The organism is Kribbibacterium absianum (genome assembly GCF_030067705.1).
Lineage (GTDB): Bacteria > Actinomycetota > Coriobacteriia > Coriobacteriales > Atopobiaceae > Kribbibacterium > Kribbibacterium absianum.
Map to the genome: position 1 here is coordinate 171,059 of NZ_JASJEX010000001.1, position 56,562 is coordinate 227,620.

At 66.8% G+C, this 56,562-nt stretch carries 55 protein-coding genes and 2 pseudogenes (2 of these 57 only partly in view); 43 read left to right on the forward strand and 14 right to left on the reverse strand.

All coding sequences use genetic code 11. The features are described 5' to 3' along the window. Positions 1-723, reverse strand: partial view of an MBL fold metallo-hydrolase gene (locus QJ043_RS00735; protein ID WP_283712257.1) — the 5' portion only. Its footprint begins 45 nt before the window's first position; the window shows 723 of its 768 coding nt (coding positions 1-723); the start codon lies at positions 721-723; the stop codon falls past the left edge of the window. A 385-nt stretch (positions 724-1,108) separates the two neighbouring features. On the opposite strand from QJ043_RS00735, the gene QJ043_RS00740 reads away from it, so the two are divergent. Together QJ043_RS00740 and QJ043_RS00745 are read left to right on the forward strand one after the other, a co-directional pair. Next, positions 1,109-2,362, forward strand: a complete 1,254-nt coding sequence (locus QJ043_RS00740; RefSeq protein ID WP_283712258.1) for an ammonium transporter — start codon at positions 1,109-1,111, stop codon at positions 2,360-2,362. Positions 2,363-2,389: 27 nt separating this feature from the next. After that, positions 2,390-2,737 carry a P-II family nitrogen regulator gene (locus tag QJ043_RS00745; protein WP_283712259.1) on the forward strand — a complete coding sequence of 116 codons (348 nt, stop codon included), beginning with the start codon at positions 2,390-2,392 and terminating at the stop codon, positions 2,735-2,737. A gap of 85 nt (positions 2,738-2,822) precedes the next feature. On the opposite strand, the gene QJ043_RS00750 is transcribed toward QJ043_RS00745, so the two are convergent. Next, positions 2,823-3,584, reverse strand: coding sequence for a transposase (locus QJ043_RS00750; protein WP_283712260.1), 762 nt, complete (start codon positions 3,582-3,584; stop codon positions 2,823-2,825). 322 nt (positions 3,585-3,906) lie between these two features. On the opposite strand from QJ043_RS00750, the gene QJ043_RS00755 reads away from it, so the two are divergent. Continuing rightward, complete coding sequence (locus QJ043_RS00755; protein WP_283712261.1) at positions 3,907-4,290, forward strand: Rid family detoxifying hydrolase; 384 nt, start codon at positions 3,907-3,909, stop codon at positions 4,288-4,290. A 171-nt stretch (positions 4,291-4,461) separates the two neighbouring features. On the opposite strand, the gene QJ043_RS00760 is transcribed toward QJ043_RS00755, so the two are convergent. Together QJ043_RS00760 and QJ043_RS00765 are read right to left on the reverse strand one after the other, a co-directional pair. After that, the gene (locus tag QJ043_RS00760) at positions 4,462-4,821 is read right to left on the reverse strand and encodes a YccF domain-containing protein (protein WP_283712262.1); all 360 of its coding nucleotides are present in this window, start codon (positions 4,819-4,821) and stop codon (positions 4,462-4,464) included. Positions 4,822-5,064: 243 nt separating this feature from the next. Beyond that, positions 5,065-5,685, reverse strand: coding sequence for a GNAT family N-acetyltransferase (locus QJ043_RS00765; RefSeq protein ID WP_283712263.1), 621 nt, complete (start codon positions 5,683-5,685; stop codon positions 5,065-5,067). A gap of 139 nt (positions 5,686-5,824) precedes the next feature. Here QJ043_RS00765 and QJ043_RS00770 point away from each other — a divergent pair, with 139 nt between their 5' ends. The 5 genes from QJ043_RS00770 to QJ043_RS00790 all read left to right on the forward strand — a co-directional run bounded on the left by QJ043_RS00770 (position 5,825) and on the right by QJ043_RS00790 (position 10,139). Then, on the forward strand, positions 5,825-6,427 hold the full coding sequence (locus QJ043_RS00770; RefSeq protein ID WP_283712264.1) for a TetR/AcrR family transcriptional regulator: 603 nt from the start codon (positions 5,825-5,827) through the stop codon (positions 6,425-6,427). A 336-nt stretch (positions 6,428-6,763) separates the two neighbouring features. Further along, positions 6,764-7,114 carry a phenylpyruvate tautomerase MIF-related protein gene (locus QJ043_RS00775; protein WP_283712265.1) on the forward strand — a complete coding sequence of 117 codons (351 nt, stop codon included), beginning with the start codon at positions 6,764-6,766 and terminating at the stop codon, positions 7,112-7,114. A gap of 91 nt (positions 7,115-7,205) precedes the next feature. Next, a complete protein-coding gene (locus QJ043_RS00780) occupies positions 7,206-8,645 on the forward strand; it encodes a S10 family serine carboxypeptidase-like protein (RefSeq protein WP_283712266.1) in 1,440 nt (479 codons plus the stop codon). A 93-nt stretch (positions 8,646-8,738) separates the two neighbouring features. Beyond that, positions 8,739-9,710: an alpha/beta hydrolase gene (locus QJ043_RS00785; RefSeq protein ID WP_283712267.1), complete on the forward strand. Its 972-nt coding sequence runs from the start codon at positions 8,739-8,741 to the stop codon at positions 9,708-9,710. A 249-nt stretch (positions 9,711-9,959) separates the two neighbouring features. Then, a complete protein-coding gene (locus tag QJ043_RS00790) occupies positions 9,960-10,139 on the forward strand; it encodes a hypothetical protein (protein ID WP_283712268.1) in 180 nt (59 codons plus the stop codon). A gap of 83 nt (positions 10,140-10,222) precedes the next feature. Here QJ043_RS00790 and QJ043_RS00795 read toward each other — a convergent pair whose 3' ends face one another. Next, complete coding sequence (locus tag QJ043_RS00795; RefSeq protein WP_283712269.1) at positions 10,223-11,521, reverse strand: L-serine ammonia-lyase, iron-sulfur-dependent, subunit alpha; 1,299 nt, start codon at positions 11,519-11,521, stop codon at positions 10,223-10,225. A 258-nt stretch (positions 11,522-11,779) separates the two neighbouring features. On the opposite strand from QJ043_RS00795, the gene QJ043_RS00800 reads away from it, so the two are divergent. From QJ043_RS00800 to selD, 12 genes and pseudogenes are all read left to right on the forward strand, one after another. Then, the gene (locus tag QJ043_RS00800; RefSeq protein ID WP_283712270.1) at positions 11,780-12,703 is read left to right on the forward strand and encodes an NTP transferase domain-containing protein; all 924 of its coding nucleotides are present in this window, start codon (positions 11,780-11,782) and stop codon (positions 12,701-12,703) included. 177 nt (positions 12,704-12,880) lie between these two features. Further along, on the forward strand, positions 12,881-13,516 hold the full coding sequence (locus QJ043_RS00805) for a nucleotidyltransferase family protein (protein WP_283722723.1): 636 nt from the start codon (positions 12,881-12,883) through the stop codon (positions 13,514-13,516). A gap of 20 nt (positions 13,517-13,536) precedes the next feature. Further along, positions 13,537-14,523: pseudogene (locus QJ043_RS09790) on the forward strand (xanthine dehydrogenase family protein molybdopterin-binding subunit); the annotation flags it as partial. 103 nt (positions 14,524-14,626) lie between these two features. Next, positions 14,627-15,529, forward strand: a pseudogene (locus QJ043_RS09770) (xanthine dehydrogenase family protein molybdopterin-binding subunit); the annotation flags it as partial. A gap of 2 nt (positions 15,530-15,531) precedes the next feature. After that, positions 15,532-16,005: a (2Fe-2S)-binding protein gene (locus QJ043_RS00815; protein ID WP_283712272.1), complete on the forward strand. Its 474-nt coding sequence runs from the start codon at positions 15,532-15,534 to the stop codon at positions 16,003-16,005. Beyond that, a complete protein-coding gene (locus QJ043_RS00820) occupies positions 15,999-16,835 on the forward strand; it encodes an FAD binding domain-containing protein (RefSeq protein ID WP_283712273.1) in 837 nt (278 codons plus the stop codon). The genes QJ043_RS00815 and QJ043_RS00820 overlap by 7 nt, the downstream gene beginning before the upstream one ends. Positions 16,836-16,932: 97 nt before the next feature. Continuing rightward, complete coding sequence (gene xdh / locus QJ043_RS00825) at positions 16,933-19,503, forward strand: selenium-dependent xanthine dehydrogenase (protein WP_283712274.1); 2,571 nt, start codon at positions 16,933-16,935, stop codon at positions 19,501-19,503. 186 nt (positions 19,504-19,689) lie between these two features. After that, complete coding sequence (locus tag QJ043_RS00830) at positions 19,690-20,994, forward strand: double-cubane-cluster-containing anaerobic reductase (protein ID WP_283712275.1); 1,305 nt, start codon at positions 19,690-19,692, stop codon at positions 20,992-20,994. A gap of 254 nt (positions 20,995-21,248) precedes the next feature. Continuing rightward, on the forward strand, positions 21,249-21,866 hold the full coding sequence (gene yedF, locus QJ043_RS00835; protein ID WP_283712276.1) for a sulfurtransferase-like selenium metabolism protein YedF: 618 nt from the start codon (positions 21,249-21,251) through the stop codon (positions 21,864-21,866). Continuing rightward, positions 21,867-23,042, forward strand: a complete 1,176-nt coding sequence (locus QJ043_RS00840) for an aminotransferase class V-fold PLP-dependent enzyme (RefSeq protein ID WP_283712277.1) — start codon at positions 21,867-21,869, stop codon at positions 23,040-23,042. A 4-nt stretch (positions 23,043-23,046) separates the two neighbouring features. Further along, entirely contained in the window at positions 23,047-23,289 is a 243-nt protein-coding gene (locus QJ043_RS00845; protein ID WP_283712278.1) for a putative Se/S carrier protein, read from the forward strand. Between the two features lie 72 nt (positions 23,290-23,361). Beyond that, positions 23,362-24,408, forward strand: coding sequence for a selenide, water dikinase SelD (gene selD / locus QJ043_RS00850; protein WP_283712279.1), 1,047 nt, complete (start codon positions 23,362-23,364; stop codon positions 24,406-24,408). 17 nt (positions 24,409-24,425) lie between these two features. On the opposite strand, the gene yqeC is transcribed toward selD, so the two are convergent. Then, positions 24,426-25,145, reverse strand: a complete 720-nt coding sequence (gene yqeC / locus QJ043_RS00855; protein ID WP_283712280.1) for a selenium cofactor biosynthesis protein YqeC — start codon at positions 25,143-25,145, stop codon at positions 24,426-24,428. A 54-nt stretch (positions 25,146-25,199) separates the two neighbouring features. On the opposite strand from yqeC, the gene yqeB reads away from it, so the two are divergent. From yqeB to msrA, 12 genes are all read left to right on the forward strand, one after another. Beyond that, on the forward strand, positions 25,200-26,009 hold the full coding sequence (gene yqeB, locus QJ043_RS00860) for a selenium-dependent molybdenum cofactor biosynthesis protein YqeB (protein WP_283712281.1): 810 nt from the start codon (positions 25,200-25,202) through the stop codon (positions 26,007-26,009). Between the two features lie 234 nt (positions 26,010-26,243). After that, positions 26,244-27,260: an XdhC family protein gene (locus QJ043_RS00865; protein ID WP_283712282.1), complete on the forward strand. Its 1,017-nt coding sequence runs from the start codon at positions 26,244-26,246 to the stop codon at positions 27,258-27,260. 64 nt (positions 27,261-27,324) lie between these two features. Beyond that, positions 27,325-28,209, forward strand: coding sequence for a molybdate ABC transporter substrate-binding protein (gene modA / locus QJ043_RS00870; RefSeq protein ID WP_283712283.1), 885 nt, complete (start codon positions 27,325-27,327; stop codon positions 28,207-28,209). Positions 28,210-28,293: 84 nt separating this feature from the next. Beyond that, complete coding sequence (gene modB / locus QJ043_RS00875) at positions 28,294-29,064, forward strand: molybdate ABC transporter permease subunit (protein WP_283712284.1); 771 nt, start codon at positions 28,294-28,296, stop codon at positions 29,062-29,064. Further along, positions 29,061-30,122 carry a sulfate/molybdate ABC transporter ATP-binding protein gene (locus QJ043_RS00880; protein ID WP_283712285.1) on the forward strand — a complete coding sequence of 354 codons (1,062 nt, stop codon included), beginning with the start codon at positions 29,061-29,063 and terminating at the stop codon, positions 30,120-30,122. The genes modB and QJ043_RS00880 overlap by 4 nt, the downstream gene beginning before the upstream one ends. Next, a complete protein-coding gene (moaA, locus tag QJ043_RS00885; RefSeq protein WP_283712286.1) occupies positions 30,119-31,066 on the forward strand; it encodes a GTP 3',8-cyclase MoaA in 948 nt (315 codons plus the stop codon). The genes QJ043_RS00880 and moaA overlap by 4 nt, the downstream gene beginning before the upstream one ends. A 2-nt stretch (positions 31,067-31,068) precedes the next feature. Beyond that, positions 31,069-31,653, forward strand: coding sequence for a cyclic pyranopterin monophosphate synthase MoaC (gene moaC, locus QJ043_RS00890; protein WP_347177729.1), 585 nt, complete (start codon positions 31,069-31,071; stop codon positions 31,651-31,653). 2 nt (positions 31,654-31,655) lie between these two features. Next, positions 31,656-32,147 carry an MOSC domain-containing protein gene (locus QJ043_RS00895; protein ID WP_283712287.1) on the forward strand — a complete coding sequence of 164 codons (492 nt, stop codon included), beginning with the start codon at positions 31,656-31,658 and terminating at the stop codon, positions 32,145-32,147. Between the two features lie 180 nt (positions 32,148-32,327). Then, entirely contained in the window at positions 32,328-33,401 is a 1,074-nt protein-coding gene (locus QJ043_RS00900; RefSeq protein WP_283712288.1) for a molybdopterin-binding protein, read from the forward strand. An 89-nt stretch (positions 33,402-33,490) separates the two neighbouring features. Continuing rightward, positions 33,491-34,000 (forward strand): MogA/MoaB family molybdenum cofactor biosynthesis protein, encoded by a 510-nt coding sequence (locus tag QJ043_RS00905; protein WP_283712289.1) that lies wholly within the window; start codon positions 33,491-33,493, stop codon positions 33,998-34,000. 165 nt (positions 34,001-34,165) lie between these two features. Further along, complete coding sequence (locus QJ043_RS00910; RefSeq protein WP_283712290.1) at positions 34,166-34,468, forward strand: hypothetical protein; 303 nt, start codon at positions 34,166-34,168, stop codon at positions 34,466-34,468. A gap of 36 nt (positions 34,469-34,504) precedes the next feature. Further along, entirely contained in the window at positions 34,505-35,497 is a 993-nt protein-coding gene (gene msrA / locus QJ043_RS00915) for a peptide-methionine (S)-S-oxide reductase MsrA (RefSeq protein WP_283712291.1), read from the forward strand. Positions 35,498-35,676: 179 nt separating this feature from the next. On the opposite strand, the gene QJ043_RS00920 is transcribed toward msrA, so the two are convergent. The 6 genes from QJ043_RS00920 to QJ043_RS00945 all read right to left on the reverse strand — a co-directional run bounded on the left by QJ043_RS00920 (position 35,677) and on the right by QJ043_RS00945 (position 44,116). Beyond that, positions 35,677-36,690, reverse strand: coding sequence for an aldo/keto reductase (locus QJ043_RS00920; RefSeq protein WP_283712292.1), 1,014 nt, complete (start codon positions 36,688-36,690; stop codon positions 35,677-35,679). An 84-nt stretch (positions 36,691-36,774) separates the two neighbouring features. After that, positions 36,775-38,196, reverse strand: coding sequence for a glycoside hydrolase family 1 protein (locus QJ043_RS00925; RefSeq protein ID WP_283712293.1), 1,422 nt, complete (start codon positions 38,194-38,196; stop codon positions 36,775-36,777). Between the two features lie 93 nt (positions 38,197-38,289). Then, positions 38,290-40,215 carry a beta-glucoside-specific PTS transporter subunit IIABC gene (locus tag QJ043_RS00930; protein ID WP_283712294.1) on the reverse strand — a complete coding sequence of 642 codons (1,926 nt, stop codon included), beginning with the start codon at positions 40,213-40,215 and terminating at the stop codon, positions 38,290-38,292. A gap of 131 nt (positions 40,216-40,346) precedes the next feature. Beyond that, on the reverse strand, positions 40,347-41,282 hold the full coding sequence (locus tag QJ043_RS00935; protein WP_283712295.1) for a MurR/RpiR family transcriptional regulator: 936 nt from the start codon (positions 41,280-41,282) through the stop codon (positions 40,347-40,349). Between the two features lie 347 nt (positions 41,283-41,629). Continuing rightward, positions 41,630-43,003 carry an APC family permease gene (locus QJ043_RS00940; RefSeq protein ID WP_283712296.1) on the reverse strand — a complete coding sequence of 458 codons (1,374 nt, stop codon included), beginning with the start codon at positions 43,001-43,003 and terminating at the stop codon, positions 41,630-41,632. Between the two features lie 105 nt (positions 43,004-43,108). Next, a complete protein-coding gene (locus QJ043_RS00945; RefSeq protein WP_283712297.1) occupies positions 43,109-44,116 on the reverse strand; it encodes a hypothetical protein in 1,008 nt (335 codons plus the stop codon). A 269-nt stretch (positions 44,117-44,385) separates the two neighbouring features. Here QJ043_RS00945 and QJ043_RS00950 point away from each other — a divergent pair, with 269 nt between their 5' ends. The 3 genes from QJ043_RS00950 to QJ043_RS00960 all read left to right on the forward strand — a co-directional run bounded on the left by QJ043_RS00950 (position 44,386) and on the right by QJ043_RS00960 (position 46,720). Then, complete coding sequence (locus QJ043_RS00950) at positions 44,386-45,027, forward strand: MerR family transcriptional regulator (protein ID WP_283712298.1); 642 nt, start codon at positions 44,386-44,388, stop codon at positions 45,025-45,027. Further along, on the forward strand, positions 45,011-45,871 hold the full coding sequence (locus tag QJ043_RS00955; protein WP_283712299.1) for a hypothetical protein: 861 nt from the start codon (positions 45,011-45,013) through the stop codon (positions 45,869-45,871). The genes QJ043_RS00950 and QJ043_RS00955 overlap by 17 nt, the downstream gene beginning before the upstream one ends. Positions 45,872-45,997: 126 nt before the next feature. After that, positions 45,998-46,720, forward strand: a complete 723-nt coding sequence (locus tag QJ043_RS00960) for an EcsC family protein (protein WP_283712300.1) — start codon at positions 45,998-46,000, stop codon at positions 46,718-46,720. Positions 46,721-46,812: 92 nt separating this feature from the next. Here QJ043_RS00960 and QJ043_RS00965 read toward each other — a convergent pair whose 3' ends face one another. Together QJ043_RS00965 and QJ043_RS00970 are read right to left on the reverse strand one after the other, a co-directional pair. Next, positions 46,813-47,121 (reverse strand): type II toxin-antitoxin system RelE/ParE family toxin, encoded by a 309-nt coding sequence (locus QJ043_RS00965; RefSeq protein WP_283712301.1) that lies wholly within the window; start codon positions 47,119-47,121, stop codon positions 46,813-46,815. Between the two features lie 9 nt (positions 47,122-47,130). Further along, positions 47,131-47,391, reverse strand: coding sequence for a type II toxin-antitoxin system Phd/YefM family antitoxin (locus QJ043_RS00970; protein WP_283712302.1), 261 nt, complete (start codon positions 47,389-47,391; stop codon positions 47,131-47,133). A gap of 367 nt (positions 47,392-47,758) precedes the next feature. Between QJ043_RS00970 and QJ043_RS00975 the strand changes: the two genes are divergently transcribed. From QJ043_RS00975 to QJ043_RS01015, 8 genes are all read left to right on the forward strand, one after another. After that, positions 47,759-48,442, forward strand: a complete 684-nt coding sequence (locus QJ043_RS00975) for an ABC transporter ATP-binding protein (RefSeq protein ID WP_283712303.1) — start codon at positions 47,759-47,761, stop codon at positions 48,440-48,442. Continuing rightward, positions 48,439-49,233 carry an ABC transporter permease gene (locus QJ043_RS00980; RefSeq protein ID WP_283712304.1) on the forward strand — a complete coding sequence of 265 codons (795 nt, stop codon included), beginning with the start codon at positions 48,439-48,441 and terminating at the stop codon, positions 49,231-49,233. Before QJ043_RS00975 ends, QJ043_RS00980 begins: the two co-directional genes overlap by 4 nt. 139 nt (positions 49,234-49,372) lie before the next feature. Continuing rightward, the gene (locus tag QJ043_RS00985; RefSeq protein ID WP_283722695.1) at positions 49,373-49,777 is read left to right on the forward strand and encodes a MarR family winged helix-turn-helix transcriptional regulator; all 405 of its coding nucleotides are present in this window, start codon (positions 49,373-49,375) and stop codon (positions 49,775-49,777) included. Positions 49,778-49,819: 42 nt separating this feature from the next. After that, positions 49,820-51,574 (forward strand): ABC transporter ATP-binding protein, encoded by a 1,755-nt coding sequence (locus QJ043_RS00990; protein WP_283712306.1) that lies wholly within the window; start codon positions 49,820-49,822, stop codon positions 51,572-51,574. Then, on the forward strand, positions 51,574-53,379 hold the full coding sequence (locus tag QJ043_RS00995; RefSeq protein WP_283712307.1) for an ABC transporter ATP-binding protein: 1,806 nt from the start codon (positions 51,574-51,576) through the stop codon (positions 53,377-53,379). Before QJ043_RS00990 ends, QJ043_RS00995 begins: the two co-directional genes overlap by 1 nt. Before the next feature lie 197 nt (positions 53,380-53,576). Then, complete coding sequence (thpR, locus tag QJ043_RS01000) at positions 53,577-54,074, forward strand: RNA 2',3'-cyclic phosphodiesterase (protein ID WP_283712308.1); 498 nt, start codon at positions 53,577-53,579, stop codon at positions 54,072-54,074. A gap of 39 nt (positions 54,075-54,113) precedes the next feature. After that, entirely contained in the window at positions 54,114-55,007 is an 894-nt protein-coding gene (gene aph(2'')-I, locus QJ043_RS01005; protein WP_283712309.1) for an APH(2'')-If/Ih family aminoglycoside O-phosphotransferase, read from the forward strand. Between the two features lie 608 nt (positions 55,008-55,615). Then, positions 55,616-56,562, forward strand: the 5' portion of a protein-coding gene (locus QJ043_RS01015; protein WP_004452858.1) for an AAA family ATPase. Its footprint extends 76 nt past the window's final position; 947 of the gene's 1,023 nt are visible here — the first part of the coding sequence; the start codon lies at positions 55,616-55,618; the stop codon falls past the right edge of the window.

Here is a 56,562-nt window from a genome sequence, read left to right on the forward strand (position 1 = left end):
GTGACGGAGCAGGCCGCAGCCGGCAAGATCTACGAGCGCATCGCGCACCTCGGACAGGAGCTCTGGGCGCACCTCCAGGCCGTGGTGCGCGGGGAGCACGCGTTTGACCGGAAGTCCTGCCACGCGCCGCAGCGACGCAAGATAGGCGAGCGGGTCAGTGGAGGGGAAGTCCGCGCGCAGCGTTCCCAAATACACGAGGTCCCCGGTGAACAGATAGCCACGCTCCGGCTCCCAGAAACACAGATGGCCGGGGGAATGGCCGGGCGTGTGGAGCGCTTGGACGGCGCGGCACCCCAGGTCGATCCAGTCATCGTCGTTGAGCAGCCGGGAAGGCTCGCCCTGGAACACACGGTATCGGTCGATGTCGAAGCCGTTCGGAGCGTCAAGCCCTTCGAGAAGCATCGCCCGGATGCGTTGTTCCGGAAGCGGGAACCTGCCTCGGAGCCAATCCAGCTCCGCCTCGGGAGCGCAAAAGCTCGGGAAGCTGCCAAGGCTGCCGATGTGGTCCCAGTGGACGTGTGTTGTGACGGCCGTTGTGGGCAAATCTGTGAGCCGGGACACGGGCTCCGCGATGTCGAGCACGCCGAGCCCGGTGTCGATGAGGAGCGCCCGATCGCGTCCACGCAGCACATAGGAGTGGGTCTCCTCGGGATGGCCGTACTCGCTGATGACCCACGTGTCGTGGTCAATCGGCTCGACGGTGAACCAGTCTTCTCGGTTCATAGGTGCTTCCCCTCGTTGTATGCGACAAAACCCGAGCGAACCGCGTCACAAGGCTCGGGCGCGTCAAATGAAGCGTAGGCCATCGCAGTCGAGGAGCCCCAGGCCAGCTGGGCCTCTCTGTGGAGCGGTCGTGCATAACCAACGAAACCGCCCGCCGAAATGCTCCGTCTCCATTGTCAGCGGCAATGTGCAAAAGGGGACTGTCCCTTTTTGCACATGCTCTCTTGAATCAAACTGAATTACTTGGAAGTTTCATGGAAGTGGCAGCGCCGTAAGCGTGTCCCTTACATCGCGTTACCGAAACACCCAGGCAACCAGTTGCGAGCATTCTCCCAGCTAGCGGCGCTAGCAGCGGGGCCGGCGCCACGAGCGTGAGGAGGATGCCATGTTCGACACTGGCGACACCGCCTTCATACTGATTTGCGCGTTTCTCGTATTCATCATGACGTTGGGCATCTCGTTCTTTTACGGCGGCATGGTTCGTCGAAAGAACGTGGGCGACACGATGCTGCTCTGCACATCGGTGGCCGGGCTGATCTCCGTGCTCTGGATCGTCGTCGGCTACAGCCTGGTGTTTGGAAGCGGGTTCAGCGTGGACGGCGTCGCGAACGCGGTGCTCGGCGGCCTCGACAAGTGCTTTTTGACGGGCGTCACCATCGACACGGCCTGGGGCACTATCCCCGAGTTCGTGTGGGCGCTCTACCAGGGCATGTTCGCGCTCATCACGGTCGCGATCATCTCCGGTGCCATCGTCGAACGCATGCGCTTCTCGAGCTTTCTCGTCTTCATCGGCGCGTGGATGCTGATCGTGTACTGCCCGCTCGCGCATATGGTGTGGGGCGGCGGCTGGATTGACAGTGTCCTCGGCGCCCACGACTTCGCCGGCGGCGACGTCGTGCACATCAGCTCCGGCGTCTCGGCGCTCGTGCTGGCCATGATCTTGGGCCCGCGCTTCGGCAACGGCCGCCTCAACTACCAGCCGCACAACGTGCCGTTCGTGCTGCTCGGCACGCTGTTCCTGTGGCTCGGCTGGTTCGGCTTCAACGCGGGTTCCGCAGGCGCCGCCAACGGCCAGGCCGGCCTTGCGTTCGCGACCACCAACACCGCCGCAGCCGCCGCGATGCTCGCCTGGATGGCCTGCGAGAAGCTCGCGACCGGCAAGGTCACGCTGTTCGGCGCGTGCTCGGGAGCGGTCGCGGGTCTCGTCGCCGTGACGCCGAGCGCCGGCTATGTGGACGTCTGGGCGTCCCTTGTGATCGGTGCGCTCGTCGCGGTCGTGTGCTACTTCGCCGTGAGCAAGCTCAAGCCGCGCATGGGCTACGACGACGCCCTCGACGCCTTTGGCGTGCACGGCGTCGGCGGCATGGTGGGCACCGTGCTCACCGGCGTGTTCGCGAACCCGGTTCTGGGCGGCTTCGCAGGCCTTCTGTACGGCGACCCGATGCAGGTGGTGCGCCAGCTGGGCTCCGTGCTCTTCGTGGTCGTGTGGGCCGGCGGCCTGACGTTCGTGATTGCCAAGGCCGTGGAGCGCGTGGGTCACGGGCTGCGCGTGAGCCACGACCAGGAGGAGGTGGGCCTCGACATGGCCACCCACGGCGAGCCGAGCTACCCGGCCTATCAGGGCATGGACCTGCACTAATCCGAGACGGGCGAAAGGGACTGTGAGATGAAGCGGATTGAGGCAATCGTCCGACCGGAGCGCACGAGCCGTGTGCGCGACGCGCTGGTGGCGGCCGGGGCGGCGGGCATGACGGTGACGCAGGTGCAGGGCATGGGAAGCCTCCATGGGTTTCTTGAAGAGGGCGTCACGGATGTGACGCAGGTGCTGCCGAAGACGCGGATCGACATCGTCTGCCGCGACGAGGACGTCGAGCGCTTTGTGGAGGCGGTCATCGGCGCGGCGCGCACCGGCGAGCCGGGGGACGGCAAGGTCTTTGTGAGCCCGGTAGAGGAGGCCGTGCGCATCCGTAACGGCAAGCGGGGCGACAACGCGCTCGTGGCGGAGGAGCTCTAGCCCGGACGCTTCGGAGAGAGCCATTTGTCCACGCTCCGACTAGCTGGAGCGTGGACAATTCGCTTTGACCGAAGCGTCCAGAACGTTAGGCTGCCTCCCTCAGAAGCTCAGCGCTCAGGCTCTTTGACACCCCGGTGACCAGCCCGATCTGTCGGCAGGACAGGCCGGCCTCTGCCAGGGACTGGAGCGCTGCGGCGCGCTCGACCCTCGGCAGCCCCATGACCTGAAGAGGCTCGAGGGGGAACAGCGCGAGGCGGGCGCGCTCGAGCACCTCTGCAAGGGGCGCTTGGCGCAGCGACCCCTCGAGCTTGAGGCAGCTCGGGTCCGTCTCGTCCCTCCAGTGCATCGCGAGGAAGTTCTCCAGGGAGCCCGCCATCTCCAAGATCGGGCGCGTGTCGCAGATGAACCCGCCGTTGAGGTACTCGTCGAAGCTGCTCCACCGGTACGAGAGGCCGTCCGTGAGGCCTCCGGCCAAGGGGTTCCGGTGCACGTAGACCACGGTTGCCAGCAGCTGCTCGTCGGACGTGAGCTCCACGCGCTTGAACGGCCCTTGGAACAGGTGGCCTGAGCGTTCGTAGCGTTGGTTGAACTCGAACGCGTACGTGGAGTCGGCCCACTGCATCGCGCGGCTGATGTTAGTGCGGGGCCCCGTCACAACCCAGTGGGAGTGGTTGTCCATCAGAGCCCAGCAAAGGATCGAGCAGTCGCGCTTGGCCATCGCGCCGTGCACGAAATCCAAGTATCGGGCGCGGTCGTCGTCCTTCTCAAAAAGGATGTGCTTGCCGACCCCGCGCGTCATGATGTGCAGGAAAGCGGGGTCGTTCGCGGTGTCGGTTCTGATGCGCATGGCAGCCTCCTTTGATGAGGGTGCCGTGCGTCTGAGATGCGGTTGAGGTCGGACACCCGTGACGAGGGTGCGGACAGTGATTCGACCATTGTGGACAGCGGAGCGCGCGAGGCCCCTGAAACGAAGGGACTTCAGGAACTCTGCAGAAGATGTTCGGGAGCGTGGACAAACGGCTCTCTCCGAAGCGTCCAACCGTGGACAAACGGCTCTCTCCGAAGCGTCCGCGGGCCGACGCACCCCGTTGCCCTTTCGAGGCCCCGTCCCTCGATTTGTGCCGTGCTAGGATGGGCGCGTCCTGAACGTGTTCCCTAAGGAGAGTTTCATGAACAACCAGGCCATCGCCACCAGCAACGCCCCCGCCGCCATCGGCCCCTACAGCCAGGCCATCAAGGCCGAGGGCGTCTCGATCAACGTGAGCGGCCAGCTGCCGATCGACCCGGCCACCGGTGAGTTCGCCGGCGACGACATCGCCTCCCAGACCCGCCAGTCCCTCACCAACGTGCAGAACATCCTGGCCGAGGCCGGCGCCTCGATGGCCGATGTGGTGGAGACGGTCGTCCTTCTCACCGACATCAACGAGTTCGCCGCGATGAACGAGGTCTACGCCGAGTTCTTCTCCGAGCCGTTCCCCGCCCGCGCCGCTTTCGCCGTCGTCGCCCTGCCCAAGGGCGCGAAGGTCGAGATCAAGGCCGTTGCCCGCGTCTAGCTCCGCCGCGTGTGGCGCCTCGGGCTCCGTGGGGGCTCGGGGCGCATTTTCATGTCTCGGTGTCAGCTCATCTGCGGACGTCTGCCCGCGCTCGATGCGCCGGTGCCAGCGTCCATCGTGACCCGCCCGAACAGCAACGATGCCGTGCTCGTCGACGCCAGGGCCCCTACCTCACCCGACCGTTGCGCCGAAGGGGAAGAGCGCGAGCTTGGCCATCTTGAAGATCTGCAGCCCAAAGGGGATGCCCACCACGGTGAGACAGAAGAGGGCGCCGAGCACGACGTAGGCCAGGGCCTCCCAGAGTCCCGCGAGGAAGAACCAGAAGACGTTGGCCACCAGGGAAGGGGCGCCGCCGCCATAGGTGATGGTCTTTCCAAAAGGGGCGAGGGTGAGGGCGGCCATCTTGAAGGCCTGGCGGCCAAGAGGTATCCCGATGATCGTGATGGAGAAGACGAGGCCGGCCACCGCCCAGCCGAGGGCCGTCCAGATTCCTCCGAGCAAGATCCAGACGATGTTGCCGATGGTGTGCATGGAGGTCCTTTCGCGAGTCGCAGACGACCGCCGCCGGCGTCGTGCCCAGCGCACGATTCTGGGCACGACGGCCCTGTCGACGGTGTGGGGCGCGCCCCTCTCTGTAAGGGCGGTGAAATGGCAACTGTAGGCAACGGCGGGGGTCTCCGCAAGAATCCCGTGCCTTATCGCAGGCCTCTTCCGGCCGCGGGTCGGCGGTGCCTGGGCGCGGCCACGCTCGGTGTTCCGTCTGGCGTGGCGCCGTCACAGCGTCCCTGCGTAGAGGTAACACTCCATGACCCCGGTGGCGCGCCCCTTCGTCCCCGGGATATCGATGGTCCTCGCGCCGATGCGGGAGAACCCGCGGCGCTCGTAGAACTGCCACGTGCAGGCGTCGTCGGTGTAGAGGTACAGGTTGCGCCCGCGGGCGCGGTCGCGAAGCGCGTCGAGGAGCGCTGTGCCCACACCGCGCGCTCCGGAATCGGGGTCGGCCGCCAGGAAGAGCAGCTCTCCGTCCACGTCATGACGCTCTCGGTAGGCGGCGAGCATCTCGGCGTTGGCGCGGTCGTAGGCGCTCTCTGTCCCGGTGGCCAGCAGACGTTCTGCAACGCCGTACACCCTCTGGTACAGGCGCTGGCACCACGAGAGTCCGAGCGGCGCCTCATCGTCCAGGCGGGCCAGGAGCGCGCCTAGGAACCGATCGCCCTCGCCGTAGGCTCCCAGCGCGATCGTCGCCTGGGCGAGTTCCTGGTAGAGGAAGCTTCGGGCGTACAGGCGAGCCAGCCACACGTTCGGCACGTACCGGCCGAAGTGCATGCCTGTGCGGGCGAACTCAACGAGCGCGGTGTGGTCCTGCGGGCGCAGGGACGCGATTCGGATAGCCATTGGGTCTCCCTTCCGTCGAGGGCCTTTCTTTCCTCGAGCCTAAAGGGAAGCCGCGGACGATACTATGGGCAAAACACTGATGAGGTGTCGCTTACACGACAGTTGTGGCGCCATCTGTCGAGAGACCAGAGGAGATTCCGTGAACCCCGACGACCGCCGCTCGCGCCGCACCCGGGCCGCGCTTCAGGAGGCCCTTGTGCGCCTTCTGGCCGAGAAGCCGCTGGAGGCCGTGACCGTTCGCGAGCTTGCCGAGGCGGCGGATGTGCACCGGGCGACCTTTTACAGCCATTACCAGGACATCTACGATCTCCATGCACAGGTCCAGAGCGCCCTGGTCGCACAGATTGAGGAGCTGGTCTCGGGTTGGGAACTGTCCTACGGGGAGTTCTACGCGCGGTTGGTGAGGGCGGTCCGCGAGCGTCCGGACCTCTTCCGGCTCGTCCTGACGGGATCCGGCTCACCGGCCACGTCCTCCGAACTGGCGGCCTACCTCGAGCGCCGGTATCTCGAGGTGTGGTGCATGGAAGTGGGCAGGGAGAGGCCGACCCAGGCCATGGCCCTCGCGGCGGCCTTCCAGGTGACAGGTCTGCTCGCCGTGCTCGGCCGTTGGGTTGAGGGCGGGTTCACGGAGCCCGAGGAGGGCATCTCGCGCCTTTTGGCCGGACTTGAGGAGGCCACGGACCGCGTGGTCGAGGAGCGGGGCGCGGCTCTCGAACCTGCGACGGGTTTGGGGCGTCGCTGAGGCGCGGCCGCTGTGGTGCGTCTCGGATTCTCCCATCGCGGATCCCAGATCGGGCCCACGCGAGGGCGCGTGCCCTTTAGCAGTTGTGGAGACGGAGGCACTCGCGGGGCGTCCGGAAATGAAAAGCCATGGATGTGTCCATAACCCGAGGGTCCCGAGGCATCCTCAGGACGGCCGGAACCAGGCTTGGAAGGCCGAATGAGGAGCGAATCGGCATCCACCGATATCAATGGGTGCCGAATGTGGAGGCGCTCCTCCGGCCTCCCCGGTTTTGTTCAGGCGCGTTGCTACCATGGGGACAGATCCGCACTGACGGTTCCCAATCGAGGGGGTCCCATGCCTGTGATTCACACCCGTACCTCCGTGGCGGTCACCGACGAGCAGCGCGAGGCGCTGAAGACCGCGTACGGGCAGGTCATCGAATGCGTGCCCGGCAAGAGCGAGCAGTGGCTCATGTGCCTCTTCGACGACGAGGTGCCGATGTCCATGGCCGGGCGCTTTGAGGAGCCCTGCGCCTATGTGACGGTGGACGTGTTCGCGCGCTCGGACGTCGACCCCGGCGTGTGGCAAGAGATGACCCCGCAGATCTGCGACGTGCTCCAGGGCGTGCTCGGCATCGACCCGGCGCGCGTGTACATCAAGTACGGGCGGAGCGCGGACTTCGGCTGGAACGGCATGAACTTCTAAACGAGCGTGGACAATTCGCTTTGACCGAAGCGTCCACACGACCGAGCGTGGACAAATGGCTTTGACCGAAGCGTCCACAGAGGGGGCAACCATGGCTGAGGAGCACGTGGCCGCGACACCTGAGAAGGCCGCCGCGGCGTCCAAGACGTTCACCTGGCGCGCCGGCGAGCAGGCGCTCCAGTACGATGCGACGGCCGAGACCGTCGAGTGCCTGGCGCGCGACGGCGCGAAGCTGGGCGACATGTTCTGCCTGTCCTTCGTGGTGCCGAGGAACCCGAACGCCCCGCGCCCGGTGACGTTCTGCTACAACGGCGGGCCGGGTTCCTCGAGCGTGCCCATCGACTTCGGCGGGTTCGGCCCGCGCATCTTGGCGGAGAGCCCCGACCTGGCACACCTGTCGACGCCGTGGCCGGTCGTCGACAACCCGCACACGCCGCTGCCGGTCACGGACCTCGTCTTCATGGACGCGCTCGGCACCGGCTACTCCACCGTCGAGAAGGGCAAGGAGGCCGAGGTCTGGTGCGTCGACGGCGACGCCAAGGCCTTCGCCGCCGGCATCGCCGCATGGCTCACGGCGCACGGGCGCTGGGGCTCGCCGGTGTACCTGATGGGGGAGAGCTACGGCACGGTGCGCAACGCGGTGCTCGTGCGCATGCTGCAGGAACAGGGAGTGGGCGTGGCCGGTGTGGTCATGGTGTCCGCGCTCTTCGACTGGTCGCAGACGCTGCCCGGCAACGTGCTGTACTACGCGGGGCTGCTGCCCACCTATGCGGCCTGCGCGCAGTGGTTCGGCCGCGCGGGCCAGGGCGAGGACCCCGATGAGTTCTTTGAGCGCGCGTGCCGATGGGCCGGGGAGCAGCTCGCACCGGCGCTGTTGCTCGGCGACGCCGTGGCGCCGGAGCGCGAGCGGGAACTGGCCGGCCAGATGGCCGAGCTCGTGGGCGTATCGGAGCAGTGGCTGCTCGAGCGGCACCTTCGCGTCGAGCTGGAGGACTTCCGCCAGGAGCTGCTGCGCGACGAGGGCAAGGTGGTCGGGAGGCTCGACATGCGCCACTGGACGTGGCTCGACCAGCCGGTGCAGCTCAACGGTGACCACATCGCCGCAGAGGACCCAGCCGACGATGCGACCAACTCCGCCTGCGTTGCGGCGTTCCGGGCGTTCCTCCAGGAGCTGGGGTACGAGGGCCCGTCCGTGTACCTGGACAACAACTACGAGAAGGTCAACAAGGACTGGAAGTTCGCGCACCAGGCGCCGGGCGTGCTCGACACTGGCATGGCGCCCAACGTTGCCTACGACCTGGCGACCGCGATGCGCCGTGCCCCGCGCATGCGCGTGTGCCTGATCGGCGGCCGCTACGACGCCGCGACCCCCTGGTGGAACGTGGAGCAGACGCTGGCGAACCTCTATCTGCCGACGGAGCTCAAGGCCAACATCGAGGGGCACCTCTACGGGTGCGGCCATATGGCCTACTACGACGCGGACACCAACGCGGCGATGGGCGCGATGCTGCGCGACTGGTATCAAAAGTAAAATGTGAATTTAGGGACAGTCCCTTTTTGCACACGCCCGGTCGTGGAGCGGTGCTTCCGGGAACCGTCTCGGGCTGCGCGCAGAGGGGGAGCGATGCTCAAGAAGGTCGCGATCGCGGCGGGCGTCACCGCCGGGGTCATGGTCGCTGCGGCGAACCTGCTGTACGACGCGCTCCTCGTGCCGGCGAGCCCTCTCTCTGTGCGCAGGTTCTTCGAGAGGGACGCGGTCGCGGCGAGCCGTCCGATGGACACGACGGGGCTCGGACCTGACGCCCAGGCCTGGCAGGAGCACCGTGCCCGCGCGCTGGAGTGGCTCGACGCCGGCACGTTCGAGGAGCTGACCTTGCGCGCCCCAGACGGCCCGGTGCTCTGCGGCCGTCTCTATCCGGCCGACCTGCCCACGCACCGTTGCGCGGTGCTCTGCCATGGGTACGTCGGGAGCCCCGGCAACCTGGCAGGCACGGCGCTGCGGTTTCACGACGAGGGCTGGAACGTCCTGATGCCGTGGATGCGCGGCCACGGGCAGAGCGAAGGCAAGAGCCTCACGGTCGGCGCCAAGGAGAGCCGAGACGTGCTCGGCTGGGTGCGGCGCCTGGTGAATCGGGACGGGGAGGCCGAGGTCCTCGTCTTCGGCAGTTCCATGGGCGGCGCGAGCGTGATGCAGCTAGCGGGCATGGAGCTGCCGAAGAACGTGCGGGCCATCGTCTCGGACTGCGGATTCTCGTCGCTCCGTGAGCTGATGGGCGAGGAATTCGGCCCCGCGATCCTCCCCGAGCTGCCGCTGATCGATGCCACGTGCCGGTTGCGGGGAGGCTTCTCCATCGACGACGTGAACGCGGTCGAGGCGGTGTCCCACGCCAGCGTGCCGATGCTCTTCATCCATGGGGCGGCCGACGAGCTCGTCCCGCCCGCGATGCTCGACGAGGTGTACGAGGCCTGCGCGTCGCCGCGCAAGCGCCGGCTGCTGGTGCCGGACGCGCCGCACGCTCAGTCGGTGACGGCCCATCCCGCGCTTTACTGGCGCGAGATGGACGCGTTCATCGCCGACGCGTGGGACGCGGCATAGGGCGCGCAGCGAGTCACCACCCGTCGGGTTTTGAATCGTCGACAGCATGAGGCCCCGGGCGCTGAGAGGAACGCCCGGGCACTAAAGGAGGAGATCCGACGAGCGAATGCGCGGCGACGGAAAAGGATGCGCACTGATGGAGGAGCTCGTCTGACCAAGCAAAATGTTAACTAGGCTAACCGGTGGCGCAACCCCGCATTTTTCGGAGTGCCCGAGAGGTATGCTTCTCCCACCGAGAGAGGAGTTGTTATGAACTTCATGACCAACGTCATCGCCGTCTACGGCCTTATGTACCTCGTGGGCATCGCGCTGCTTGCGCTCTTGATTTACTGGGTGGTCAAGAAGGCCATCAAGGACGCCTATCACGAGATGGCCGAGGAGCACGCGGAAGCGCACGGGCACGAGCACTGCTGCAACCACGACGAGTGACCTGCAAAAGGGGACGGAGCAATTCTGCAGGTCCGGCAGATGCCGGTAGAAAACCTGCAAAAGCGCTCCGTCCCCATTTGCAGCTACTTGTTGGCCATGATGTCGAGCATGACGGCATCTGCGTCGGCCATGCCCTCGCGCGCCAGGCGCGCCACGTTGCCCATGGCCTCCTCGGGCGTCTCGGCGCCGATGCCGTCGCTCGCGCGGATCACGCGCCCGCTTGCGCCCATAGCTGCGGCGAGGACGGCGGCGTGGCTCGCGACGGCCAGCTTCATGCCGCAGCTGGGCTTCGCGCCGTCGCAGACCATGCCGGCGATGGTGCCGCACATGGTCCGCACCGTCCGGCCGATGCCCTCGGCGTCCGCACCCATCAGGTAGGCCATGCCGCACGCGGCCGCCGTGCTCGCCGCCATGCCGCAGGTGCACATCGCCGTGAGCTTGCCCACCCGGCCGTTGGCCCAGGTGTTCACGAGGTGCCCGAGCGCGAGCGCGCGCAACGTCTGCTCGGCGGTCGCGCCCACCTCGGCGGCGGTCTCGGTGATGGGCAGCACGACGGCGAGCCCCTTGGAGCCCGCGCCGGCGCTGCTCATCACCGTACAGGGCGCGCCGTCCAGGCGGCTCTCAATGCCCGAGGCCACCTTGAGCACGATGCGGTCGCTGAGCCCCTTCCCAAAGACGCCGGTCGCCGCGCCGTCCGCCAGGGTCTGCCCGATCCCCACGGGGGACGGGCCCTCGGCCGCCCGGGCGGCCACCGCTTCGTTCATCTCGATCCCGTCGGCGAGAAACGCGAGGTCGGCGACGTCGCAACGCTCCGCGAGCGCGAGAATGCCGGCCAGGTCGAGCGCGACGACCTCCGCCGCCAGCTGCGCGTGCCTCTCCGCCGAGAGGGGCGCGCCGTCGGGGCCGTCGTCTGACGGTGGCAGCGGAGCGTTGTCCACTGCGCGTTCGATCACGCGCGTGTGCGCGCCCGATATCACGGTGCGCGCCACGTGACCGTCCGCGTCGGTGACCTCTGCCGCCGCGTAGACGCCGGGATGATCGGGGTCGATGGTCACGTGCGTCGCGGCCGCGAGCGCCTGCGCCTTGCGCGCGACGTCCGCGTCGATGGCCGAGAAGACCTCGAGCCCCAGCTCCGGCCGCGCGATCAGCGCACCGAGCGCGGCCGCGTGGTCCATGCCCGTCTCGGCGTAGCGCGGGATGCCCACGGAGCGGCCGTTCTTGAAGAGCTGCGGGCTCACGGCGAGCTCGATCGCCACGGGCTCGGACGTCAGGCGGCTGGCGGCGTCGGCCGCCGCGATGGCAGCGCAGGCGGGTTCGGTGCAGCCGAGCGACGGGGCGACGTCGGCGCGGAGCAGAGCAATGATGTCGGCGGGCGTGAGCATGGTGCTCCTTGTCAGCGAGGGAGTGCCCGCCGGGGATGCTGGGCGGACTGTCCAGATTGTAATGGTCGGCTGGGGCCGCGGGGTCGCATTGTCGGCCCGACGCGCTGCCCTGGACGCTTCGGTCAAAGCGATTTGTCCACGCTGCAGCCGAGTGAAGCGTGGACGATCGGCTCTGACCCAAGCGTCCAACCGTGGACAATGGGCTCTGACCCAAGCGTTCACGCAAGGGGTACCCTGCTGAGGGAGAAAAGAGGGGATATGACCGACAAACGCGTGGCTGCATGCATCGCGGCAGGGGAGAGCCTCTGGGCGAACCCGCTCGTGCCGGTGGGCGACGTCAGCGCGGTTCGCCGCGCGGTGATCGCGTTTCAACAGGCGGGGGCGTTCCCGCTCGTCGTCGTCACGGACCGTGACGACAAAGACCTCAAGGCCCACCTGGCCAACCGCGGCATCGTGTTCCTGCGCCACGACGAGCCGGGTCCCCACGAGCTCTTTGACTCCGTCAAGCTCGGGTTCTCGTTCCTTGCCCCCATGTGCGACTACGTGGCCTTCGCGCCGGTCAACACGCCGGTCTTCTCGGTGGACACGGTCCGGCGGCTCGTGGAGGCTTGCGAGCAGACCGCCCAGCCCTCCTATCAGGGCCACTCGGGGCATCCGGTGGTCGTGAGCTCGGAGGCGGTGCCGGAGGTGCTCGCGTACCAAGGGCCGGCTGGCCTGCGCGGCGCGATCCGTTCCCTGTCCGGGCGCCGGTGGGTGGATGTGGACGAGGAGTCAGTCACGGCGACGGTCTTTGACGACGACGTGATCGAGCGAGCCCTTCCCGCGAACGACGCCCAGTTGGTGCGACCCGTCATCAGGATGACCCTCGAGCGGGACGAGGCGTTCTGCGACGAGCGCACAAAGCTCCTGCTCTTCCTCGTTGAGCAGACCGGCAACTTGCGGCGCTCCTGCGACCTCATGGCGCTCTCCTACGCCAAAGGCTGGAGTCTCGTGAACGAGCTGGAGGACGCCGTGGGCTTCGCTGTCGTGAACCGTCGACGGGGCGGCGCCCAGGGCGGGGCGACCCAGCTGACGGACCAGGGCGCGCGCTTCCTGCACGCGTACCTTCGGCTCGAGCGGGGGGTGCTCGAGCACGCCCAGCGGCGTTTCGACGAGGAGCTGGCCGGCATCCTGAGGGGCTGAGGCGGCCGCCCGGCGGGTTCCCGCTTTAGTCCGCTGGGGAGTTCTACGGACGAATAAGTTGCACGGTACAAGCGGTCGACTCACCCTAGACACCGTTAGGTTTTCCAGAACATAACGCTTTGACAAGCCGAGAAAGGGGTTGCCTTGTCGGCCGATCAGCTGCGCCTATTCGCTGTGGTGTGCGTCGCGGGGCGGTCCCGGCGCATGGGGGCGTTCAAGCCTCTGTTGCCAGTGTGCGGGCGACCGATGGTTCAACAATCGATAGCTTCCGCGCTTCTCGGGGGCGCCTCGGGCGTGGTGTGCGTGACCGGCCATCGGGCTGAGGACGTGGAGGCCGTCGTCACGGAGGCCTTCGGGGACCGCGTAATCGTGGCCCGCAACGAGGCCCACGCGACGACGGACATGCTCCGCTCCATCCAGGTGGGCTGCGCGGCGCTGCCGAACTGCGACGCCTTTTATCTGCTGCCCGGCGACATGCCCGTTGTGCGCCCCCGCACGTTCAGGGTGCTCGCGGACGCTTGGGACGAGCGGCGCTCCGGTGTGTGCTTCCCCACGCTGGACGGCCATCGCAAGCACCCGCCGCTGATCGACGCCCGCCTCGCCCCGGCCATCCGTGCCTATCAGGGCGAACAAGGCCTCCGCGGCTTCTGGAACGCCCATCAGGCCCTCTGTCGGGACGTCCCCGTGACCGACCCCGGCACCTGGGTGGACCTCGACACGGCACAGGATTACCTGTCGTGCATAGCAAGGCTCAACCATCGAGCGAAGGAACAGGAGGTAGACGAGTGGAGAACATCAGCCGTCCCGTGGTGAAGAAGGACCACGAGGCAAAGATGTCCGGTCGCGCCGTGTACGTGTGCGACTACCCGGACGAGGGCTTGCTGACCGGCAAGCTCGTTCGGTCCAGCCGTCCCAAGGCCAAGATCCTCGAGGTCCGGGTGCCCACGCTGCCCGAGGGCTACGCGTGGATCGACCGCACCTGCGTGCCCGGCGAGAACCGCGTGCAGATCGTCAAGGACGACACGCCGGTCTTCGCCAACGAGGTCGTCGAGTTCATCGGCGAGACCATCGGCATGGTGGTGGGCCCCGACCCCGCGAAGGTGGCCGAGCTGGCTTCCCAAGTGGATGTGGCTTACGAGGACCTCGAGCCCTGCCTCGACGTTCTCGAGAGCGATGTCGCGTTCTTTGAGTACGAGTTCGGCCACGGGGACCTGGACGCGGCCTTTGCCGATGCCGACAAGGTCTATCAGGAGACCTTCCGCACCGGCGCCCAGGAGCAGGCCTACCTCGAGACCCAGGCCATGGTCGCCGAGCCCGAGGAGAGCGGGCGCATGTTCGTGCACGGCTCGATGCAGTGCGCGTACTACGTCCACGGCGCCGTGATGAAGGCGCTCGGCGTCGGCCCCGACCAGGTCCACGTGTTCCAGGACGTGACCGGCGGCGGTTTCGGTGGCAAGGAGGCCTTCCCGTCGATTCTCGCGTGCCAGGTGGCCGTGGCCGCCCGCACGGTGAACAAGCCGGTGCGCGTCGTGTTCGAACGCCGCGAGGACATGGAGTTCACGTCCAAGCGCCACCCGTCCGTCAACACCTACAAGGTGGCCGTCAAGGACGGCCGCGTGACGGCCATGGACATCGAGGTGGTCTTCGATGCCGGCGCGTACACCACGCTCTCCGCCGTCGTGCTCCAGCGTGGCATCATCGCCGCCCCGGGCGTCTACGACGTGCCGAACGTGCACGTGCACGGCCGCGCGATGAAGACCAACTCGAGCCCGTCCGGCGCGTACCGCGGCTTCGGCGCGCCGCAGACGTTCTTCTCGGTCGAGCTGATGATGGACCACATCGCCCGCGACCTCGGCGTCGACTCTTTGACGTTCAAGGAGTCCATGCTCGTCAAACAGGGCGACAAGACCTCCACGGACGGCCTCTATCACTTCCCAGTGCCGCTACCGCCGGGGCATCGGCATGAGCCTGTACTTCCACGGCGCCGGCTTCACGGGCACGGGCGAGCGCGACACGATCAAGGCCACCGCCAAGCTCCACAAGTACCCGGACGGCACCGTCGAGGTGCTCGCCTCCAACGGCGAGATCGGCCAGGGCCTTCGCACGACGTTCCCCAAGATCGTCGCGAACGAGCTCAACATCCCGCTCGAGAAGGTCTTCTACAACCATCCGGACACGGCGCGCGTGCCCGACTCCGGCCCCACGGTGGCATCGCGCTCGCTGATGACGGTGGGCGAGCTGCTGCGCCACGCGGCCGTCAAGCTCCGCAGCGATTGGAAAGAGGGCGAGGACCAGGTCGTCACCGAGCACTACAAGCAGCCGGATTTCATGATCGACTTCGACATGGCGACCTTCTCGGGCGACGCGTACCCCACCTACGCCTGGGGCGTCAACGCCATCGAGGTGGAGCTGGACACCTACACCGGCCTCGTGAAGATCCTCGGCGCCTACGGCAACTTCGATGTGGGCACGCCGATCGATTGGAACATCGTGATGGGCCAGATGGAGGGCGGGTTCCTTCAGGGCATCGGCTACGCCTCCATCGAGCAGATCGGCTACGACAAGACCGGGCGCATCCGCAACCGCTCCTTCTCGGACTATCTGATCCCGACCGCGATGGACGTGCCGAACATGCAGTGCCTGCTGCACGTCGAGAAGTACCCCTACGGCCCCTACGGCGCCAAGGGCGCGGGCGAGCTGCCGCTGGTGGGCGCCGCGGGCGCGTACGTGGAGGCCATGGAGCAGGCCCTCGGCAACGTCGAGCTGCACCACGCGCCGTTCACTGCAGAGGACGCAATCGCTGAGCTGGGAAAGGAGGCGGAGTAGCGATGGATGAGATCCGCTTCACGTTGAACGGCGAGGCCGTGGCCTACGACGGCAGCGCGGCCGACCGCCTGTTGGACGTCCTGCGCGACGTCTACGACGACCGCTCTGTCAAGTGTGGCTGCAAGGAAGGGGAGTGCGGAGCCTGCGCCGTCCTCATCGACGGCGAGCTGGTCAACTCCTGCATGGTGGCCATGGGCGCCGTGGATGGCTCGGCGGTGGTCACGCTCGAGGGCTACCGCGAGACGGACCGCTTTCGGGCGCTCGACAAGGCATTCGCCGAGGTGACGGCCGTGCAGTGCGGCTACTGCATCCCGGGCATGGTGTTGGCCGCCGAGGCGACGCTGGCCAAGCACCCGCACCCGACGGACGACCAGATCCGCGAGGGCCTGAGCGGCAACCTGTGCCGCTGCACCGGTTACAACGCCATCGCCCAGGCGGTGGCCAACGCCGCAGAGGAGGCGAACGGGCTATGGTAGACGGCTTTGTCCCCACGACGGTGGAAGAGGCTCTGGAGCTCAAGGCCAAGTTTCCTGAGCTGGTGCCCTATGCGGGCGGCACGGACCTGATGGTGGAGAACCGCCCCGAGGTGGACTATCTGTTCCTGAACAGGCTCTGCGACCTCAAGCACGTGACCGAGGACGACGAGCACATCCGGATCGGCTCGGGCGTGACGTTCACCAAGGCCATCGCCGACCCGCTCGTGCCGCAGGTGATGAAGGACGCGCTCGTCAAGATCGCGGCGCCGGCCATCCGCAACGCCGGCACCTTTGGGGGCAACCTCGGCAACGGCAGCGCGAAGGCCGACTCGGTGCTCGTGGAGTACGCGCTCGGCGCGCTGATCCGGGTGGGGTCGGTGGATGGCGACCGCACCGTCCCGGTGCATGAGTTCTACCGGGGGCGCAAGCAGCTCGACCTCGCCCCGAACGAGCTGATCCTCGAGGTGCTGCTGCCCAAGGCCAACCTCGGCCCCTACTACTACGAGAAGGTGGGCGGCCGCCGTGCCCTCGCCATCTCGCGGGTGGCGTTCTGCGGCGTGCTCACGACCGAGGCGAACGCGGACGGCAACGAGGTGATCCGGTCCATCTCGCCCTCCTTCGGCGCGGTGTCCGGCACGGTCCTTCGGTTCCCGGAGTTGGAGAGGCAGTTCGAGGGCCTGACGCGGGAGCAGGCCGCGAAGCAGCGGCTGAGCTTTGTGACCGCCTATGAGGACCACCTGAAGCTGACGGAGGGCCGCGTTTCGGCCGCCTACCGCCGGCAGGTGTGCCTCAACTTGCTGGGCGCGTTCCTGGACGCGGTCGGCATCTAGCGGCTGGACGCTTCGGTCAAAGCCATTTGTCCACGGTTGGACAGTGGGCTTTGACCGAAGCGTCCACAGTGTAAGGATTGATGAGAAAGAGAGAGCCATGTACACCATCACCGTCAACGGCGTGGCGCACACGACGGACAAGGACAAGAAGCTCCTGGACTGGCTCCGCGACGACCTCGGGCTCACTGCCACCAAGAACGGCTGCGCCCAGGGCGTCTGCGGCACCTGCACGGTCATCGTCGACGGCAAGAAGCGCAAGGCCTGCACGCTCAGGACCTCCAAGCTCGACGGCGCCGAGGTGCTCACCCTTGAGGGCATCCCGGCCGCCGAGATGCGCGTCTACGAGCACTGTTTCGCCGAGGCCGGCGCCGTCCAGTGCGGATTCTGCATCCCCGGCATGGTGATCAGCGCGAAGGCCCTGCTCGACGAGAATCTGACGCCCACCCGTGAGGACGTCAAGAAGGCCATCAAGGGCAACCTCTGCCGCTGCACCGGCTACCAGAAGATCGAGGACGCGATCCTGATGGCCGCGGACTACCTCCGCGAGGGCACCGCGTTGCCGGAGCCGCCGAGGACCCTCAAGATGGACGAGCGCGCCTGCCGTTACGATGCCGCCGAAAAGGTCAACGGCACCGGCCTCTACGTGGACGACATCCGCGTGCCCGGCATGGTCTGGGCCAAGAACGTCTTCACGCGCACGCCCCGCGCCCTGGTCAGGAGGATCGACACGCGCAAGGCCGACGCGCACCCGCACTGCGTCGCGGTACTCACGAAGGCGGACGTGCCCTGCGACAAGATCGGCCACATCCAGCAGGATTGGGACGTGATGATCGGCGAGGGCGAGATCTGCCGCTACGTGGGCAACGTCGTCGCGACCGTCGTTGTGGACGACAAGGAGCTGCTCGACGAGGTGGCCGGTCTCGTGGAGGTGGAGCTCGAGGAGCTGCCCCCGGTCACGAGCCCCGAGCAAGGGCTCGCGTGGGGGTCGCCGCGCGTCCACGAGATGGGCAACGTGATGAGCCAGGCGTCGCTCAGGCGCGGTGACGCCGACGAGGCCATCAAGAACTCGGCCCATGTGGTCACGCGCACCTATGTGACGCCCTGGCAGGAGCACGGCTTCATGGAGCCGGAGAGCTGTCTCGCGGTGCCGGACGACACGATCCCCGGCGGCGGGCTGCGGGTGTACACCACGTGCCAGTCGGTCTACGACGTGCAACGCGAGTGCTCCAAGATGCTCCAGGTGGAGCCGGAGCGCGTCCGGTGCATCTCACCGCTCGTGGGCGGAGGCTTCGGCGGCAAGGAGGACATGACCGTCCAGCCCTACGCCTGCCTCGCCGCCTGGGTCACCGGCAAGCCCGTCAACATGACCTACACGCGTCAGGAGTCACTCGACTACCACGTGAAGCGCCATCCGATGACGATGACCTTTACGACCGCCTGTGACGAGGAGGGCCACCTCACGGCGATGAAGGGCACGATCGTGGCCGACACCGGCGCCTACGCGTCGTTGGGCGGGCCCGTGCTCGAGCGCGCCTGCACCCACGCGGCCGGCCCCTACAACTACCAGAACCTCGACATCACCGGCATGTCCGTGTACACCAACAACGTCGTGTCGGGCGCCTTCCGCGGCTTCGGCGTCTCCCAGAGCTGCTTCGCCACCGAGCAGAACATCAACCTGTTGGCCGAGGCCGTGGGCATCGACCCCTGGGAGATGCGCAAACGCAACGTGATCAAGCCCGGCGAGCGGCTGCCGAACGGCCAGATCGCCGAGCCCAACTGCTGCATGGAGCAGTGCCTCGACGCCGTGAAGGACGTCTATTACGACAACCCGCACGCCGGCGTCGCCATCGGCTTCAAGAACTCCGGCACCGGCATGGGCAAGATGGACGTCGGCCGCGTGCTCCTGTCGGTGGAGGAGGGCAAGGTGCACCTGAGGACGTCGGCGGCCGACATGGGTCAAGGCGTGGGACAGGTCTGCCTCACCGAGGTCTGCGCGATGACCGGGCTGCCCCCGGAGGTGTTTGTGGTGGAGCAGCCCGACACGGCGCGCACGCCGGACTCGGGCACCTCGACCGCGTCGCGCCAAACGGTCGTGACCGGAGAGGCCGCCCGCCGTGCGGGCGAGAAGCTCGCCTGCGTGCTGGCGGCTGGCTACACGCTCGACGAGCTGGAGGGCCGCGAGTTCTACGGCGAGTACTCGGCCAAGACCGACGCGCTTGGGACGATTTCCGACAACCCCATCAGTCATGTGAGTTACTCCTACGGAGCCCAGGTGATCGTACTCGACGACGACGGCAAGATCACAAAGGCCGTCAGCGCCTTCGACGTGGGCACGCCGGTGAACATCCAGGCCGTCGAGGGTCAGATCGAGGGCGGGATGGTGATGGGCATCGGATACGGCGTGACCGAGAAGTTCGAGTGCGTGGACGGCATCCCGACGAGCAAGTTCGGCACCATCGGATTCATGCGCGCGGACGCGGCGCCCGAGCTGGAGGTGGTCCTCTGCAGGCCCGAGGCGGGCGACGAGCTGCCCTACTCCCTCGGTGCCAAGGGCTGCGGCGAGCTGTGCATGATCCCGACGGCGCCGGCCGCCGCGCTGGCCTATTACAAGCTGGACGGCGAGTTCCGGACCGAGCTGCCGTTGGCGCACACCCCGTACCGCAAGTAGCGCCCCGCTGTGCGTGGCCAGGCATTCTCGAATCCGTTGCGTAGCTGATGTGCAAATAGGGACTGTCCCTGTTTGCACATTGCATGTTTGATAACGAATGTTACGGACAAAGCATTTGCGGGACCGTCAGATTGTATTCATGCTGTAACAAGCGTTATATCCGCACGAGAAGAACGGAGTTACGGCATGGCTGACGAGAGGGTCGAGGTGGACTACCACCCCATGTGGGAGGCGCTCGGCATGGACCTGCCGGCGCACGACGCGCTGCTCGGCGCGGTGGGCGAGATGTACGGCGACATCTACCTCACACAGGAGAACCGCCCAGAGAGCACCGGGTACCTGGACTTCGTCGCGAGCAACATCCACTCCGGGCGCATCAAGGAGATGGTCGACGCCAAAGGGTCCGGCGATGCCACCAAGGTGATCGGCTCGTTCTGCCTGTACGTGCCGGAGGAGGTCATCACCGCGTGCAACGGCATCTCGGTCGGCCTCTGCTCCGGAGCCGATTGGGCCACCGAGCAGGTCGAGGAGCGCCTGCCGCGCAACACGTGCCCGCTCATCAAGAGCTTCACCGGCTTCAAGCTGGGCAACGTGTGCCCGTACATCGAGTCCTCCGACCTCGTGGTGGGCGAGAACACGTGCGACGGCAAGAAGAAGGCCTACGAGTACTTCGGCACTTTGAAGCCCATGCACGTGATGGACGTCCCGAACGTGCACACCGATGAGGCCCTGGCGATGTGGAAGAGCCAGGTGCGCCAGTTCGCGAAGCGCGTGGAGGAGGAGACGGGCGTCGAGCTCACGGTCGAGAACCTGCGCGCCGCCATCAAACAAGCCAACGACAAGCGCCGCGCGCTGCAGCGCCTCTCTGCGACGAGGGCTGCGGACCCGGTGCCCATCTCGGGCCTGGACTCGCTGCTCACTGTGCAGGCAGCCTTCATGGATGACCCGGCGCGTCTCACCGACGCCGTCAATGCGATGGCCGAGGAGTGCGAGACCCGTGTGGCGGCCGGCGAGGGCGCGGCTCCCCGGGGCGCCAAGCGCATCCTCTACACCGGCACGCCGATGGCCGTGCCCAACTGGAAGCTCTACAACATCATCGAGAAGGCCGGCGGCGTGGTGGTGGGCGAGGAGGCCTGCACCGGCTACCGCTACTACAAGGACCTCGTGGACGAGTCCGGCGAGACCGTGGACGAGCTGCTCGACGCCATCGCCGAGCGCTACTTCAAGATCAACTGTGCGATCTTCTCGCCCAATCCTGGGCGTGTGGAGGACATCGTGCGGCTCGCGAAGGAGCTCAACGCCGACGGGATCATCGACTGCGCGCTGCAGTTCTGCACCCTGTACGAGATGGAGTCGGCGGACGTGCAGGCCGCGGCCGAGGAGGCCGGCATCCCGTGCATGCACATCACCACGGACTATGCCAACGAGGACACCGGCCAGCTGACGACGCGTATCCAGGCCTTCCTCGAGATGCTGCGTCCGCGCCGCTAGCCCTCTGGACGCTTCGGTCAAAGCCGTTTGTCCGGGCCTGGACGCTTCGGTCAAAGCCAAACGTCCACGCTCCAGCCGGGCGCAGCCTGGACGCTTCGGTCAAAGCCAAATGTCCACGCTCCACCGGGGCGGAGCGTGGACAAACGGCTCTCTCCGAAGCGTCCGCGCTTTGGAGGGGACTGTGCGCGGGTAAACCGCCCTAGAGTAAGAGCACCGGCCACAAGTGCACCAGCCGTTCGAGAAGGGATTCCAGCATGCAGATCGATGCCCGCAACGTCACCTGCCCCAAGCCCGTGATCATGACCCTGGAGGCGCTGCGCTCCGTGCCCGCCGGCGGGACGCTCGAGGTGCTCGTCAACGACGAGGTGGCCCTCGGCAACCTCACGCGCCTCGCCAACGACAAGGGCCTCAAGCTCCTCGTGGAGGACGAGGGCGACCACAAGAAGATGGTCATGACCGTCGAGGGGGCGGCCGTGGACGTGTCGGACGCCGAGGCCGAGGCGGCCCAGATCTGCGTGCTCCCGGGCAGCGACCTCTGCGCGACAGTGGTCGCGTTCGACAAGGACGTGATGGGCTCCGGCAACGACGAGCTCGGCCACATCCTCATCAAGGGCCTCATCTATGCCCTCGCCCACGGCGACAAGGTCCCCGAGACGGCGCTCTTCTACAACGGCGGCGCGCGCCTCACCTGCGAGGGCAGTGAGAGCGTCGAGGACATCCAGGAGCTCGAGCGCCGCGGCTGCCGCGTGCTCACCTGTGGCACCTGCCTCGACTTCTACGGCATCCGCGACCAGCTCCAGGTGGGCGGCGTCACCAACCTCTACGAGATCGCGCAGGTCATCACCGGGCAGCCCGGCGTCATGGTGATCTAGGTGCGCTACCTCAACTGCGCCGCGACGTCACGGGACCGCCCTCCCTGCGTGGGGGAGGCCATGATCGCCGCTCTCGAGAGCTTCGGGAGCGGCTCGCGCGGTTACGGCGATGGCGAGCTGAGCGCCGCCCGCACGGTGCTCGCGGCGCGGCAGTCCATCGCGAGGCTGCTGGGCGCTTCGGACCCCTCGCGGGTGGTGTTCTCGGCCAACGTGACCGAGGCGCTCAACCTGGCCCTCTGGGGCGTGCTCAAACCGGGCGACCACGTGGTGGCGACGGCCTGGGACCACAACTCCGTGCTGCGGCCGCTCTACCGGTTGGAGCGTCTCGGCCTCGTCACGCTGGACCTGGTGCCGGCGGACGAGCGCGGCCGGCTGGACTACGACGCGCTCGAGCGCCTCGTGACGCCCGAGACGCGCCTGGTTGTGGCCTCGCAGGTCTCGAACCTCACCGGCAACGTGGCCGACGTGGCGCGGATCGCCCAGGTGGCGCACGGGAACGGCGCGCTGTTGCTGCTGGACGCCGCGCAGTCTGCGGGCGCGATGCCGGTGGACATGGGCGCGCTCGGCGTGGACCTGCTCGCGTTCACGGGGCACAAGGCGCTGCTCGGCCCCACAGGCACGGGCGGCCTCATCGTGGCGCCGGGCGTGGACGTGGAACCGGTGCTCACCGGCGGCACGGGCGTGCACTCCTACGAGCCGGGCCAGCCGGCCGAGTACCCCGAGCGGCTCGAGGCGGGCACGCTCAACCACCACGGCATCGCGGGTCTCGGCGCCGGCGTGGACTGGATCCTCGAGCAGGGCGTCGACCGCCTGCACGCGCACGACCTCTCGCTCGTGCGCCGGTTCGTGGCCGGGTGCCGGCAGGTGGACGGCTGCGTCGTGTACGGGGACTTCCCGGATGACCTGGGGCTACTCGACGGCGCTTCCTTCGACCACGGCCCGGTCGTGTCGATAAACCTCGATGGGTGGGAATCATCCGAATTGGCCGACGCGCTGGGCCAGGACTACGACATCGCCGTGCGCGCCGGCGCCCATTGTGCCCCGCGCATGCACGAGGCCTTGGGCACGCGTGAGACGGGCGCCGTGCGGTTCTCGTTCGGGCCGTTCACGACGGAAGAGGACATCGACGCCGCGCTGGCCGCGCTTGCCGAGCTTGCGGCGCCGGAGGAGGCGTGAGGGCATGGCTCGGAGACCCAAGCGGCCGCGCGCGGTGGCGAGCTTCTCGTCGACGTTCGACGCGATGGCTGCCGAAGGCGCGTGCAAGGACGCGGGCGTGGAGGGCCGGCTGATCCCGACGCCGGTGGCCATCAGCGCCGAGTGCGGCATGGCATGGTCGATGCCGCCCGAGGAGCGGGGCCACTTCGAGTCCGTGATGGCCGAGCGGGCCCTGCGCTTCGCTGCGGTGACGGACCTGGAGCTGTAGCGCATCGACCCCGCACTGGGACGCGGCCCGCCAGGCCGTGTCGTTTCTCGCTCTCTGAAGGAAAGGACCATCATGGCCGACAAGATCAAGCTCACGAAGCTCGCGGAGTGCGCCGGGTGCGGCGCAAAGGTGGGGGCGGGCACACTGGCGTCCCTGCTCAAGGGCATCGACGTGCACGAGGACCCGAACCTGCTCGTCGGCTTCGACACGGCGGACGACGCGGCCGTGTACAAGGTCACCGACGACCTCGCCATCGTCGAGACCCTGGACTTCTTTCCGCCCATCGCCGACGACCCGTACAAGTACGGCGCCATCGCCGCGGCCAACGCGCTCTCCGACGTGTACGCGATGGGCGGCGAGCCCAAGGTGGCGCTCAACATCATGGCGGTACCCGAGGACATGCCCCGCGAGGTCGTGCACGGCATCCTCCGCGGCGGCTACGAGAAGGTCTACGAGGCCGGCGCGTCCATCGTCGGCGGCCACTCGATCTTTGACGAGGAGCCCAAGTACGGCCTCTCGGTGACGGGGTTCGTGGACCCGGCCCGGATGTGGACCAACGACGGCGCGCAGGCAGGCGACGTCCTGGTGTACACGAAGCCGCTCGGTATCGGCGTCGCGGTGACGGCGGCGAAGGCCGAGCTCGCCAGCGACGAGGTGGTCTCGGCGGCGGAGGACGCGATGATGGCCCTCAACCGGTGGCCGGCCGACGTCGCGCAGGGCTTCACGGTCCACGGCGCCACGGACGTCACGGGCTTTGGCGTGATGGGCCACGTGCTCGAGATGGCCAACGGCGCGGACGTCTCAATCGATGTCGACACGGGCGCCTTTGAGCTGCTCTCCGACGACGTGCTCGCCTGGGCGCGCATGGGCCTGCTCCCGGCCGGCATGTACCGCAACCGCCGCTACGCCGAGGCGTACGTGGACGCGGCCGACGTGGACCGGGCGCTCGTGGACGTGCTCTTCTGCCCGGAGACATCCGGCGGCCTGCTGTTCTCGGTGCCGGCCGACGAGGCCGACGCGTTCGTGGCCGCGCTCAAGGCCGACGACCGGGTGTGCTGCGCCGAGGTCGTGGGCACCGTGGCGCCGGCGGACGGAGACGTGCGCATCCGCCTGCACTAGAGGGGGCCGTCAGGAGGCTAGCGGGGGACGTGGCACCGGGCCCACGTCCCCTCGACGAGCGAGACCGCGTAGACCGGCGACGCCACCTGCAGGTCATGGAGCGCGCGGGCGAGGCGCCGGGCCTTCGCGCGGCGCTCGGGCCCGTCTGGCCCGTCCACTTGGTTCACGAGGACTGCCTCCGGTAGCGGGTACTGGCCGCGGGCGAGCTCGGCCTCGATGACGCGGGCGGTCTGCTCGGGGGTGGCGGCCGCTCGGGCCGGGCAGTCCGCGCGCTGGCACCACAGCGCGGCACGGTGCGCGACCTCGACAACGGGGCGCCCCCAGCCGGACGACCCCACCACGAGCAGCGTGCGCGCGTCCTCGGGCACCGCCGGCTCCCATCGCTCGTGGGCCTTGAGCGGCAGGCGCTTCGAGCCGTCTGCCTCGACGAGGACGAGCGGCGCGAGCTCGCACAGGCGCCGCACGCCGAACGAAGGCTCCTGGAGCTTCCCGTGCTCGGCGGGGGCGCCGACGCAGGCGACTCGGCACTGGGCGAGGGAGCCGCGAACTTCCTCGGCCGTGGGGTCCCAGAGCATAGGGAGGTCGCTCGGCGGGAACATGCGGGTCGTGGTCGTCAGAAGGCAGAACTGGGCCGACTCGCCGGCCAGATGCCTCAGCAGCGACGTCTTGCCTCCCGAGCCGATCACCGCCCACAGGCCGCTCTCGACGCCCAGTTCCTCGCTCAGCGATGTGCTCACGTGGCCTCCGTTCGAACCGGCTGCTATTGTCACTCAAGACCAAAGGAGGGGCCAATGCTTGTTGTGATGCGGGGCGCGGGAGACCTGGCGAGCGGGATCGCGGTGCGCCTGGTGCGTGCGGGGCATCGGGTCGTGATGCTGGACGTGCCGGAGCCCACGGCCGTGCGCCGCACGGTGAGCTTCTGCGAGGCGGTTCGCTTGGGCGAGACCCTGGTGGAGGACGTTCCGGGCGTGTTGGCTGCGAGCCCTGAGGAGGCCGCGCGCCTCGCCCGGGCGGGCTCTGAGAGCGACGCCGGCCAGGTGGCGGTGCTCGTCGACCCGGAGGGGCGGAGCATCGGGGAGCTGCGGCCGGACGCGGTGGTGGACGCCATCCTCGCGAAGCGCAACCTGGGAACCAGCCGCGCGATGGCGCCCATCGTCATCGGCGTGGGCCCCGGCTTCACGGCGCCGGTCGACGTGGACGCCGCCGTCGAGACGCAGCGGGGCCACGACCTCGGCCGCGTGATCTACGAGGGGTCCCCGGTGCCCAACACGGGCGTGCCGGGCGACATCGGCGGCTACACCGTGGAGCGCGTCCTGCGCGCGACGGCCACCGGACCCTTCGAGCCGGTGGCGAGGATCGGCGACGTGGTGGAGGCCGGCAACGTGGTGGCCTACGTGGCCGGGGAGCCGGTGGTGACCCAGATCTCCGGCGTGCTCCGTGGCCTCTTGCAGGAGGGGGTGCCCGTCACGCCGGGCTTCAAGGCCGGCGACGTGGACCCCAGGTGCGCGGTCTCAAACTGCTTCACGGTCTCCGACAAGGCCCGGGCCATCGGGGGCGGCGTCCTGGAGGCGCTCGGGCACTTCGCCGGTCGGCTGAACTAGGGGACGCCCCGAACAAGAGATTCGGCTCACTCGAACCCCGTTGCCGGCCTTGGTGGGCGACGGGGTTTGTCGTGGCCCTCGGCGAGGATTCGTGACCGTTCGCCCTGTCCGGCGCTTTAGGTGGCGAAAGGGAGTCCCATACTGTGCCGCGGGCGATATCTTCTGGCGAGAATATCGGTCGAACGATATAGTTTGAAAAAGCTAACGATGCGTTACCAGCGGAAGCGAGGGGCAATGGCAGCCGAGCAGGACACGTTGCAGGACCCGGGGTTCGTGAGTTTCCTGGTGCAGGAGCTCGAGGCCGGACGTTCCCTGCCGGCCGTGTGGGTCCTTGACGTCAAGCGCTCGATGCCCCGTGACCCCGGAGCGGCGATGGTCGCGCTGGCTGACGGCTCGTTCTTGGGGACCGTCGGCGGCGGCACGGTCGAGCGCATGGCCGAGGAGCGCCTGGCCCGTATGGCCGAGGCCGGCGACGGCTGCGGCATCGAGTGGTACACCCACGAGGACACCGCGATGGCCTGTGGCGGCGACGCTCTTCTCGGGTTCACCGTGCTCACGCCGGACCAGCTGCCGTTCCTTCGTGAGCTGCAGGCGGCGCTCGACGCGGCGGCCCCTGTCTGGGTCGTCCAGGACTGGTCGCAGCCGGACGCCCCGACGTTCTCGGTCATGACGTCGGACGACCTGCTCCATGGCGACGAGGCGATCGCGCCGGTGGACAGCTTCGTCTGGCTGCCCGATCGCTCCCTGTTCATCGAGGCCACGGGCGTCGTGCCGCGCGTGCACATCTTCGGCGCGGGGCATGTGGGCCGTGCGTTGAGCCCGGTCCTCGCGTCCGTGGGCTTCGTCCCGCGCATCTACGACGACCGCCCCGCGATGGCCACGCCCGAGGCCTTCCCCGACGCCGAGAGGATCGAGGTGGGCGACTTCTGCGAGCTGGCCGCCAACGCCCCGATCGGCCCTCATGACTACGTGGTCGTCCTCACCCACGGCCATGTCGCGGACATCGACGTGCTCGAGCGGGTGATCCCCAAAGAGCCCGAGTACGTGGGCTGCATCGGGAGCCGCCGGAAGGCCGGGATCGCTCGCCGGACGCTCGTCGAGCGCGGCTGCGACCGCGCGCTCGTGGACGCCGCCTGCTGCCCGATCGGCGACGACATCCTCGCGGTCACGCCGCCGGAGATCGCCGTCTCCATCGCCGCGCAGATGATCCGCCGGCGCGCCTCCCTGCGCCCGACGCAGCCCCATTCCTGAGGGATTCACCGCGCGGGCCTCCGCGTTTGGATCGCAGCACGAGCTTTGACAGAAGGAGAACCCCATGCTCGAGATGAACCGTCGCACGTTCCTGACCGCAGGCGCTGTCGCCGCCACCGGTGTGCTCGCTGGCTGCGGCAACACTGGCACGGCGTCCGAGGACAAAGGGGTGACCGAGGCCACCGCCACGGACGCGGACAAGACCTCCGACAAGAAGCTCATCGTCTTCGCGGCCGCCTCGATGACCGAGTCGCTGGACAAGGCCGGCCAGAAGTTCACCGAGGACAACCCCGGCGTCGAGATCTCCTGCAACTTCGACTCCTCGGGCACCCTCAAGACCCAGATCCAGGAGGGCGCGCAGTGCGACGTGTTCATCTCCGCCGGTCAGAAGCAGATGAACCAGCTCGACGCGCAGGCGAAGTCCGGCAACGACGAGGGCCTCGACCTCATCGACCATGACACCCGCGTCGACCTGCTCGAGAACAAGGTGGTGCTGGCCGTGCCCGAGGGCAACCCCGAGGCCGTGAACTCCTTCGACGACTTCGCCACGAAGCTCAAGGCCGGCGAGATCCTCGTGGCGCTCGGCAACTCCGACGTGCCCGTGGGCCAGTACTCCGACAAGATCCTCGCCTACTACGACATCGACCCGGAGGCCAAGGACATCAAGAGCCACATCACCTACGGATCCAACGTCAAGGAGGTCACGACGCAGGTGGAGCAGGCCACCGTGGCCTGCGGCATCATCTACGCCACCGACGCCTTCTCGGCCGGCCTGGAGCACGTCGCCGAGGCCACCGAGGAGATGTGCGGCAAGGTCGTGTACCCGGCCGCGGTGACCAAGAACGCGCCGGAGCCCGAGCTGGCCACGACCTATCTGGACTTCCTGAAGACCGCGCCCGCCTCCGAGTGCTTCGAGGCCGTGGGCTTCACCCCGCTGTCGGAGTCCTAAGCTCGCTCGTTCCACAGCTGATGTGCAAACGGGGACTGTCCCTGTTTGCACATCAGCTTTTGTAGGTATGGCCGAGGAGGGTCTGTGGACTGGTATCCCCTTTGGAACTCGCTGCGCATCGCGGCCGTCTCGACGGCGGTCGTCTTCCTGCTCGGCATCTGGCTCGCGAACCTCGTGGCCCGGGCGCCGGCGCTCCTCAAGGGCGCGCTCGACGTGGTGCTCACGCTGCCCTTGGTGCTGCCGCCCACCGTCATCGGCTACCTGATCCTTTTGGTCCTCGGCCCCAAGCACCCGGTGGGCGAGTGGTTCCTCCAGACGTTCGACATCCGTCTGGTGATGACCTGGTACTCGGCGATCTTCGCGACCATCGTCGTGAGCTTCCCGCTCATGTACCGGACCGCCCGGGGCGCCTTCGAGGGGTTCGACCAGCGCCTCGCCCAGGCCGGCCAGACCCTGGGCCGCTCCAACACCTGGGTCTTCTGGCGCGTCAAGATGCCCTGCTGCATGCCGGGCATCGTGGCCGGTGCGGTGCTCGCCTTCGCCCGTGCGCTCGGCGAGTACGGCGCCACCTCGATGGTCGCCGGCTACACGCCCGGCTCCACGGCCACCATCTCCACGACGGTGTACCAGCTGTGGCGCATCAACGACGAGGCGGGCGCGATGACCTGGGTGCTCGTGAACGTGGCCATCTCGGCGGTGGTCCTTATCGCGATGAACCTGTTCGAGCGCCGCGCGCGCCAGGGCGCCAGCGCCGAGGTGGGCCTCGGCGCCCTCGGCAGGTGGTGGCGCGACCGCGCGGCCCGCAGGGACGCGGCTGCGGTCGCTGGCGCTGGGAACGGGGGCGGGTCGCTGTGAGCCTCTCCGTGGACGTGCACAAGGACCTCGGGTCCTTCAAGCTGGATGTGTCCTTCGAGCTGCCCCACGCCGACGAGACCCTCGCGCTCCTCGGCCCCTCCGGGTGTGGCAAGTCGCTCACCCTGGGCTGCATCGCCGGCACGGTGAGGCCGGACGCGGGGCGCATCGTGCTCGACGGCACGGTGCTCTTCGACTCCGAGAAGGGCGTCAGCCTGCCGCCCCAGAAGCGCAACGTGGGCTACCTCTTCCAGCAGTACGCGCTGTTCCCCAACATGACGGTGCTTCAGAACGTGATGGTGGGAGCCAAGGGCGACCGCGCCGAGCGCGAGCGCACGGCGCGCTCCTGGATCGACCGGATGCAGGTGACGGGGCTCGAGGGACGCAGCCCCGCCCAGCTCTCCGGCGGACAGCAGCAGCGGGTGGCCCTTGCCCGCATGTTCGCCAGCGAGCCGGCGCTCGTGCTGCTCGACGAGCCCTTCTCGGCCTTGGACGGCCACTTGCGCTGGACGCTCGAGATGGGCCTCTCGGACACCCTGAAGAGCTTCCGCGGCGGTGCGCTCTATGTGAGCCACAACCGTGACGAGGTGTACCGCCTGTGCGACTCCGTGTGCGTGGTCACCGACGGCGCGAACGAGCCCCCCGAGGCCACGCGCCGGTTCTTCGAGTACCCGCGCACGGTGCCGGCCGCCACGATCTCGGGCTGCAAGAACATCTCCGCCGCGACCGTCACGGCCGACGGGCAGCTCGAGTGCCCGGACTGGGGCGTGCGGCTGCGCACGTCGCTGCCGATCGCGGACGGCACCTGCGCGGCCGGTATCCGCGCCCACTACTTCACGGTCGCCGGCCCGGGCGAGGAGGGTAACGTGATCTGTGGCAGGGTGGAGCGTGTGATCGACAACACGTTCTCTATGATCGTGATGGTGCGCACCCTGGGCGGCGCGGCCGTCCGCTACGAGTGCGACAAGGAGCTGTGGCGCGCGCTCGACGACCCCAAGGAGGTCACATTGGTCATCGACCCCAGGTTCGTGATGCCCCTGACGGCGGGTGGGCGCTCGTGATCGATCACCTCGGCAGACAGATCGGCTACCTCAGGCTCTCCGTCACGGACCGCTGCAATTGCCGGTGCACCTACTGCATGCCCGAGCAGGGCGTGAGGTCCATCGGCCACGAGAACGTGATGACGTTCGAGGAGATGGCGGCCGTCGTGGAGGCCGCCGCGTCGCTCGGCGTGCACAAGGTGCGGCTGACGGGCGGGGAGCCGCTCGTGCGCGCCGGCGTGATGGACCTCGTGCGGATGGTCGCGGGAACGCCCGGCGTGGACGAGGTCTGCATGACCACCAACGGCTGTCTCCTGGCGCCGATGGCCGAGGAACTCAAGGCTGCGGGGCTCGACCGCGTGAACGTCTCGCTCGACACGCTCGACCCGGGGCGGTACCGGGCGATCACCCGGTGCGGGCGGCTTGAGGACGCGCTCGCGGGGCTCGACGCGGCCGAGAGGGTCGGGCTCGGCCCCGTGCGGATCAACGCGGTGCTCATGGGCGGCGTCAACGACGAGGACGTGCGACCGCTGGCGGAGCTGGCGCGGGACCGCGACCTGTCGGTGCGGTTCATCGAGCTGATGCCCATCGGCGAGGCGGCCGAGTGGCCGCGTGAGCGCTTCGTGCCGGCGGAGCGGGTGCTGGAAGAGGTGCCCGAGCTGCAGCCGACGGAGGGCGCCCCGGGCGTGGCGGAGCTGTTCTCGGCGCCGGGATGGGTCGGCACGGTGGGGCTCATCCGTCCGGTGTCGCACCGGTTCTGCTCGCAGTGCGACCGCATCCGCGTGACCGCCGACGGCATGCTCAAACCGTGCCTGCACTCGAGCCGCGAGATACCGCTTCGCGGCCTTGTGGGGAACCAATTGGTGGAGGCCATCCGGCAGGGCGTCGCGGCCAAGCCGGAGCGGCACCATCTGGAGGAGCGCGCGAGCGAGAGCCTGCGCGGCATGAACGCGATCGGGGGCTGAGCGTGGCGAAGTTGAGCGATCTGGTGGGCGCGCGAGAGCGGGCCGGGTTCCCGGCCGGGTGCGAGGTCGGGCCGAGGCCCGGCTCGCTGCGCGACGACGACCTGACCCATGTGAACGACGAGGGCCGCGCCCGCATGGTGGACGTGACGGAGAAGGAGAGGACGTCGCGGTCCGCCACGGCGGCTGGGTTCGTCTCGATGGCGCCGTCGACGGTGGAGCTGGTGCGCACGGGCGGCTGCAAGAAGGGCGACGTGCTCGCGGTGGCGCAGGTGGCCGGCGTCATGGCCGCCAAGCGCACGTGGGAGCTGGTGCCGATGTGCCACCCCATCGCGCTGACCGGCGTGGACCTGTCCTTCGACGTGCGCGAGGACGGCGTGGCCATCACGGGCACATGCCGGTGCGTGGGCGAGACGGGCGTCGAGATGGAGGCGCTCACGGCCGTGTCCGTGGCGGCCCTGACCGTGTACGACATGCTCAAGGCGCACCAGCGCGACATGGTGGTTCAGAACGTGAGGCTGCTCGAGAAGTCCGGTGGCCGGAGCGGCCATTTTGTGCGGACGGGCAGCGCGGATGCGAGGGAGGACTGACGGTGGAGGCAGCCGAGTATTTCAAGGACGCGAGCGCCGAGCCCGGTGCGACGGGCACGGTGGAGGCCGTGTGCGTGAGCGTCGAGAAGGGGACGCGCAAGGAGGCGCGGGAGTCCGTGGAGCTGGTCGTGGGCTCTGGCATCGCAGGGGACGCGCACGCGGGCCGGTGGCACCGTCAGGTGAGCCTTCTGGGCGCGGAGTCCGTGGATCTGATGCGCGACAAGGGGCTGCCCCTCGAGGCCGGCGACTTCGCCGAGAACATCCTGACGCGGGGGATCCTCTTGAACCAGCTGCCGGTGGGAACGGTGCTCGAGGTGGGGCCGGCGCTGCTGGCCGTGACGCAGATCGGCAAGAAGTGCCACAACGACTGCGAGATCAAGCGCGTGACCGGCATGTGCGTGATGCCGACGGACGGCATCTTCACGGTGGTGCTGCGCGGCGGGACCGTGCGAGCCGGCGACGCGGTCCGGGTGGTCCCCGTCGGCGACCTCTAACGCCCGGACGCTTCGGAGAGAGCCGTTTGTCCACGCCTGGACGCTTGGGAGAGAGCCGTTTGTCCACGCTTGGACGCTTGGGAGAGAGCCAAATGTCCACGCTGTCGCGGGATGGAGCGTGGACAAATGGCTTTGACCGAAGCGTCCACGATTTCTTGATTGATGAATGAGGAGGGAGCCATGCGCCAGATACCCACCGAGGAAGCCGTCGGGCAGGTGCTCTGCCACGACATGACCCAGATCGTCACCGACCCCGACAAGCCCCGCTTCAAGGGGCCCCGTTTCAAGAAGGGCCACGTGGTGCGGGAGGAGGACGTCCCCGTGCTGCTGTCCATGGGCAAGCGGTCGCTGTACGTCCTCGAGTTGGAGCCGGGCCAGCTGCACGAGAACGACGCGGCCGAGCGCCTCGCCGCCCTTATCGAGGGGCCCGGCGTCCGCCGCAAGAACGACGCGCCGAGCGAGGGCAAGATCGACCTCGTGGCCGATGTGGACGGCTGCCTGCTCGTGGACGGCGAGCGCCTCGTCGCCGTGAACTCCGTGGACGACGTCATGATCGCGACGCGCCAGGGCAACATCGCCATCAAGGCCGGCGACGATGTGGCCGGCACGCGCGTGATCCCGCTCGTGGTGGGGGAGGACGTGCTCGAAAAGGCCGAGGCCGCGGCCGGCGACGAGCCGCTCTTGACGGTGCGGCCGTTCGCGCTCAAGCGTGCCGCGATCATGGCCACGGGCTCGGAGGTGGCGACGGGCCTCATCGAGGACCGCTTCACGCCGGTGATCGCGAAGAAGCTCGAGACCTACGGCATCGAGACCGTGATGACCGCGCAGCCGGGCGACGATGCCGACGCGCTCGTGGCCTGCCTGCACGGGATGCGCGACTCCGGCGACGTGGACCTTATCGTCTGCACGGGCGGCATGTCGGTGGACCCGGACGACAACACCCCCGGGGCCATCAAGGCCAGCGGCGCCCGGGTCGTGACCTATGGGGCGCCGGTGCTCCCGGGCGCGATGATGCTGATGGGCTACTACGAGGGCGTGTTTGGCCCCAGCGACCCGCGAACGGCCCCAGGCCTGCCGGTGGTCGGTCTCCCGGGGTGCGCGATGTACAACGACGCGACGGTGTTCGACCTCGTGCTGCCGCGCATCGCGGCCGGCGTGGAGCTGACCAAGCGGGACTTCGTGACCCTCGGCGAGGGCGGCCTCTGCCTGCGCTGCCCCACCTGCACCTACCCCCACTGTCCCTTCGGAAAATGATGTGCAAACAGGGACAGTCCCCAAATGCACGTTCGACAGATGATGTGCAAACGGGGACTGTCCCCAAATGCACGCGGAGAGGAGCCGCCATGGCCGAACAGTACCGCGCCGTCGTTGTCACCGTGAGCGACCGATGCGCCGCCGGCGAGCGCGAGGACGCTGCCGGGCCGGCCGTGGCCGGGCTCCTTCGCGACAACGGCTACGACGTCCGGGCCATCGAGGTCGTGCCGGACGGCATCGACTCTGTGGCCAGTGCCCTCATCGGTGCCGCCGACTCCGCCGACGACATCGCCCTTGTCGTCACCACCGGCGGCACCGGCTTCGCGCCCCGCGACCTCACGCCGGAGGCCACCGAGCAGGTCTGTGAGCGCAGGTGCCCGGGCATCGGCGAGGCCATGCGCGCGGCGTCGGCGGGCATCACGGACCGCGCGTGGCTCTCGCGCGCCACGGCCGGCATCCGGGGGCGGACGCTGGTCGTCAACCTCCCGGGGAGCCCCACAGCAGCGGTCGAGAACCTCGCGGCGGTGATCGGCCCCATCGGCCATGGGCTCAAGATGCTGCGGGGCGGTCAGGCGGACTGCGCCAGGGAGCAAGGGTAGGCTCCCGGTCTTCCCGAGCCCTGCGAGCTTGGCTCGGATTTGGACGATACAGGCCGCCGCGCCCCGTCACGTCCGCGCGGCCGCAACGGGTAGAGTCCCGCAGGAATGAGTACATCGACGTGCGACGGGGCTCGCCCCGGGCCGCGCTGCGAGAGTGGGTCTCAGGTGGACGTCATCTATGACAAGCGCGGCTGCGCCGCCGCGTTGAAGCGTTGGCCGGGGCTGCGCGCCCGTGTCGCCGAGACGATCAGCGCCCAGGCGGCAGCCGGCTGGTTCAAGTGCAAGGGCGCCACCGGGCGCTTGTGGCACGGCCACAAGCTGCAAGAATGTCGAGTGAACGAGGCGGGCGCCGGCAGCGTGCGCGTGGCGTTCTGGGCACAGGGCGACCGCGCGGAGGTGGTCTACATCACCCCCACGCTCGTGAAGCGCGATTTCACGCGGGAGCTGGAGCGGTTCCTCGCAAGGTAAGGGCGGGGACGCTCGGGGTTCTGAAAGGAGGCGGCGATGACCGGGAGGACCGTCACGCTCGGAGGTGGCTGCTTTTGGGGCACGGAGGGTTTCCTGCGGCAGCTGCCCGGCGTGCTCGACACCGAGGTGGGCTACGCCAACTCCGTCGTGCCGAGCCCCAGCTACGAGCTGGTGTGCACCGGCGCCACCGAGGCCGCAGAGGCCGTGCGCGTGGCCTACGACCCCGCCGTCATCCCGCTGCCGCTGCTGCTCGCGGCGTACTTCTCGTCCATCGACCCTTGCGCCGTGAACCGCCAGGGCAACGACCGCGGCACGCAGTACCGCACCGGCATTTGGTGGGACGACGAGCAGGACCTGCCGGCCGTGGAGCAGGCGCTTCGGCACCTGCAGTTCGAGGTGGGCGCCCCTCTCGCGGTCGAGGCCGGGCCGCTTCAGAGCTTCTATCCCGCCGAGGAGCACCACCAGGACTACCTCGAGAAGCATCCGAGCGGGTACTGCCACGTGGACCTGACGGCGGCGCCGCGGTTCGTGGCCGCGCATGCACGCGACTTCGCGCTGGCACAGGATGCGGCGCGACGGCGGCCCGTCACCGAGACGGACGATGAGCTGGCGGCGCGTATCGGCGATGAGGCCTACCGCGTGACCCGGCGCGCGGGCACGGAGCGCCCACACTCGAGCCCGCTCAACGACGAGTGGCGACGCGGCGTGTACGTGGACGCGGTGTCGGGGGAGCCGCTCTTCCTTTCCAGCGACAAGTTCGATGCCGGCTGCGGCTGGCCGTCGTTCTCACGGCCGATTGGCGACGCGGTGCTCACGGAGGCTGTGGACCGCCAGCTCTGGCAGCCGCGCATCGAGGTGCGGAGCGCCGGAGCGGACAGCCATCTGGGTCACGTCTTTCCCGACGGCCCCGCCGAGACGGGCGGCCTTCGTTACTGCATCAACGGGGCCGCGCTGCGGTTCGTCCCGGAGGAGGAGCTGGAGGCCAACGGCCTCGGGTGGCTCAAGCTCGACGGTGGGACGGGTCGCTAGGGCACGTCCTCACCGTCGTGGACGCTTCGGTCAAAGCCATTTGTCCGGGCCTGGACGCTTCGGTCAAAGCGAATTGTCCACGCTCCATCCCGCGACAGCGTGGACAAACGGCTCTCTCCGAAGCGTCCAACCGTGGACAAACGGCTCTCTCCCAAGCGTCCGCGGTTCGGCACTCGCCGCTAGACCACGTTGCCTGCGCTTTGCTTCCCGTTCTGCGCCATCACGCCCACGAGCGCGTGCGGCCGGTAGGGCTCCTCGAGCCATGCCGCCTCCTCGTCGGTGAGCGACAGCTCCGTGGCCAGAACGGCGGCATCCAGCTGCTCTGGCGTCGTGGCCCCCACCACCGGCGCCGTCACGTTCCGGAGCAGCCACGCGAGCGCTACCGTCGCCATTGGCACGCCGCGCTTCTCGGCAAGGTCGGCCACCCGACCCTCGATGACCGCGTCCTCGTCGGCGGTGGCCCCGTACTTGACGTTGCCGTAGCCGTCGCGCCGGCTCCGCACCGTGTCCCGCGTGCCGGGACGGTGCGCGAGGCGCCCGCCCGCCAGCGGGCTGTACGGCGTCAGCGCGATCTCTTGGTCCTGGCAGAACGGCACCATCTCGCGCTCCGCCTCCCGGTGGATCAGGTTGTAGTGGCCCTGGTACGAGACGAACTCCGGCCAGCCCTGGCTCCGCGCGAGGAAGTTCATCTTGGCCATCTGCCACGCGAACGAGTTGGACAGCCCGATGGCGCGCACCTTGCCGGCGCGCACGGCGTCGGCGAGCCCCTCCATGACCTGCTCCATGGCCGTGTGGTAGTCCCACATGTGGCAGATGTAGAGGTCCACGTGGTCCATACCGAGGCGCTCGAGGCTCCGGTCGAGCCATTGGCGCACGTGCTCGCGGCCGTCGATGCCCGCGTCGATCTCCCACTGCTCCCGAGGCGTGAACTTCGTGGCCACGACCACCGAGTCACGGCTCGTGAGGTCGCGCAGCGCCCGGCCGAGGTACTGCTCGCTCGTGCCCTGCTGATAGACGGGCGCGGTGTCGAAGAACGTGACGCCGGCCTCCAGCGCCCGCTTCACGCTGACGCGGCAGGCCTGCTCGTCCAGGGTCCAGCCATGCTGGCCGAGCGCCGGGTCTCCGAAGCCCATACAACCCAGGCAGATGCGGCTCACCTCGATGCCGGAGGTGCCGAGCGGTGCGTACTCCATGACAAGTCCTTTCGTGAGCGAAGGGCACGATGCCCGTGCGGACAGAGCGGGGCGCCCGAACCTGCGGGCGCCCGACACGCGCCGTCAGGCCGCTTCTGGCTGCTCCGCCAGAGAGGCCCCGTTGGTCTCGATCACTTCGCGGTACCAGTGGAACGAGTCCTTGGGGATGCGCTCGAGGCTCCGGAGGTCGCACTCGTCGCGGTCCACGTAGACAAAACCGTAGCGTTTGGCGTAGCCGTTGTGCGTGCTGACCAGGTCCATGAACGACCAGGGGCAGAAACCGATGAGGTCCACGCCGTCCGACAGGGCCAGCTGCGCCTGCTCGAAGTGCATCTGCAGGTAGTCGATGCGGTACTGGTCGTGCACGCCGCCGTCGGCGGCCACCTCGTCGTGGGTGCCGAGGCCGTTCTCGGTGATGAGGATGGGCATCGCGTAGCGGCTCGCGATGCGGCGGAGCGTCGTGCGGAGCCCCACCGGGTCCACGATCCAGCCGTACGGTGTCTGCGTCAGGTGCGGGTTGGTGCCGGCGCGGTACACGCCCTCCTCGCCGATCATCACCTGCTGGTCGCCGTTCCTCGGGGCGCGGTCGTGGCCGTCGTTCTTGGGCGCCTTGACCGTCGCCGTGGCGTAGTAGTTCACGCCGAGGAAGTCCGGCTTGGCCGCTGCGAGCAGCTCGGCGTCACCGGGCTCCATCTCGGGCGTGCACCCGCGCTCCTCCAGGTAGCGCCACACGAGCGGGTTGTACCGCCCGTAGCAGGCGACGTCCAGATACAGCCAGCAGCGGATGGACTCCCAGTCGTCGGCGGCGATGGCGTCGGCCGGGTCGCAGGTCTCCGGGTAGATGGCCGTGATGTTGGGCGCCGGCCCGATCTTCGCGTCCGGCCAGAGCTGGTGCAGCAGAAGCGTGGCCTTGGCGCTCGCGACGAACATGTGGTGGCACTGCTGGTAGAGCTCGCGCTGCGACGGCGTGCGCCCGGGGTTCATCGCGTTTGGGTGGTTGATCATCACGTTCTGCTCGTTGATGGTGAGCCACATCTTGACGCGGTCCCCAAAGTGCTCGAACAGCACCCGGGCGTAACGCTCGAAGGCGTCCGTGGTGCGCCGGTTCGCCCAGCCGCCGGCCTCGTGGAGCGAGAGCGGCAGGTCGAAGTGGTACATCGTGACGATCGGCTCGATGCCGTGGGCGATGAGGGCGTTCACGAGGCGGTCGTAGAACGCGAGGCCGGCGGGATTGGGGTCGCCGAACGGGTCGGGCATCACGCGGGCCCAGGCCACCGAGAAGCGATAGGCCTTGAGGCCCATGCGCGCCATGAGCTCGACGTCCTCCTCGACGTGGTGGTAGTGGTCGCTCGCAACCTTGAAGTCGGCCTGGCCGCGGGGCTCGTGGAGGTCCTGGACGCTCGGCGCCTTGCCGTCCTGGTCCCAAGCACCCTCCACTTGGTAGGCGCTGGTCGAGGCGCCCCAGAGGAAGCCCTCGGGGAAGGGCGCGAGGTTGGTGTGGAACATGGTGGCTCCTTTGCGGGTGCGCGCTCTTTGAGCGCTCGTGGACGAGATGGGCGGCGGGGCGTCAGGCGCGGGCAGGACGCCCCGCTCCGGTGGTCATGCGCTAGCTGGGGCCATGGCGGTGGGGCTGGGCTCGGCAGCGTCGGCGGCGTGCCGCACGAGGCGCAGGAGGCTCCGCTCGCCGGCCTCCACGGGGCCCTTCTCCAGCAGCTGAACGGAGTCGTAGGCCGGGGTGTTGGTCACGACCACCATCGTCTGCGGGGTGTAGCCGGCGGCACGGATGGCGTCGATGTCGAACTCCACGAGCAGCTGCCCTGCGGTGACGGTGTCGCCCTGCCTCACGTGTCCGGTGAAGCCCCGGCCGTTGAGCTCGACGGTGTCGACCCCGATGTGGATGAGGGCCTCGGCGCCGTCGGGAGCTGTGATGCCGACGGCATGGTTGGTGGGGAAGAGCGCGGTCACGGTGCCCGAGAACGGGGCCACGACGCGGCCCACGGAGGGGTCGATGGCGGCCCCGTCTCCCATCATGAGAGACGAGAACACGGGGTCGGAGGACTCGGACAGCGGCTTCGCGGTGCCGGTGACGGGGCAGAGGAGCGCCTCGGTGGTCGCGGGCTCGGCGGCGGGCTCTGCAGCCGCGGGCTCTTCGGAGCCCTGCTCGCCCATGCGGGCGGAGAGGGCCAGCGCCACGACAGCCGTCACGGCCATGCCGATGACCATGGCGATCACGATGTTGAGCATGTACTGGAGCGTGTCGTCGCCGATGTAGAGCAGAACGGCGGGGAGGCCGGACGAGCCCGTGGCAAAGCGGTGCGTGTGGGTGAGGCCGGCGTACAGGCCGCCGCAGGCGCCACCGATCATGGAGGAGATGAGCGGCCATTTGAGGGGCAGGTTGACGCCGTAGAGGACGGGCTCGGTGATGCCCATGTAGGCGGTGATGGAACCGGAGGTCGCGAGCTCGCGGGTCTTCGCGTCCTTGGCCCGGAAGGCCACGATCGCGCCGGCGGTCGCCTGGCACATGTTGGACACGAAGCAGCCGGGCCCGAAGATGCTGTCGTAGCCGAGCTGGGACATCTGCATGACGCCGAGCGGGGCGATGCCGTTGTGGATGCCGAACATCACCATGACGGGAAGCAGGCCGCCGATGAGGAGCGCGGGCGCCCAGGCGGCGTTCTCGGCGAGGAAGGTGAACGCCACGGCGAGCCACTGGCCGACGATGTAGCCGATGGGGCCGAGCACGGAGAAGGCCAGCGTGCCCATGACGAGGAAGGTCAACAGCGGCACGAACACGAGGTTGATGGCCTTCGGGATGTGCCGGTCCAGCCACTTCTCCACAAAGGGCTGCACAAAGACGACGAGGATGACCGGGATCACGCTGGACCCGTAGGACGCGAGCGTGAACGGCACCACGCCGAAGAAGCTGACCGGCTCCCCGGCCGTCACGAGGGACGTCCAGTTGGGGTGCAGCATCATGGCAGCGACCCCGGCCGCAAGGATGGGGTTGCACTTGAGCTTCTGGGCCTCGCAGTAGGCGAGCAGGATCGGCAGGAAGTAGAAGACCGCGTCGGCGAAGGTGTTGAGCATGTAGTAGGTCTGCGAGGAGCTGTCGATGACCGAGAAGGTCACGAGGAGCGCCATCACGGCCTTGATCATGCCCGCGCCCGAAAGGGCCGGGATGATGGGTTGGAACGTGCCGGAGACGAAGTCGATCACGGCCTCGAGGGGGCTCGGCTTCTTCTCGGTCTCCGCAGGCCCTGCGGCGCCCTGGGACAGATCTAGGAGCGGCGCCACCTCAGCGAACACGTCCTCCACGTGCGGGCCGATGACCACTTGGGTCTGGCCTGCGGAGTGCAGGACGCGCATCACGCCGTCGATGGCGTTGAGCGCGTCGTCGTCCACGACGCTCTCGTCCGCGAGGCTGAAGCGCAAGCGCGTCTGACAATGGAACGCGTTGGTGACGTTGCCCTTGCCGCCCACCTGGGCGACGATCTGTTGGGCGAGGCTCTGGTACTGGCCGCTCATGTCCCTGCCTTTCCTGGTTGCGAGGCTGCGACGCCCCTGCTCCTGGTCTTGAGGAGGACTCTAGGGGGCGCGGAGGCCCGACACATGCGGATTCGAACTGGTCGGAACAAGGTTTCGCGGCGCGCGTCGTTCTAGGGCCGAGGACGTGGAACTTCGCGAAACGAGGCACGGGGGAGCGGTCGTGCCGCGCGCAGCTCCTCGAGGGAGACCTTGCGCTCGTCCTCCAACTGGCGGGCCCCTTCGATGCGGTAGGCGAGGTTGCGCTCGTAGTCGCGCGCGAAGAGGCACGCGAAGAGCGCGTTCAGGATGTAGTTGATGGACTCCTCGGTGGCGAAGTTGGCCACCTTGGCGTAGAGGTGCTCGTGGCTCGAGATGGTGAACGTGCAGGGAACCGTCTCGCGCAGGTAGTTGTGGCCGGCGCTGGTGAGGCCGATGACCATGACGCGGCGGTTCATGAGCGTCGGGATCTGGCGCAGCGGGTTGGCGTTGGGGTTGTCGCCCGAGTAGGAGATGACGACGGCCAGGTCGTCGGGCCCGAGCGAGCGCGCGGTGATCCCGTACTCGCCGTCAGGGACCGTGTGGGCCTGTTTGCCGATGGACAGCAGCTTGCGACAGAAAAGGTCCGCCACAAAGGAGTTGGGCGCGATGCCGAACACGGCCACGGACGTCGCTCGTTGCAGATAGAGGACGGCACGCTTGAGGGCGCCCCGGTCGAGCAGGGCGAAGGTGTCCGCGATGGCCTCTGCCGACAGGTCGCCGATGGCCTGGATGATCTGTTCGTCCGTGTTCTCGGCCGTGAAGGGGAGGTTGACGTCCACGGCGGTCCGGTTGCGCTCACGGCGCCGCTCTTCCTGCATGAAGGCCCGCAAGAAGTCGCGCCAGCCGGAGAAGCCGAGCGTCTTCGCGAAGCGCACGACGGTGGGCTTGGATGTGAAGGTGGCCTCGGCGATGTCGGCGATGGTGAAGTCGTCCAGGTGGTCGTGGTTCTCGAGCACGAAGTCGCCGATGGCGCGGCGGGCGTCGTCGTGGCGGAGCGCGAGCTCCTCGATGCGGTGGGTGAGGTACATGGCCTCTCCTCGGACTCTGATAAGAATCTGAATTCCGAGGATATCATGAGTCCTGCTGCAGCCGGCACTTGCCCACGCCGTGGACGCTTCGGTCAAAGCCATTTGTCCACGCTCCAGCCCGCGACAGCGCGGGCGGACGGCTCCGACGCGAGCGTCCGGGAGCCCCGCCTCGCACTGCGGACGCTTCGGTCAAAGCGAAATGTCCACGCTCCATCCCGCGACAGCGTGGACAAACGGCTCTCTCCGAAGCGTCCAACCGTGGACAAACGGCTCTCTCCCAAGCGTCCAGGCGCGGACAAGCGGCTCTCTCTCAAGCGTCCGCGCGGCGCCGAGCGTCCGCGTCCGCGCTAGCCGAGGGCCATCTTCACGTGGAAGACCCTCGTCGCCACGAGGTACACGATGATGCCGAGAGCGCACCAGCCCAGGCCGACCCCGATAGCGAACGCGCCGAACGACGCCAGGATCACCGCGATGGCGAGCGCGCCGAAGGCCGGCAGCACGCACAGCCTGAAAGGCCTCGTGCGGTCGTGCCCCTTGACCCAGCAGAACCAGAGGACCGCCACGTCCACCATGAGATAGGTGGCAAGCGCGCCGAAGTTGGTGACCTTGGTCACGGCGTCCATGCCGAGCGGCAGCAGCAGGAAGAGCAGCGCGATGGACACGATGGCCACGAACACGCTGGCGGTCCTTGGCGAGTTCGTCCCCTGGTCGAACTCCGCGAGCCTCTTGGGCATCGCGTTCTCGCGCGCCATGATATAGAGTACGCGGCTCACGGACACCACGGAGCTGAGGCCGGAGAACACGCCCATGGCGAGCGCGAGGCCCACAGCGCACAGCACGCCGAACCACTCGCCCCCCACGGCGCCGGCCACCAGGTAGAACCCGTTGGACGCGTCGTGTGCGAACAGGTTGCCGGACGGGTCCACCAGCTGGGCGAGCAGGCACTCGCCGATGAAGAGGACACCGACCACGAGCACGGTGAGCCACGTGGCGCGCTCGGGGTCCCTGCCCGGGTTCTTGGCCTCTTGCGTGAGGGTCGAGATGGAACCGAATCCCAGGTAGGAGAGGGCGCACACCGACACCGCCGAGAACAGCGCGCCCACGTTGAGGCCCGAGCTGTCGCTGTCGGCCATGAGCGCGGCGGCCTCGTCGGCCATGATGGGGCCGACGGTCACCAGACGGCGCACGACGAAGAACACGAACATCGCCACGATGACCAGCTCGCCCGCGAGCGCGATGCGGTTGACCACCACCGTGGCCTTGAGCTTGCGGAGGCTCACGACGGTGACGAACGCCATGATGAGGAGCGCCCAGCCCCAGACCGGGACCTCGGGCACGTACTGGTTCAACGCCTGACCGGCCAGGATGTACATGAGGTCCGGATACACGAGGTACTGGAGCAGCAGCATCCACCCGCCGACGAAGCCCGCCCCCGTGGAGAGGCCCTTCGCGCAGAACGTGAACACCGAGCCGGAGCTGGGCCAGCGGCGGATGGCGTCGCCAAAGCAAAAGGCGGTGGGGATCAGGCACACAAGGCCGAGGATGTAGGCCTGCGCCGGCGCGCCGCGTGAGATGTCGAAGACCTGGCCGTAGACCGCGAACGGCGACAGCGGCACGAGCATTACCATGCCGTAGAACAGCAGGTCGCCGAGGGTGAGGGTCCGCTGGAAGCCGGCGTTGTCGGCGCCGGTCGCAGGAGTGGGCTTGGCGGTCTGGCTCACGATGCCACCTCTTCTTCTGTGTCCGTCGATTTGTCCTAAGGGCACATACCCCGTTTTGGTGAACGCCCATGGCGAACGGGGCGCACGGTCGCACGAGGCGTGCGCCTAGATGTCCACCGCGCGGACGTAGCGCCCGTCGAAGAGGCGCCCCACCTGGTAGCGGCCGGCGCAGGACTCGTTGGCCAGCCACACGCGCCCGGCGCGCCGGCAGATGCCCTCGCCCATGGGCGGCATGCGGAGCCGGTCGACGAGCGTCCGGCCGTCGAGGAACCCGAGCGGCACCTCCGTCCCCGCCACAAGGATCGTGCCCTCGGGCTCCAGGCAGGCGGCCCCATAGCTCAGCAGGTGGCCCTCGCCGATGCCCGCCGCCTGCGACAGCACGAGACCGCCCTGGCGTCCGGCGCACATGCCCTGGATCGCGCCCGGAATCGACAGGGCGAGGTCGGGCTGCGCCGAGACCCCGTACGGCGCCGACGTGTCGAGCGGGAAGCGCAGCGCAAGCGCGGGGTTCTCCGTGCCGTCAGGGCAGGTGAGGTGGTGCGAGTCCGGGGTCTCGTAGAGGACGGGGCAGTGATACTCGCCCACCCACAGCGCGTCGTCCCAAACCCCGAGGAACGCCGGCATCAGGAACAGGTTCAGGTACCCGTCACCGTCGATGACGTCGCCGTTCTCCGCCGATGCCAGCGCCTCGGCGGAGAACGCGAGGGCGCCGGTGCGTGTGGTCAGGAACGCCCACGGCCCGGCAACGGCGATGCCCGCGCCGTGGCCCGAGTCAATCGTACCGTCCGGGCGCCGCACCTGGAGCGAGACCCACTGGCCGTGGGTCGTGCGCTTGTAGACCGGGCAGTGGCCCTTCCATGACCGGTCGCCCAGGTACCCGCTCACGAGCCACTGGTCCGAGCCCTCGTCGTACAGGACGTCCTGGGGGTCGAACCCCGTGCCGAGTCCCGGCAGCTTGAACTCGCGGGTCGAACGCTCGTAGAACTCCTTGCAGGAGCTCCGCACGTGCGCGCGATAACCGGCGACCGCCGCAGCCCCAGCCGCGGCAACGCCGACGAGTCCGGCGGCCGTTCGCAGGGCCAGCGTGAGCGTGGGGTGGTCTTTGAGCGCCATGGTGCCTCCTTGTACGCGATTCGCAGGTTCCTACCCGTGGCGAGCGCCCCTCCGGCCCCGGACGGGTCGTGGTGCCTCGCAAGAATCACAGCCCCTCTCACGAGGGGTCGACCGGCCCCACATCCGAGTGAGAGGGGCCGCCTATGGCTCGCACTGACTGGGCTCGTACTGATCGGGCCCGCACCGACCGGGCGGACGTCGCGATTGCGGCGCCCGCCGCTTGCTGTTCACTGCTTGAACGGCTTGGCTGGACCCAGGGAGGGGTTTCCATGGTTCCAGACACGCCGCGTCGCGGCTGGCGCATCTCGGAGGTCGAGGCGTTGCTCGGCCTCGCCCGGCGCGACATCCAGCGCTGCTGCTACACCGGCCGCGGCGGCGTCGGGATCCTGGAGCCCGAGGACTCAGCCTGGGGCAGGCGCACCTACAACGTGCGCGACCTCGCCCAGCTGTTCCTGGTGCGCCAGTACCGGCGACAGGGGCTGAGCCTGCCCGAGGTCAAGCAGGTGCTCGACGACCACTGCGCGACCGGTCGCACCGTGCGGGACCTGCTCGCGATCCAGGTAGACCGCCTGACCGACCAGGCCGACGAGGTCCTCGGGCAGCTGCTGCAGGCACAGACCCTGCTCGCGGCCGTCTCAGAGCAGCCCGGGGCTGTGGAGGAAGTGGTCGAGCGCCAGGTCCAGGCGCGCACGGCCTTGCAACCGGGCGCGTCTCGGGGCATTCCAGCCCACGGCCGCCCCTCGTGGATGGCGACCCTTCTGGGCTCTCAGGACCTGCTGGACAGCCCCGGCATGGCGCTGGCGGTGGACCTGTGGTTGGGGCCAGGGGCGACCAGGGCGCTGCGCGAAGCGTGCGCGTCCGTGAATCAAGCGACGGAGGAAAGAGGAGAGAACGATGAAGCGGTTCAATGAGCGGCCGATGAGCCGGCGGGCGTTTGTCGGATGCGCGGGCCTTCTGGCCCTGGGACTGGCGGGCTGCGGAGGGTCCGGCGGCGCGGGCTCGGGCGCCGAGGGCACGCACACGAGCGCCGAGAGCGCCAAGCCGGCGCCCGTCGACGAGGCCCCGAAGACCTCGTCGGATCCCAAGGTGCAGTACATCAAGAACTACAAGGGGCAGAACTGCGCGAACGTGGGCTACGGTGCCCTCAACGGCTGGCGCATGGACCGGCTGGGCGCGGGCTACGTGCGGCTCGTGTTCGTGGAGCCGTCGGGCGTGTTCGTCGATCCCGAGGACGAGGAGCAGCTCAAGGAGTACGTGGTCTTCGACCAGAGCCTGCCTATGAACACGCAGGTGGACTTTGTGATGGAGAAGCGCGAGAACGGCGATGACTACGACAACCTCGTCGATTGGCAGAGCCACAGCGAGGTGGTGCTGGCGGTGAAGAAGGTGGGGGAGCGCGACCCCCAGCCCGTGGACATGACCCAGATCAAGGCGTTCCCCGACAAGTTCACCGCCTATGTGCGCGACTACGTGGGCCGCAACCTGGCCGAGTGCGGGTACGTGGCGCTCAACGGCAACATCATGGACATGTACGGGCCGGGCTACCTCGAGCTGCGGACGGCCACCGAGGACGGCTCGTACGTGGACCCCGAGGACACGGACGCCATCGTGCAGTACGTGGTGGTCTCGCAGGACGTGGCCCCCAACACAGAGTTCACGATGCAGCCCACCACGGCCACGAACGGCGAGGTCTACGACATGGTGAGCTCGCAGTCGCTGGAGGCGGTGACGCTGTCGCTGAGGAGGCTGGCCTAGTACGGGACGAACCGATGGCGGGCGTCCAGTGACGTGTGGGCCAGCAAAACTTCAGTTTACGATAAGCTATTTTGAACACCGGGAGGGGTCGCGGTCTGCGACCCCGCCGCCTGATGGGGAGGAACCATGGAGGACCGAGCGAAGCTGCCGAACGCGGATGACATCGTCAAGCTCTTTGACACGCTCTATGAGAAATGCCTCGACGGCATTCCCGTCGTGAGCCCGCCGGTCTCGGATTTGGTCGCGGACTATCTCGAAAAAGACCCCGACCCCGCGAAGGCCTGTCGGAACATGCACCGGAACCAGGTGATCAAATGCACCACGTCCGGCGTGATCACCGGCTTCGGTGGTCTCATCACCATGCCAGTGACGATTCCGGCCAACCTGGGTTCGGTCCTGTACGTGCAGATGAGAATGATTGCGGCCACGGCCCAGATGGCCGGCTACGACCTCAAGTGCGACCAAACCCAGACGCTCGTGTATGCGTGTCTCGCCGGCGTGTCGATCACCGAGGTGTTCAAAGCGTTCGGCGTGCAGCTGGGCGAGAAGTTGGCCGTGGGGATGATCAAGAAGATACCTGGCACGGTGCTCACGCGCATCAACCAGAGGCTGGGCTTCCGCTTCGTGACCAAGTTCGGACAAAAGGGCATGGTGAACCTGGGGAAGATGGTCCCGGTTGTGGGCGCTGCCGTGAATGGCGGCTTCGACTACGTCGAGACGCAGATCCTCGCCAAACGTGCTCACAAGTGGTTCTTCGAGGGCGACTTTGAGGCGTACGCGACGGATCTTGGGGAGAACGATGGGGTCGAGGACGCACCGGAGGCCGAGTACACGATTCCGTCTGAATAGCTAGCCGTTCCCTCCGGTCTCGTGCCCGTCCGACTCTGCGTTAGCAGTAGTGACGGTTCTCGCGAAGTGCGCCACGAGCTGCTTGATTGGATTCAAGCTTGGGACCTCCCGTACACCTCGTTGTGGGTGCCGGTCCGCACGAGGAGGATCTCGTCGCCGCATCGCCGGTACATGAGCACCCACGTGTCGGCGGGAGGGTTGGGCGCGGAGTCGACATGGATCGACCTGTTGCCGGACAAGGGACCCGAGAGCGAGTGGTCCCCGTACGCGCGGGGCAGTGGCACGGAGTCCGAGGCCAGCAGGTCGGTCACGGCTCGCTTTAGGGCATCCGTATCCCAGTGCCGCTTTTGGCAGGCCTTCACGTCGCGCCGGAAGCGCGGGGTGAACGAGGCTCTGAGCATCCAAGCCCCCTAGATGTCCAGCGCCTCGAAGACGCTCTCGGCGGTCGCGTAGGTGACGTGTTCCGGGTCGGCCTCAATGGCGTCGGCCTGAGCCACGGCCTCCATGGTTTCGGCTGGCACATCGCCATGCACGTCCAGCGGCCTGATCTCCACCCAGGGGCGGTTGTGGCGGAACACGGTCACCGGGACGCCGGTCCTGTTGGCCTCGGCGGTGATGCGCGAGAAGTTGGTCTTTGCGTCGGCCATCCCGACGGTGACGACGGTTCCCATGATTCCTCCTTGGAAAGGGCTCGTTACAGCCTCGATTATAGGGCTGGTTGCCCCATTCTTGGGGCGCCCATTGCGAGCCGTCGACGAGCATGGCGGGTGCAGCGTGCTCGCCTCCGCCGTGGCGGAGGGCTTGGGGCGCACGGGCTGGCATCCCTCCGCCGTCGGGGCGTCCTCCTTTTGAAGGACGCGCTGGTCGAGCGTGGCGGTCCCGGGCGCACGAGCCTCGCCGCCACCGTGCTCAGCAGCTCCTGCTCGCCAAGGACTGACTGCTATCCGGCCGCCCCACTGCATTCCTGAAACCTAGGGACTTTCGCAGGCGCGAATGGGCACATGGTTATCGTCGTTAGCCATTGAATCGGGAGCCCTCATGGCGCAGCCGTTGTTCCAAGCCACCTCCGTCACCGTTGCCTATCGCCGGGGAGGGCGGCCGTTCGCGCCGTTCTCGGGCGTGAACCTCTCGCTCGAGGCTGGGCGCATGTACGACCTCGTGGGGCCGTCCGGCTCGGGCAAGTCGACGCTTCTCGAGGCCTGCGCCCGCACAGTCCCGAGGAGCGCGGGCGAGCTGTTCTTGGCGGGGGAGTCCGAGAGGGACATCCCGCCCGTGCAGTGGCGTCGCCGCGTGTGCCTGGTGCCGCAGGTGGCGACGCTGGTGCCCGGCACCGTGGGCGACAACCTGCGGTGGCCATGGACGCTCAAGGTGAACGCGGGCGCGAAGCCGCCGAGCGACGCGGAGCTGGTGGCGCTCCTCGAGAAGGCCGAGCTGGGTGATGTGCCGCTCGACCGTGACGCCGCCCAGCTCTCCGGCGGCCAGCGGGCGCGCGTGGCGGTGCTGCGCGCGTTCGCGACGTCCCCGCAGGTGCTGCTCCTGGACGAGGTGGACGCCGCGCTCGACGACGAGTCCGCGCTCGCCGTGGGGCGCCTGACGCGCGAGCTGGTGCACGGGGAGACCGCCTGTCTGAGGATCCGCCACCGCCAGGCGGACGGGCTCGCGGACGGCACGTTCACGCTGGCGGACGGGCGTCTGTCCTACGTGGAAGGGAGCCTGCGATGAGCTCCGGCGTCATCCCTATCGGCAACCTGCAGCTCGCCCTTGCCAGCGGGTTCCTGCTCGCGGCGGGCATCGTGTCGTGGCGACTCGCGCTCGGCGAGGGCAAGCGCATCGCCATCGCCGGCGCGCGCGGGTTCCTGCAACTCTTGGCCATGGGCTTTCTGCTCGTGTACCTGTTCCGGTACCAGAGCTGGTGGCTCGTGCTGCTCGTGGTGCTTGGGATGATCGCGGCGGCGACACAGATCGCGCTGGACCGGGTGAGGCACGCGGTGCCGGGGCTCGCGCCCGATGTGTTCGCCTCTATCCTCGTCACGTCGGTGGCCATCACCTTCATCGTCGTGGACGGGATCATCGGTCCGGACCCGTGGTACTCGGCGCGCCAGTTCGTGCCCATCGCGGGCATGGTGATCGGCAACACGATGAGCGCGGTGGCGGTGGCCATCGGCCGGCTGTTCAGCGACCTCGACGCGCGCGAGGAGGAGATCCACACGATGGTCTCGCTCGGTGCGACGCCCCGGGAGGCGGCGTTCCCTTCGATCAAGGCGGCCGTCGGCGCCGGGCTCACGGGGCCCTTGGCGACCCTCAGCGCGGCAGGGCTGGTGCAGATACCCGGCATGATGACCGGCCAGATCCTTGCGGGCGCGGACCCGGTCATGGCCGCGAAGTACCAGGTCGTCGTGCTCCTGATGCTGACGGCGGCCACCGCCGTCTCGGTGGTGACGGTCTGCTACCTGACCTACAGGAAGCGCTTCTCCGACGAGGGCTACTACCTGGGACGGGCGTTAAGGGACTGACGTCTGAGGGACGGATGCGGAGCCTTCCTGTGCAGGGTTGCAGTGTCCGGTTTCGGACGGTACGATCTCTGACGCTTCCCGACCCGACGAAAGGCTCCCCGTGCCCGCGCCCGACTCCATCGAACGCTTTCGCGAGGCCATGAACAACATGGACCGCGTCTACAACCTCATTGCCCGGGCGGATGGCGTGTCGCCCACGGAGTTCTGGCTCATCGCCTACGTGGACGAGGGGGTCACGAGCCAATCGGCCATCGCGCAGGCGCTCGGCGTCAGTCGGCAGACGGTCAACTCCGCCTGCGGCTCGCTCGTGCGCCGCGGACTCGTGACCGTGACCGAGGACGCTCAGAACCGCCGCCTCAAGCGCGTGGGGCTCACGGCCCGGGGAGAGGCGTTCGTGCGCGAGCACGTGCGAGCGCTCGAGGCCATCGAGGAGGGCTTCTGGTCGCGGATCCCGTCCCACCAGCGGGAGACGTTCACCGGCCTGTTGGAGGACTTCTCGACGGCGTTGGAACAAGCCTGGAAGGAGACGGCGCACCCGGAGTAGCTGCGGCGCCGTCCCGCACCCGTCATCCGAGAAAGGCCCTCTATGCAGCTCATTGCCCGCTTCGTGCGGCCGCACCTGCGGCTGCTCGTCGTCACGTTGCTCCTGCTCACCGTCGATGTCGCCTGCGCGCTCTACGTGCCGACGCTGGCGGCCCAGATCATGAACCTCGGCGCGGCCGGCGCGTCGGTGGACGAGGTCGTCGCCACCGGCGCGTGGATGCTCGTCTCGGCCGTCGTGTCCGGTGCGGGCGCCGTCGCCGGCGCCTGGTGCTGCGCGAGGCTCGTCGCGAACGTCGGCCACGACCTGCGCTGTGCCATCTATGAGAAGTCCCTCAAGCTCTCGGTCTACGACTTCCGGCACTTCGGGACGGCCTCCATCACGACGCGCACCATCGCCGACGTCACCAACATCCAGTCCGCGCTGATGATGACCGTGCAGATGATCCTGCCGGTGCCCATCGTGTGCTTCGTCGCGCTGGGGCTCGCGTTCTCGGTCAGCGTCCGGGGCGCCCTCATGCTCCTCGCGGCCGTGGCGGTCGTGCTCGCGGTGGCGCTCTTGGTAATCCGTCAGGCCTCGCCGCTCTTCCGCAGGCTGCAGTACCTGCTGGACCGCATGAGCGCCGTGCTGCTCGAGAACCTCACCGGCGTGCGCGTCGTGCGCGCGTTCAACCGGGAGGACCATGAGCGCGGGAGGCTCGACGTGTCGTTCGAGGACTACGCGCAGACGGCCATCAAGGCCAACCGCCTGTTCGCGAACCTCGACGGCCTGAGCTACTTCGCCACCAACGGCTTCGTCGTGGTCCTGTACTGGATGAGCGGCGCGCAGATCGTGGTGGGTGGCCTCGGCATCGGCGACATCCTCGCCCTCATCGAGTACGCGGTCATGGTCCTGATGTACATCATGATGGCGCAGATGGTGGTGCTGATGCTGCCGCGCGCCCTCGAGTGCTGCCGCCGCGTGGACGAGGTGCTGCAGTACGCGCCGGAGATCTGCGACCTCGTCGCGCCGGGCGAGGGAGCAAAGCCGCTGCTCGGGCCTGCGGCGACCGCAGAGGACGTCCCGGTGCTGGCCTTTGACGACGTGAGCTTCCGCTTCGCCGACGCCGAGGAGGACGCCCTCACCGGGCTCACGTTCGCGTGCCGCGCGGGGGAGACCCTCGCGATCATCGGAGGCACCGGCTCGGGCAAGTCCACTATCGCGAGCCTCATCCTGCGGTTCAACGAGGTGAGCGCTGGCTCGGTCCGCCTGGGCGGCGTGGACGTGCGCGACATGACGCAGCACGAGCTGCGCGAGCACATCGGGTTCGTACAACAGAAGGCGTGGCTGGCCAGCGGGACCATCCGCTCGAACCTGCTCTGGGGCGATTCGGGCGCGAGCGACGAGGACCTGTGGCACGCGCTCGAGGTGGCGCAGGCCGCCGGTTTCGTGCGCGAGCTGCCGGAGGGGCTTGACGCCCGCGTGGCGGCCGGCGGCACGAACTTCTCGGGAGGCCAGCGACAGCGCTTGGCCATCGCCCGGGCGCTCGTGGGGAACCCGGCCCTCTATGTGTTCGACGACAGCTTCTCGGCGCTCGACTTCAAGACCGACGCGGCCCTGCGCCATGCGCTGGCCCAGGAGGTGGCGGACGCCGCGCAGGTGATCGTGGCCCAGCGCGTCTCGACCATCCGGCACGCGGACTCGATCGTCGTCGTGGACGAGGGCCGCATCGTGGGCCAGGGGACCCATGAGGAGCTTATGGACAGTTGCGCGGTGTATCGCGAGATCGTCGCATCCCAGACCAAGGAGGTGAGCGAGTGATGACTGCCGAGAAGGCTGCCGAGAAGAACACTGAGATGACGGCCCCGCGGACCCGGTCCACGGCGAAGCGCTTCCTGCGCGACCTGAGCCGCCAGCGTGCGCGCCTGTGGCTCGTCGTAGGGCTTTTGGCCTGCCACTGCGTGTTCTACGTGCTCGCGCCGGCCCAGAGCGCCATTGTCGTCAACCTCATCTGGGAGGAGGCAAAGGGTTGCATCGCCGCGGGGCGCGCCTTTGCGCTCACGGACGCGCTGACGATGCAGCTGGGCATCCTGACCAGCTACTACGTGATCCAGTGGGCCACGTACTATGTGTCCGCCTATCTGATGGCGTCCGTCGCCGAGACCCTCACGCTCTCCTTCCGCGAGCGCATCGCGGCTAAGCTCAACCGGCTGCCGCTCGCCTTCTTCGACCGCCACAAGGCCGGCGAGGTGCTGGCCCGCGTGACGGCGGACCTCGACCGCATCTCCGAGGCCATGCAGACGGGCCTCTTCCAGCTGATGATGGCACTCGGCTACATCGTGGGCGTGCTCTGGGCGATGCTGTACTACAGCCCGCCGCTCACCTGCGTGTTCCTCGGCTGCATGGGGGTGTGCCTGCTGATCGTGCAGGCGGTGTCCAAGCGGACGTTCGCTGCGGCCGAGCGGCGCCAGGAGACGCTCGCGGACCTCACCGGCCTCGTGGAGGAGTGCTATGCCGGCCGCAACGTGATCCGCGCGTTCAACCACGAGGGCGCGACCATCGCCTCGGTGGGCCGCGACGTGACCGATAACTGCGAGGCGCAGCGGAGGACGGACTTCCTCACCAACTGCATGAACCCGCTGATGCGCACGCTGACCCGCATCGCGCTGGCGCTGATCGCGCTGGCCTGCGGCGTGCAGATGCTCACCGGGCAGATGTCCGTGGGCGTGGCGCAGGCGTTCTTCCAGTACGTGAACATTGGCGCGGAACCGCTCTGCCAGGCCGCGTTCATGGTCAACAACCTGCAGGGCGCGCTCGCGAGCGCCAAGCGCACCTACGAGCTTCTGGACGAGCCGGAGGAGACGCCGGACCCAGTGCCCTGCCTGCCGGCGCCGGCAGGCCCGGGGCGTGTGGCCTTCGAGTCCGTGCGGTTCGGCTACGACCCCGCCACGCCGCTGATGGAGGACGTGAGCTTTGTGGCGGAGCCGGGGCAGAAGGTCGCCATCGTGGGCCCCACGGGCGCCGGCAAGACGACCCTCATCAACCTGCTGATGCGCTTCTACGACGTGCAAGGGGGCCGCATCTGCCTCGACGGGACGCCGACCGAGTCGATGGCGCGCGCCGACCTGCGCGACACGATGGGCATGGTGCTCCAGGACACGTGGCTGTTCGGCGGCACCGTGGCCGAGAACATCGCGTACGGGTGCCCGGGCGCCAGCCGTGAGCAGGTCGAGAGCGCCGCGAAGGCGGCCTGCGTGGACCACTTCATCCGAACTCTGGCCCACGGGTACGACACGGTGCTCGACAACGAGGGCTCGGCGCTGAGCCAGGGGCAGCGACAGCTGCTCACCATCGCGCGCGTGATCCTGCGCGACCCGCAGGTGATCATCCTGGACGAGGCCACGTCGAGCGTGGACACGCGCACCGAGGCGGCGATCGGCCGCGCGATGGACCGGCTGATGCACGGGCGCACGAGCTTCGTGATCGCGCACCGGCTGAGCACCATCCGCGACGCGGACCTGATCCTCTACATGGAGCACGGGACCATTGTGGAGCAGGGCACGCACGAGTCGCTGCTGGCGGCCGACGGCAAGTACGCGGCTCTCTACAACTCGCAGTTCGCCTAGCCCGGACGCTTGGGAGAAAGCCATTTGTCCACGGTTGGACGCTCGGGAGAGAGCCGTTTGTCCACGCTCCGATCGGCTGGAGCGTGGACAAATCGCTTTGACCGAAGCGTCCAGGTCCGGACAAATGGCTTTGACGCAGGCGTCCGCGCCCGTTGCGCTATCGTGGGCTCCCTGATTCCCGAGAGGAGGGGAGCCCCATGCGTTCTTTCATCGCCATCCCGTTGCCCGAGGAGTTCCTCGAGGGCACCGTCGCCGTGCAGCAGGGCCTCGCGCCCGTCATGAACGGTCGCTTCACGCCCCGCGAGAACCTGCACCTGACGCTCGCGTTTCTCGGTGACATCGACGAGCGCGAGACCCGCGCCGCGATGGACGCGATGGACGCGGCCGTGGAGGACGCAGGCGAGGTGCGCCTGGCGCCGGCGAGCCTCGGCTCGTTCGACCGCAAGAAGGACTCCATGTTCTGGCTCGGCCTGGACAAGGACCTCGGGCTGATGACGCTCCAGGCACGTCTGGTCGAGGAGCTCGCGTCGCGCGGCGTCCCCTTCGAGAGGCGCGCCTACCTGCCGCACATCACCCTCGCGCGGAGGGCCTCGATGCGGTCCGGCGAGCTCAAGGGCCTCGCGTTCCCTCTGCCGCAGGCGGCGGAGCAGGTGACGCTTTTCCGCAGCGAGCTCACTCCGGAGGGCAGCAGATGATGAAATTATTTATGTGTATGATTTTAAGGAGAAAAACTAATGGATATAAAAAAGATAATAGAAGAAAAATGCAATATAGTTGTTGATAGTATAAAGTTGATTGGTGAGGGTTATGACAGCAAAGCATACATTGTAAATAATGAATATGTTTTCAAAATCAAATTTAGTGCTAATAAGAAAAAAGGGTATGAAAAAGAAAAAGCAATATATGATTTTCTAAACAAAAAATTAAATACAAATATTAAAATACCAAATATAGAATATTCATATATAAGTGAAGAATTATCTATTTTAGGATATAAAGAAATTAAAGGAACTTTTTTAACACCAGAAATATATTTTGCCTTATCAAAAGAAAAGCAAGAATTATTAAAGCAAGATATTGCTATGTTTTTAAGACAAATGCACGATTTAGATTATAGTGAAATAAGTTCATATACGATAGACAATAAACAAAATGTTTTAGAAGAATATCAATTACTTAAAGAAACAATATATGATAGTCTTACTGATATTGAAAAACAATATGTAGAAGAATTTATGCAAAGATTAAATAGTACAACTATATTTGATGGTAAAAAATGCTTATGCCATAATGATTTTAGTTGTAATCATTTATTACTTGATGATGAAAATAGATTATGTGGTGTAATAGATTTTGGAGATTCTGGAATTATAGATGAATACTGTGATTTCATATATTTGCTAGAAGATAGTGAAGAAGAAATTGGCGTGTCTTTTGGAGAAGATATATTAAGATTATACGGAAATATTGAGATTTCAAAAGCAAAGGAATATCAAGATGTTGTAGAACAATATTATCCAATAGAAACTATTGTATATGGTATTAAAAATAATAGACCTGATTTTATAGAAAAAGGTAGAAAAGAGATTTATATAAGAACTCGCAAAGATGAAAAATTAAGGAAGTGATGATATGGTTAAAAACTATCCGGAAGAAGTAGAAGAACAAGTTGATAAAATAAAGAAAGTTTTATAAATGGTGGTACAAATGGATATATATGATTTAATGAAACAAGTTAATGACGCATTCAATCAAAGATACTGTTTCAGCAGTAAAAGAAAAAATAGTAAGCGGTACGGCTTTACTATTTTAGACAATCCCAGTTTGTCAGTATCTTAAATAGAATATATGTGACAGAAAACATCGTAGAAATACGGTGTTTTCTGTTACCCAAAACCCCACAATTTCATACATAACCACAGGTTAGTACGAATACCTTGTGTGATTTTTTGAAAGGCTTAGAAAGGCAATTTTGCCCGATTTTCGCCCCGAAAAATGACAGAAACAAGGCAGTAAGTATCTGCCCTGTGGTTTTTTTGTTTTCAGGCGGAAAGGAGGATTGATATGCCGAGAATGAGCAAGAAACGGAAACAAGAGTGGGCGTTGTTTCTGAATGAAAGAAATCGCATTACCTACAACGAACTTTGCAGAAAGTGCAGTAATGACTGCAAGCAGAGTTTCCGCTGTATCGTAGTGCTTTGCCCGAAGTATTTATCGAAAAGGAGAACGAAGAACAATGAAGCAGACGGAAAATGAAATGAATGTAAATGTACCTCTTGAAGTTATCAAGGCAAGTGAAATCGAACCGAAAGAAGTGAAATGGCTGTGGTATCCGTATATTCCGTTCGGCAAGGTTACGCTGTTGCAGGGCGATCCGGGCGATGGAAAAAGCAAGTTAATGCTTTCCATTGCCGCCCTACTCTCTAAGGGCGAACCTCTGCCCTTTACTGAAACGGAAGAAACCGAGCCTATGACTATCATCTATCAGACAACGGAAGATGACGCAGACGATACGGTAGTACCCCGATTTAATTCAGCCGGTGGGAATGGAGAAAATCTTATCTTCATCAAGGAAGATGAAAAGTCTTTATCCTTTGGGGATAACCGTATTGCTGAAGCAATCGAAAGGTATCACGCAAAACTTTTAATTCTTGACCCGATGAGTTCCTATATCGGAGAGAACTGTTCAATGAACAATGCCAACGAAACACGAGCAGAGTTTAATCATCTGATTGCGGTTGCGAAGAATACTGGCTGTGCAATCGTGATTATCGCTCATATGAACAAGATGAGAGATACCAATCCACTTTATCGTACCAATGGTTCTATTGATATTGCGGGTGCTGCAAGAAGTATTCTTGCAATCACACGCACACCGAACAAAGAAGCACCAGCGGAAAGATATATGGTGCAAGTGAAATCCAACCTTGCCCCGACAGGCTCTGCAATTCTCTTTGAGGTTGCAGAAAAAGGAGTGGACTTTATCTCTGAAATGGAAATGACAGCAGAAGAAGCGTTCCAATCCCTTGCCCCTAAAATGGGCAGACCGAACGATAAGGAAATCAAGGCAAAAGAATTTCTTTTGGAAATGCTGAAAGACGGAGAAATGCTTTCTTCGGATTGCGAAGAAAGACTTGAAGCCGCAGGGTTCAAGAAATCGACCATCAAAAAGGCAAAGAAGAA

Bases quoted from the DNA above. Each gene is read 5' to 3' on its own strand.
- QJ043_RS00775 (WP_283712265.1), top strand. From the start codon at position 6,764: ATGCCTGTGATTCACACCCGTACCTCCGTGGCGGTCACCGACGAGCAG.
- QJ043_RS00970 (WP_283712302.1), bottom strand. From the start codon at position 47,391: ATGGGAACCGTCGTCACCGTCGGGATGGCCGACGCAAAGACCAACTTC.
- QJ043_RS00820 (WP_283712273.1), top strand. From the start codon at position 15,999: ATGGTAGACGGCTTTGTCCCCACGACGGTGGAAGAGGCTCTGGAGCTC.
- QJ043_RS00795 (WP_283712269.1), bottom strand. From the start codon at position 11,521: ATGCTCACGCCCGCCGACATCATTGCTCTGCTCCGCGCCGACGTCGCC.
- yqeB (WP_283712281.1), top strand. From the start codon at position 25,200: ATGCTTGTTGTGATGCGGGGCGCGGGAGACCTGGCGAGCGGGATCGCG.
- QJ043_RS00865 (WP_283712282.1), top strand. From the start codon at position 26,244: ATGGCAGCCGAGCAGGACACGTTGCAGGACCCGGGGTTCGTGAGTTTC.
- QJ043_RS00780 (WP_283712266.1), top strand. From the start codon at position 7,206: ATGGCTGAGGAGCACGTGGCCGCGACACCTGAGAAGGCCGCCGCGGCG.
- QJ043_RS00995 (WP_283712307.1), top strand. From the start codon at position 51,574: ATGACTGCCGAGAAGGCTGCCGAGAAGAACACTGAGATGACGGCCCCG.
- QJ043_RS00965 (WP_283712301.1), bottom strand. From the start codon at position 47,121: ATGCTCAGAGCCTCGTTCACCCCGCGCTTCCGGCGCGACGTGAAGGCC.
- QJ043_RS00740 (WP_283712258.1), top strand. From the start codon at position 1,109: ATGTTCGACACTGGCGACACCGCCTTCATACTGATTTGCGCGTTTCTC.
- modA (WP_283712283.1), top strand. From the start codon at position 27,325: ATGCTCGAGATGAACCGTCGCACGTTCCTGACCGCAGGCGCTGTCGCC.
- QJ043_RS00845 (WP_283712278.1), top strand. From the start codon at position 23,047: ATGGCTCGGAGACCCAAGCGGCCGCGCGCGGTGGCGAGCTTCTCGTCG.
- QJ043_RS00755 (WP_283712261.1), top strand. From the start codon at position 3,907: ATGAACAACCAGGCCATCGCCACCAGCAACGCCCCCGCCGCCATCGGC.
- QJ043_RS00945 (WP_283712297.1), bottom strand. From the start codon at position 44,116: ATGGCGCTCAAAGACCACCCCACGCTCACGCTGGCCCTGCGAACGGCC.
- QJ043_RS00800 (WP_283712270.1), top strand. From the start codon at position 11,780: ATGACCGACAAACGCGTGGCTGCATGCATCGCGGCAGGGGAGAGCCTC.
- QJ043_RS00960 (WP_283712300.1), top strand. From the start codon at position 45,998: ATGGAGGACCGAGCGAAGCTGCCGAACGCGGATGACATCGTCAAGCTC.
- QJ043_RS00760 (WP_283712262.1), bottom strand. From the start codon at position 4,821: ATGCACACCATCGGCAACATCGTCTGGATCTTGCTCGGAGGAATCTGG.
- QJ043_RS00925 (WP_283712293.1), bottom strand. From the start codon at position 38,196: ATGTTCCACACCAACCTCGCGCCCTTCCCCGAGGGCTTCCTCTGGGGC.
- QJ043_RS00985 (WP_283722695.1), top strand. From the start codon at position 49,373: ATGAACAACATGGACCGCGTCTACAACCTCATTGCCCGGGCGGATGGC.
- QJ043_RS00955 (WP_283712299.1), top strand. From the start codon at position 45,011: ATGAAGCGGTTCAATGAGCGGCCGATGAGCCGGCGGGCGTTTGTCGGA.
- QJ043_RS00950 (WP_283712298.1), top strand. From the start codon at position 44,386: ATGGTTCCAGACACGCCGCGTCGCGGCTGGCGCATCTCGGAGGTCGAG.
- yedF (WP_283712276.1), top strand. From the start codon at position 21,249: ATGCAGATCGATGCCCGCAACGTCACCTGCCCCAAGCCCGTGATCATG.
- selD (WP_283712279.1), top strand. From the start codon at position 23,362: ATGGCCGACAAGATCAAGCTCACGAAGCTCGCGGAGTGCGCCGGGTGC.
- QJ043_RS00830 (WP_283712275.1), top strand. From the start codon at position 19,690: ATGGCTGACGAGAGGGTCGAGGTGGACTACCACCCCATGTGGGAGGCG.
- QJ043_RS00920 (WP_283712292.1), bottom strand. From the start codon at position 36,690: ATGGAGTACGCACCGCTCGGCACCTCCGGCATCGAGGTGAGCCGCATC.
- QJ043_RS00990 (WP_283712306.1), top strand. From the start codon at position 49,820: ATGCAGCTCATTGCCCGCTTCGTGCGGCCGCACCTGCGGCTGCTCGTC.
- QJ043_RS00815 (WP_283712272.1), top strand. From the start codon at position 15,532: ATGGATGAGATCCGCTTCACGTTGAACGGCGAGGCCGTGGCCTACGAC.
- xdh (WP_283712274.1), top strand. From the start codon at position 16,933: ATGTACACCATCACCGTCAACGGCGTGGCGCACACGACGGACAAGGAC.
- QJ043_RS00980 (WP_283712304.1), top strand. From the start codon at position 48,439: ATGAGCTCCGGCGTCATCCCTATCGGCAACCTGCAGCTCGCCCTTGCC.
- QJ043_RS00790 (WP_283712268.1), top strand. From the start codon at position 9,960: ATGAACTTCATGACCAACGTCATCGCCGTCTACGGCCTTATGTACCTC.
- QJ043_RS00905 (WP_283712289.1), top strand. From the start codon at position 33,491: ATGGCCGAACAGTACCGCGCCGTCGTTGTCACCGTGAGCGACCGATGC.
- QJ043_RS00935 (WP_283712295.1), bottom strand. From the start codon at position 41,282: ATGTACCTCACCCACCGCATCGAGGAGCTCGCGCTCCGCCACGACGAC.
- QJ043_RS00765 (WP_283712263.1), bottom strand. From the start codon at position 5,685: ATGGCTATCCGAATCGCGTCCCTGCGCCCGCAGGACCACACCGCGCTC.
- QJ043_RS00930 (WP_283712294.1), bottom strand. From the start codon at position 40,215: ATGAGCGGCCAGTACCAGAGCCTCGCCCAACAGATCGTCGCCCAGGTG.
- QJ043_RS00975 (WP_283712303.1), top strand. From the start codon at position 47,759: ATGGCGCAGCCGTTGTTCCAAGCCACCTCCGTCACCGTTGCCTATCGC.
- thpR (WP_283712308.1), top strand. From the start codon at position 53,577: ATGCGTTCTTTCATCGCCATCCCGTTGCCCGAGGAGTTCCTCGAGGGC.
- QJ043_RS00745 (WP_283712259.1), top strand. From the start codon at position 2,390: ATGAAGCGGATTGAGGCAATCGTCCGACCGGAGCGCACGAGCCGTGTG.
- QJ043_RS00900 (WP_283712288.1), top strand. From the start codon at position 32,328: ATGCGCCAGATACCCACCGAGGAAGCCGTCGGGCAGGTGCTCTGCCAC.
- QJ043_RS00785 (WP_283712267.1), top strand. From the start codon at position 8,739: ATGCTCAAGAAGGTCGCGATCGCGGCGGGCGTCACCGCCGGGGTCATG.
- msrA (WP_283712291.1), top strand. From the start codon at position 34,505: ATGACCGGGAGGACCGTCACGCTCGGAGGTGGCTGCTTTTGGGGCACG.
- QJ043_RS00750 (WP_283712260.1), bottom strand. From the start codon at position 3,584: ATGCGCATCAGAACCGACACCGCGAACGACCCCGCTTTCCTGCACATC.